Source organism: Mesorhizobium sp. USDA 4775, from assembly GCF_054062655.1.
This window is the reverse complement of sequence record NZ_JBSSFM010000001.1, coordinates 64,070-118,738: the sequence shown is the minus strand read 5'-3', so window position 1 is coordinate 118,738 and position 54,669 is coordinate 64,070. Positions and strand designations below refer to the sequence as shown.

The window sequence follows — 54,669 nt, the reverse complement described above, 5'->3', positions numbered from 1 at the left end:
CGACAACAAGGGCAAGGACATCGTCAACAAGATGGTGCGCGTCGCCGACATGACGCGTTCGGCCTTCATCAATGGCGATCTGTCGACCGTGATGAGCCCGCGTACCGTCATCACCTGGGCGGAAAATGCCGAGATCTTCGGCAATATCGGCATGGCGTTCCGGCTGACCTTCCTCAACAAATGCGACGAGCTGGAGCGTTCGGTGGTGGCCGAATTCTACCAGCGCGCCTTTGGCGAGGATCTGCCCGAGAGCGCCGCCAACGTGGTGCTGGGCTAAGCAGAGCCTCGATGGCGGGTCCGGGCGACAACACGCGCAACAAGTCGAAGACGGGGTCTGAAGCCGACAGCTTCAAGCGCGCCGTCACCGTCTGCATGCGCGCCATTGCCGGCGACAAGGACATGGAAGTCGGCTTCGCCAAGGACAGGCCGGCGCTCGCCGGCAGCCGGGCGCGCTTGCCCGAACTGCCGAAGAAGGCCTCCAAGACCGATATTGCGATTACTCGCGGCCTCGGCGATTCCATGGCGCTGAAGCGCGCCTGCCATGATGCGCGCATCCACACCAAGCTGGCGCCGGAAGGCAAGGCGGCGCGCGCCATCTATGACGCGGTCGAGCAGGCCCGCGTCGAGGCGATCGGTAGCCGCGCCATGCAGGGCGTCGCCGACAATATCGGCTCGATGCTGGAGGACAAATACGCCAAGGCCAATCTTGTCGACGTCAAGGACAAGGCCGACGCGCCGATCGAGGAAGCGCTGGCGCTGATGGTGCGCGAGAAGCTGACCGGCCGGGCGGTCCCCAAGAGCGGCGAGCGGCTGGTCGAGCTCTGGCGGCCCTGGGTCGAGGAAAAGGCCAAGGCCGATCTCGACGGCCTGTCGGCCAAGCTTGACGACCAGCAGGCCTTTGCCCGCGTCGTGCGCGAAATGCTCGCCTCCATGGAGATGGCCGAGGAACTCGGCGACGACCAGGAGACGGAAGATTCCGAGGACAATGACGACAACCAGCCGCAAGGCGAGGAGCAGAGCGAGGAGGGCGGGGAAGAGGATTCCGGCTCCGAGCAGTCGCAGTCCGAGGACGCCGAGGCTTCGGCTGATGACGAGCAGTCGTCCGAAACGGAGGCGTCCGACGCCACCGCCGACGATCTGTCCGATGACGACGACGCCGATGCCGAGACGCCCGGCGAGGCTCGCCGCAACGACAATCCCTTCACCAATCTGCCGAAGGAAATCGACTACAAGGTCTTCACCACTGCTTTCGACGAGACGGTCGGTGCCGAAGAGCTGTGCGAGGAGGAAGAACTCGACCGGCTGCGCGCCTTCCTCGACAAGCAACTGGCCAATCTGTCGGGCGTGGTCGGGCGATTGGCCAACCGGCTGCAGCGCCGGCTGATGGCGCAGCAGAACCGGTCCTGGGATTTCGACCTGGAAGAGGGTTACCTCGACCCGGCGCGGCTGGTGCGCGTCGTCATCGACCCGATGCAGCCGCTGTCCTTCAAGCAGGAACGCGACACCAAATTCCGCGACACGGTGGTGACGCTGGTGCTCGACAATTCGGGCTCGATGCGCGGCCGGCCGATCACGGTCGCCGCCACCTGCGCCGACATCCTCGCACGCACGCTGGAGCGCTGCGGCGTCTCGGTCGAGATCCTCGGCTTCACCACGCGGGCCTGGAAAGGCGGGCAAGCGCGCGAAAAATGGCTGAAGGACGGCAAGCCGCCGAACCCCGGCCGGCTCAACGATCTGCGCCACATCATCTACAAATCCGCCGACCACCCGTGGCGGCGGGCACGGCGCAATCTCGGCCTGATGATGCGCGAAGGCCTGCTCAAGGAGAACATCGACGGCGAGGCGCTGCTGTGGGCGCACAACCGCCTGATCGCCCGGCCCGAACAGCGCAAGATCCTGATGATGATTTCGGATGGCGCGCCGGTCGACGACTCAACGCTTTCGGTCAATCCGGGCAATTATCTCGAACGCCATTTGCGCGCCGTCATCGAGCTGATCGAGACGCGCTCGCCGGTGGAACTGCTGGCCATCGGCATCGGCCATGACGTCACGCGCTACTACAGGCGCGCCGTCACCATCGTCGATGCCGAGGAACTGGCCGGCGCCATGACCGAGCAACTGGCCTCGCTGTTTGCCGAGGAAAGCGCACGCGACACGCGGCGCGGCGGCATGCGGCGCGCCGGATGATCTTTTCGCGCGGGGGGGTTCGGCAAACGCTCTTCGCCGCCATCGCCCTGTTCGCCGGCGTGGCGTCCGCGCCAGTTCGTTCGGCCGGCTCGGCGCCGGTTTATCCCATCGAGGTTTCGTCCCGCCCGATCACCGAATTCCGCATTGGCCGGACCGACACGCAGTTCGGTTCACTCGAATTCCTCGGCGGGCTGGAAATGACCTCGAAATCGCGCGATTTCGGCGCGCTGTCGGCCTTCCGCTTTCTGAAAGCGGGCAGCGATTTCATCGGCGTGGCCGACACCGGCTACTGGTTCTTCGGCACGGTGGCCCGCGACGCCGACAGGCGGCCGGTGGGCATCCAGAACTTCCGCATGCAGCAGATGGTCGACCAGAGCGGCCAGCCGATCGACGAGAAATGGGAGGTCGATGCCGAAGGACTCGCGGTCAAGGATGGCATCGCCACGGTCGGTTTCGAACGCAATCACCGCGTTGCCCAGTTCAGGATCGACCCGGAGAATATGAAGGCGCCGTACCGGCAGCTGGATTTCCTGGTGCCGGCGCGCGAGCTGCGCCAGAATCGCGGCTTCGAGACCGTCACCCATGCCAATGCCAACGGCCAGCATCAGGGCGGTCTGGTCGTGGTGTCGGAGAAAAGCCTCGACAAATCAGGCAACATCTATGCCGCCATCATCGAAGGGCCGCACAAGGGCGTCTTCACCGTCAAGCGTAACGGCGATTTCGACATCACCGACGGCGCCTTCCTGCCGGACGGCGACCTTTTGCTGCTGGAGCGCAGTTTCACCATGGCGGGCGGGCTCAAGATGCGGCTGCGGCGCATCTACGGCGAGAGTGTCGAGAAGGGCGCCGTCGCCGACGGGCCGGTGCTGCTGGACGCCGACATGGGCTACCAGATCGACAATATGGAAGGGCTCGACGTCTGGACGCGCGACGACGGCGCGGTGATGGTGTCGCTGATCTCCGACGACAACCACTCGATCCTGCAGCGCAACCTCTATTTGGAATTCGTCCTGCACCAGGATTGATTGACGCTTCAGCCGCGAACCCAACGGCGGGTTCGATCTGGTCGGGCGCCTTCCCCCACTCCGTCTCGGCTTCGCCGAGCCACCTCTCCCTCCTCTGGAGGGAGAGGTGGGGAGCCAGCCTGTGCACGCTCGCGCCTCTCCTCTACCCCGTCGATCGGGGGAGAGGTGGCGCTGCGAAGCAGCGACGGAGTGGGGGTCGACCCATCCCTCGATCTACGTTCGCCAAAATACTTTAGTCCAGACTTGACAATTGTCGCCTCCGCCACAATACTCAAGTCCATGCTTAACTATTCCGAGATCGACAGCATCCTCCGCGCTCTTGTCGAGCCAACGCGTCGCCAGATCCTGGAACGGTTGAGCCGCGGACCGGCCACCGTCAGCCAACTGGCGGAGCCTTTCGGCATGACCTTCGCCGCCGTCTTGCAGCATCTGCAGGTGCTGGAGGCCTGCGGGCTGATCCGCAGCGAAAAGATCGGGCGGGTGCGAACCTGCCGGATCGAACCGGGCGGGCTCGCTCCGCTCGCCGACTGGATCACCGAACGCCGCATACCGGCGGAACGCCACCTCGACCGACTTGGAGAGATTCTGGCCGAGACTGACCAACCATCCCCGAAAGTTCAAGATCAGGAAAAGGACGAGCAGACATGAACCAGATCGCCCCTGTGAAAGACGAGCATTCCGTCATCCATTCCACATTCACCATCGAGCGCACGTACCCGCAATCGCCAGATCGCGTCTTCCATGCCGTCGCCGAATTCAGCTTCGATTTCCGTGTCGGCGGTGGCGAGGTTTCACGCTTCAGCTATGGCGGCGGCCCGGAGATCAGGCTCGACGCGCAGTTCCAGGACATCGTTCCCGATCAGCGCATCGTGTTTTCCTACCGGATGGCAATCGGGCCGCAGCCAATGTCGGCATCGCTGACCACGGTTGAGCTGACACAATCGGGTGATGGCACAAGGCTGACCTATACCGAGCAGGGCGCCTTCTTCGATGGTGTCGATTCCGCCAAAGGGCGGGAGGAGGGGACGCGCGGGCTGCTGGAGGCGCTTGCCGCGGAACTCCAGAGGTCAAAAGCCTAACACTGCCCGACGACGGCTTCGGTCAGACGCCGTTGGTGGCGATCCAGATGACATGGCGCGCGCCGCGCTTGCCGTTGGCGCGCGTGTTGACCTCCTGGACGGCGAAGCCCGCCTGTTTCAGCCGCCGCGTGAAGCCGCTGTCCGGCCCTTGCGACCACACCGCCAGCACGCCGCCCGGCTTAAGGGCGGTGCGTGCGGCGCCGAGGCCCGCGAGGCTGTAGAGAGCGTCATTGCCCTTGTGGACGATGCCTTCGGGGCCGTTGTCGACGTCGAGCAGGATGGCGTCCCAGGCCGCGGACCCAGACCGGATCAATTGCCCGACATCGGTCTCCTGGATGGCGACGCGGGGGTCGTCGAGACAGCCGCCAAACACCTCCGCCATCGGGCCGCGTGCCCAGGCGACGACCGCCGGCACCAGTTCCGCAACAACGATGCCGGCATCCTCGCCGAGTTCGGCCAGAGCGGCGCGCAGCGTGAATCCCATGCCGAGGCCGCCGATCAGGATCCTCGGCTGGCGATGGCCCGCAATCCTTTGGCAGGACAGTTTCGCCAGCGCTTGCTCGGAGCCGCTGAGGCGGCTGTTCATCAGCTCGTTGGTGCCGAGCATGATCGAGAATTCGCTGCCGCGCCGCTTGAGGCGAAGTTCCTGGGCGCCATCCCCGGTCTTTGCCGAATCGAGATGGACCCAGGGGATCATGGTTTAGACGGCCAGCGCCGGCTGGCTCCAGCGAGCGGCGAGCAGCCGGTAGGGGATGAGCGCGACCACCGCGATGATCAGCTTCACCGCGAGATCGCCCAGCGCCCAAGAAACCCAGCGCATGGCCTCGACATGGAAGACGCCCATCAGCGGCGCCGTCTCGAGCGCGAAACGGTCGTTGGGGCCTGCAAAAGCGAAAGCGGCCGAGAAAGCGACGGTGAAGAACACCATGGTGTCGAAGACCGATCCGACCAGCGTGCCGACGATCGGCGCCCGCCACCAGCTCTGCCGGCGCAGCCGGTTGAACACGGTGACGTCGAGCAGTTGCGCGCACAGGAACGCCGCGCCTGAAGCGGCAGCGATGCGTACCAGCCGGTCGGCCGCCGTTTCGAATTCGATCAGGTCATGGCGGAACAGGAAGGGCGGGACGAGGATCGAGCAGACCACCGCCGTCATGAAGCCGACAAAGACGATCCGGCGCGCCACGGCAGGGCCATAGCGGCGGTTGGCGAGGTCGGTGACCAGGAAGGAGAAGGGATAAGTGAAAGCGCCCCAGGTGAGCAGGTCGGCCAGAGACAGGCCGCCGATCTGCCCCTGCATCGGGAACTGCACGAGGATGTTCGACGCCACGACAACAAGCGCCATGGCGGCCACGAAGGGCAGATATCGCGAGAAGGAAGTCATTTTTTTATCCTGGGTAATGGAACCAGCGGAGCATCATGCCCATCGGGGCCGTGCTCGCTTCGTAGTCGAGCACCGGATTGTCGAACCCTTGCGGATCCATCCGATGCTCCAGGCCAACAAGTTGGCCTGGGCGGTCCCCCGCCTTTATCCGATGTTAGGCAGCGACCTGTTCGGCCAGCTTCTTGGCGATCTGCTTCTTCAGCAGGCGCGCGCGCTGCGACAGTTCCTTGACGTCGGCCTTGGCCAGGAAGGCGTCGAGGCCGCCGCGATGTTCCACCGAACGCAGCGCGTTGGCCGAAATGCGCAGGCGCACATTCTGATTCAGCGCTTCCGAGATCAGCGTCACATTGACGAGATTCGGCAGGAAGCGACGCTTGGTCTTGTTGTTGGCGTGGCTCACATTGTTGCCGGTCTGGACTGCCTTGGCAGTGAGTTCGCAGGTGCGGGACATAATTCTAACCTTCAATTCTCTCGGGACCTGCCAAACCTTTGTGCCCACGCCGGGTGGCGCGCGGTTCTGGTCAGGCGGCCTTATGGAAAAAGTTGGCGTTCCATAGTTGCATTTCAGCGGGGCGTCAAGCTCCGGCTTCGCCACGGAAGCGCCCGGCATTTCATATTAAGGCCGGATTTCATCCTATAAGCGATCTCATAGGGACACGCCAGACCGGGGTCGCCCGCCTCCGGCCGAAAATCAAGGATCCGATCCCGCATGCTTTGTTTGTCTCACGCGCTTGTTGCCGCGCTTGCCGTCGCCTTGCCGTCCGCCGCGTCGGCTGCCTCGCCGCAGTCTTTCAAGGGCGAGTACACGGTGTCATTTCTTGGTCTCTCGATCGCGAGATCGACCTTCTCAAGCCACTATGAGAACGGCGCTTATGCGATCGACGGCACTGTCAGCGCCGCCGGACTGGCCAAACTGTTCGACGACACGCGCGGCACGATCTCATCCAAGGGCACGATTTCCGGCAAGAAAATGGTGCCCCAGGCGTTCCGCGCCGATTATACCTCGGGCAAGAAGGTGTCGGCGATCGACATTCGCTTTGCCAATGGCGCCGTCACCTCGACGCAGGTCATCCCGGCGCCGGGCCAGCGCGACCCCAACGACTGGGTGCCGATCGGTGCCGGCGACCTGGCATCGGTGCTCGATCCGATGGCGGCGACCGTCATCCATGCCGACAGCCTCGACCAGGTCTGCGGCCGCACGGTGAAATTCTATGACGGCGAGATGCGCGCCAACCTGACGCTGACCTACGCTTCGAAAGGCACGATCTCGGTGCCTGGCTACAAGGGTGACACCATCACCTGCCGGATGGGCTTCGAGCCGGTGGCCGGCTATCGCAAGGGCCGCAAGGCGCTGGAGTTCCTGAAGAACAGAAGCCGGATGATGGTGACGTTTGCACCGCTCGGCCAAACCGGCGTATATGCGCCGATCCACGCTACGGTAGGGACCCAGATCGGTCCGCTGACCATAAGCGCGAGACGGTTCGAAGCAGTCGAGTAATCTTACGCAATTTCGGGACGACCACCACCACGCGGTTTCCAGAGATTGTGGTGGGCGCCGCAGTGCGCCGTCGGGGGCAGGAATGGGGCGCGCAACACTGATCGGCTTTTCAGCGGTCGCCATGTGGGCGCTTCTGGCGCTGCTCACCGATGCCTCCGGCAAGGTGCCGCCGTTCCTTTTGTCGGCGATCACCTTCTCGATCGGCACCGGCGTCGGCCTTGTCGCGCGGCTGTTCATGCCGGCCGCCGAGAAGAGCCCGAAAATACCGCCGCAGGTCTGGGTGATCGGTATCGCCGGCCTGTTCGGCTACCACTTTTTCTATTTCACCGCGCTACGCAACGCGCCGGCGGTGGAGGCGAGCTTGATCGCCTATCTGTGGCCCCTGCTGATCGTGCTCGGCTCCGCGCTGATGCCGGGCGAAAAACTGGCGTGGAACCATGTCGTCGGCGCGTTGCTCGGTCTGGCCGGCACGGTGCTGATCGTCACCAAGGGCGGCGGGCTGGCCTTCGATGCGCGCTACACCTTCGGTTACGCCATGGCTGCCGTTTGCGCCCTGCTCTGGTCGTCCTATTCGCTTTTGTCGCGGCGCTTTCCTTCGGTGCCGACCAGCATCGTCACCTGGTTCTGCGCGGCGACCGCCGTGCTGTCCCTCGCCTGCCATCTGGCGCTGGAACAGACAGTGTTGCCAAATGGTGCAGGCCAGTGGCTGGCCGTGCTCGGGCTTGGCCTGATGCCGGTGGGTGCGGCCTTCTATGCCTGGGACATCGGCGTCAAGCGCGGCAACATTCAGGTGCTGGGCGCCGCAAGCTACGCGGCGCCGCTGCTCTCGACGCTGGTGCTGATTGTGGCCGGCGTCGCCGAGCCGTCGCTGCGCATCCTCGCCGCTTGCGTGCTCATCACCGGCGGCGCGGCCTTGGCGGCGAAGTCGCTGTTCCTGCGCAAGCCGGCCGCCGCCGAGACCGAAGCCACGGCATCCGAAAGCGGAGCCGCGGCATGACCATGCCGTTTGCCGGCGGCATCGACGCCAATGCCAATGCGACGCTGATCTTCTCGCTGGTGGCGGCGGTGATCTACGCCTTCACGCTGGGCATGCCGCCGAGCCTTGCCCGCTCCGCGGCTAAGGCGCTCGCAGTCGCGATGCTGGCCGTGCTTTCGGCGCTGCAAGGCGGCCCGCTGTTGTTGGTCGCGGCGCTTGCGCTCAGCGCGGTGGGAGACGCGTTCCTGTCGCGCGACGGCGAAAAGGCATTTCTCGGTGGGCTCGCAAGCTTCCTTGTCTCCCACATCGTCTACATCGCGCTGTTCCTGCGCAGCGGCGGCGGGTTGGGGCTGCTTGGCGCCGAGCCCTGGCGCGGGGCGATCGCGCTGGCACTGGCGGTGTTCGCCATCGTCATGCTGGCCGCGCTCTGGCGTCGTGTCGGCCCCGGCCTGCGTGCGCCGATCGCCATCTATGTCGTGGCGATCCTGGCGATGGGCATGGCGGCGCTGACCACCAACAGCGCCTGGGTCATCGGCGGCGCGGTGCTGTTCATGGCATCGGACGGACTGCTGGCCACCGAGAAATTCCTGGTGGCGGCCATCTCGCCGCATCGCGCCTGGATGCGTTTGGCCGTCTGGGTGCTGTATTACGCGGCCCAGCTTGCGATTACGCTTGGCTTCCTGCTGGGTTAGGATTCCAGCCCGGCTCAGCCAGTTCGAAGGCGGCAAAATCAAAGCCCGGCGCGACGGTACAGCCGACCAGCGTCCATTCGCCCAGGCTGCGCGCCGATTGCCACCAGCCCGCCGGCACGACGATCTGTGGCCGTTCGCCGGCCGCGAGTTCGATGCCGAGCACCTGCTCAATGACCTGGCTGCCCTTTGGACCGCCTTCTTCCCACATCGACAGCGCCAGCGGCGCGCCGGCATGGAAATGCCAGACCTCGGCTGCATCCTTGACCCGATGCCAGGCCGAAAGCTGGTGCTGTTCCAGCAGGAAATAGATGGCGGTCGAATGGCCGCGCGCTCCGCCGGCCTCGTCACGAAAGGTTTCCGCGTACCAGCCGCCTTCCGGATGCGGCTTCAGTCCGAGTGTCGCGATGATTTCTGCTGCGCTGGTCATCGGTCGCAGGCACTCAGAAATTGTCCTTGCGCTTGCGGATTTCGGCGAACACCTCGGCATCCCCGGCCTTTTCCATACCGAGATGCTTGCGGATTGCCGGATCGTGCCAGCGCAGGAAAGGATTGGTCGACAGTTCCTCGCCGATCGTCGTCGGCAGTGTCGGCTTGTTGTCGACCCGCAGTGCCTCGATCCTGGCGGCGCGCTCCTTCAATGCCGAATTGGTCGGGTCGACGGTCAGCGCGAAACGGGCGTTGGCAAGCGTGTATTCATGGCCGCAATAGATCGTCGTCGCGGCGGGAAGGGCTGCGAGTTTCTTCAGCGATTCATACATCACCGGCGGCTTGCATTCGAACAGCCGCCCACAGCCGAGCGCGAACAGCGTGTCGGCGGTGAACGCCACCTGCGATGCCGGCAGATGATAGGAGACATGGCCGGCGGTATGGCCGGGTGTGGCGATCACCTCGATGCGCTCGTCGCCGAGATGTAGCACGGAGCCGCCCTCGACGGTTTCGTCGATGCCGGGAATCTTGGCCTTTTCCGCCTCCGGGCCGACGATGCGCAGCTTGAAGCGTTCCTTCAGCGCCAGATTGGCCTCGACGTGGTCCATATGATGATGCGTGGTCAGGATCATCGTCGGCGTCCAGCCGGTGCGCTTGATCGCGGCCAGGATCGGCGCTTCCTCGGGCGCGTCGATGATCGCCGTCTGCCCGCTTTTGGGGTCATGCACCAGCACGCCGAAATTGTCCGTGCGGCACATGAATTGTTCGATTTCGACCGCCATCGCGTCTCTCCTTTTGTCGCCGCAGACATAGGGCGCCGGAGGGCGGATGTCATCTACGGGATGACAGAATGTCATTCCCGGGGAGGACAAATACCATCGCAATGTGTCGACCGCCTCAGGGCCTTTTGTTGAAACCGGCCGATATCACGGCTACATCCCTGACATGCATTCCGACATCGTCGACCTTCGCTCCTTCTATTCGACAACGCTTGGCCGGTTCGCCGAGCGTTCGATCACCATGGCGCTGTCGTCGATATGGGCCGCTGTCCCCAATGAACGGCTGGTGGGCCTTGGCTATACCTTGCCGTGGCTGGAGCGTTTCGGCTCCGATGCGGAGCGGGTCTTCGCCTTCATGCCGGCAACGCAGGGCGCCGTGGTGTGGCCCGCGACGGGGCCGACGGCGACCGCTTTGGTCTTTGATGAGGAACTGCCGCTGGTCGATTCCTGCATCGACCGCATGCTGCTCGTCCATTCGCTCGAACATGTCGAAAATCCGCGCGAGACGCTCAACGAGATCTGGCGGGTGCTGTCGCCCGCGGGGCGCGTCGTCATCGTCGTGCCCAACCGGCGCGGTGTCTGGGCGCGCTTCGAGCACACACCGTTCGGCAATGGCCGGCCGTTCTCGCGCGGCCAGCTGACGGAACTGCTGCGCGAGGCGAATTTCACGCCCGCCGCCTGGTCCGATGCGCTGTTCTTCCCGCCATCGCGGCGGCGCTTCATGATGCGCTTCCACAATGTGCTGGAGCGCGCCGGCCGGCGGCTGTGGCCGATCTTTTCCGGCGTCATCGTCGTCGAGGCGCAGAAGCGGCTCTATCAGGGCGTGCCGGTCGCCCAGCGCGCCTCGCGCCGCGTCTTCGTGCCGGTGCTGTCGCCACACGGCGCGACGCGACTCGGCCGCCGGGCCGAGGCGGCCGGCGCGGCCATGCCGTCTCGCCAGGTGAAACCTTCGTGATCGTGCTAGAAACGCGCGCGGCGCGTCCTTCCTCGACCTATCTGTCGTGGTGAACTCGCAGCCTGCCTGATATGCGGATGCCGTCATCATCCGGTTTCAGCATCGCACCTGAACGCAAGGACCTCTGACATGGCTGATCAACTTGACAATCAGGCCACCGTTCAGCCGGTCGCCGTCGAAGCCAGCAGCCTGCGTGATCAGGTTGCGACGATCAGACGGGCGCTGGTGGTGTCGCCGGTTCGCAAATGGCTGCTGTGGACGTCGGTCGGCATCATGGCCGTCATCATCGCGACCTCGATCGGCCAGGTCCTGCTCAACCGCTGGAACCAGCCCTTCTACGATGCGCTGGCGCGCCGCGACATGGCGGCTTTCCTGCACCAGCTCCTTGTCTTTGCGATGATCGCCGGCGGGCTGCTGGTGCTCAATATCGGCCAGACGTGGCTCAACCAGATGATCCGGCTGAAGTTGCGCGAGGCGCTGACGCTCGACCTGATCGACCAGTGGATGCGGCCGGTGCGCGCCTTCCGGCTGGCCAATGCCGGCGCCATCGGCGTCAATCCCGACCAGCGCATGCAGCAGGATGCGGCGCATCTGTCCGACCTGTCGACCGATCTCGGCGTCGGGCTTTTGCAGTCGCTCATCCTGCTCGTGTCCTTCGTCGGCGTGCTGTGGGAACTGTCTTCGGGCTTCGTCTTCCACATCAATGGCTGGTCGCTGGCCATACCGGGCTACATGGTCTGGGCGGCGTTCCTCTATGCCGGCACCGCCTCCTGGCTGAGCTGGCTGGTCGGGCGGCCGCTCATCAAGCTGAACAGCGACCGCTACACACGGGAGGCGGAGCTGCGCTCCTCGATGGTGCGCGTCAACGAGAATGTCGATGCCATCGCGCTGTACCATGGCGAGGCCGACGCCAAGCAGCGGCTCGAACTCGACCTCGGCACGGTGCTGGGCGCCATGCGGCGCATCTATACCGCGCAGATCAACCTGTCCTGGGTGACCGATACCTATGGCTGGATTACCGTCGTGGCGCCGATCCTGGTTGCCTCGCCCGTCTATTTCTCGGGCGATATCAGCTTTGGCGGGCTGATGATGGCGGTCGGTGCCTTCAACCAGGTCCATTCCTCGTTGCGCTGGTTCATCAACAATATCGGCAGCATCGCCGATTGGCGCGCCACGCTGATGCGTGTCGCCGACTTCCGCATCGCGCTCGATGAAACCGACGTGCTGCACGACACCGAAAGGCGTATCACCTTCGATCAGAACGCCAATGGCAGCCTGACGTTCGAGAAGCTGCAGGTGGCCTCGCCGGAGGGCTGCACGAAACTCTCCGACCAGCATGTCGAAATCCGCGCCGGCGATCGCGTGATGATCACCGGCGAACCCGGCGCCGGCAAGACGCTGTTCTTCCGCGCCATTGCCGGGCTTTGGCCCTGGGGCAGCGGAAAAATCGGCCTGCCGGCCGGAGAAACCCTCATCTTCGTGCCGCGCGTGCCGTATTTGCCGGCCGGCACGTTGCGCGAGGTGCTCAATCACGCCAACGGGCATGCGCCCGCGAGTGACGCCGAGATTGTGGCGGTACTGGCCGAAATTGGTCTGGAACGGCTGTCGTCCTCGCTCGACCGCGTCGGGCGCTGGGACCATGAATTGGGCGATGACGAACAGCGCTTGCTGGGCGTGGCCAGGCTCGCCTTGCGGCAGCCGAAATGGGTGATCATCGACGAAGCCATGGATGCATTCGACGGCCCCTCGCTGCGACGTGTGCTCGCGATGCTGGAAAAGCATCTGAAGGGCGCCACGATCATCAACATCGGGCGCGGCCAGCACAATATTCAGTTCTTTCCGCGCGGCCTGACGATCGTCAAGGATTCCGGTGCGCCAGCGCTGAAGCCCGCCCACGTCAGGGCCGGCGCCATCGATCCACCGCCGGTCGCGGTCCGCCGCAAGAAATAGGACCGCTTTCCCGCACTCTCGCAGCAAGCTTTATTTCGCCGCGATCGCGAAGGAAGATTTCCCCGAGAAACAAAACTTGGCGGTGGCGATGCTTGATGCTCTGCGCCTGCTTGCCTGTCTTGCCTGTGTCCAGCCAACGCCCGTTGCCTCGCCATCAAGTGCGCTGGCTGTTGACGTCGAATTGGTGTTGGCGGTCGATATATCCCTGTCGATGGACGAGAAGGAATTCGCCCTGCAACGCGCCGGCTATGTCGAGGCGCTGCGCCATCCCGACTTCATCCAGGCCGTCCGGTCCGGCAATACCGGCCGCATCGCGATTGCCTATTTCGAATGGGCCGGCACGGTGCGCGACGACGCGGTCATCGATTGGCAGATCATCGATGGCGCGCAAAGCGCCAACAGCTTTGCCGACAAGGTGGCGGCGCGCCCGTTCCGGAGTTTTCGCGGTACCTCGATTTCCACGGCAATTGCCTTCGGCACAGAGCTGTTCGGCAGGACGAATTTCGCCGGTGAGCGCAGCGTCATCGACATGTCGGGCGATGGCCCCAACAATATCGGGCCGCCGGTCACCGCGACGCGCGATGCGGCAACCGCAAAAGGCATCATCATCAACGGCCTGCCGATCCTGATCAATCCATCGCCCACCTTCAAGCATCTCGACCAGTATTATGCGCAGTGCGTGACCGGCGGACCCGGCTCATTCGTGCTGCCCATCTACTCGGCTGCCGAATTTTCCACCGCCATCCGGCGCAAGCTGATCCTCGAGGTGAGCGGCATTCAGCACAAGGCCAGCATCATCCCTGTCGATGCGGACGCGCCGATCGACTGCCTGCAAGGCGAACGCGACAGGCGGTTCCTGTCGGATCCGTATTTTCCGGAACTCGACCGGTGAAATTGCGCAAGAGCACCTGCGGCCGGCCGTCGAAGGCACCGATTCCATTACCTCTGGCGTAATCGCTTTGCGTCAGGCATTCCGGCAGATTTGGCCTTGCGAGGCCGGTTGGTCGGTCTCGATGCAAAGGGAGTTACGTCATGACCGCTTACGCCATCGCCCATATGCGCCAAGTCACGATGGGGCCGCAGATCGTCGAGTATCTGCACAAGATCGATGCCACGCTGGAACCGTTTGGAGGCCGTTTCCTGGTGCATGGCGGCGATGTGGAGGTGATCGAGAACGACTGGCCGGGCAACCTCATCATCATCGAATTTCCCGACCGGCAGCATGTGCGCGAGTGGTATGCTTCGCCCGCCTATCAGGCAATATTGGCCTTGCGCACGGAGAACTCCCAATCCGATGTGGTGTTTGCCGACGGCGTCGAACATCCGCACAAGGCGACGGATGTCCTGGGCTAGACGTGCCTTATCGTTTCAGCAGGAACACCGCCTGCTGGCCAAAGAAGTTCCAGAACCACCAGGGCATGGACAGGCCGATCTTCTGGCCGGCGGCGTCGAGCGCGGTTGCCTTTTCCACCGTCGCGCCAAGCTCTTCGCACAAATTAACGAAGTCGCGGATGGTGCAGAAGTGGATGTTGGGGGTGTCGTACCAGGAATAGGGCAGGTCCTGGGTCACCGGCATGCGGCCCTTGACGAACAGCGACAGACGCACCCGCCAATGGCCGAAATTGGGGAAGGAGACGATCGCCCGGTTGCCGATGCGGAGCAACTCGTCGAGCACCAGCTTCGGGTTGCGCGTCGCCTGCAAGGTCTGCGACAGGACGACGAAGTCAAAACCCTTGTCGGGATAGAATTCGAGATCCTTGTCGGCATCGCCCTGGATGACGGAGAGGCCGCGCGCCACGCATTCGTTGACGCCGCGCTGCGACAGTTCCAGTCCGCGGCCGTCGACCTGCTTGGTGTCCTGCAGCAATTCAAGCAGCGAGCCGTCGCCCGAACCAACATCGAGCACGCGGGACTGCGGTGGGATCAGATTGGCGACGACCTCGAGGTCGACGCGCTGGCTGCCGTTGACGCTCATGATGTCGTCTCCTTTGCGGCGCATGATCCCGATCCCGAAAGTCTGCAACTTTCCGGGGTCATGCGCTTAGCCCTCTCGCCCGTGCTGCGGAGCCGATGAAGCCGTTGATGGCGGCGAACAGTTCCGGCTCGTCGAGCAGGAAGGCATCGTGGCCACGGTCGGTCTCGATCTCGACGAAGGACACGGACGCGCCGGCCGCGTTGAGCGCGTGCACGATCGAGCGGCTCTCTTCGGTCGGAAACAACCAATCCGAGGTGAAGGACACCAGGCAGAAGCGGGTTTTGGTGCCGGCAAAAGCATCCGCCAGCCGCCCGCCATGATCTGCGGCGAGATCGAAATAGTCCATTGACCGCGTCATGTAGAGATAGGAATTGGCGTCGAAGCGGTCGACGAAGGTCATGCCTTGGTGGCGCAGATAGCTTTCGATCTGGAAGTCGGCGTCGAAGCCGAAGGTCAGCGCCTCGCGATCCTGCAGATTGCGGCCGAATTTCCGGTGCAGGGCGGCTTCCGACAGATAGGTTATGTGGGCGGCCATGCGCGCTACCGCCAACCCCTTTTCCGGGCGTTTGCCGTTTTCGAAATATTTGCCGCCGTGCCAGTCCGGATCGGCCATCACGGCCTGCCGGCCGACCTCATGGAAGGCAATGTTCTGCGAGGAATGGCGCGCACCGGTGGCGATCGGCAGCGCCGAAAAGACACGCTCCGGATAGCTTGACGCCCATTCCAGCACCTGCATACCGCCCATCGAGCCGCCGAGCACGCAGAACAGTTTCTCGATGCCGAAATGGTCGATCAGCATCTGCTGCGCCCGCACCATGTCGCGGATGGTGATGACCGGCAGGTCGAGCCCATAGGGCTTGCCGGTGGCGGGGTTGGTCGATGCCGGGCCGGTTGAACCCAGGCAGCCTCCGATGACGTTGGAGCAGATGACGAAGAAACGGTTGGTGTCGATGATCTTGCCGGGGCCGATCAGCACTTCCCACCAGCCCGGCTTGCCGGTCACCGGATTGGTGTTGGCGACATGCTGGTCGCCGGTCAGAGCATGGCAGACGAGGATGGCATTGGAGCGGGCATCGTTCAGCGTGCCGTAGGTCTGGTAGGCGATCTGGAACGGCGATAGCAGCGTGCCGGCGTCGAGCTTGAGCGGCTTGTCCGCCCCGAAGCGCAACACCGGGCTCGACGGCTGGTCGGCTTCGTTGTTGGTCTTTCCTGCGCGCAGAGCGGCCATTCTTGTCTCACCTGCTGCATCATATCAGGCGAAAAATCGCCGTCGATGCGTCCATCCGGCCGGCCGCGGACAATAAAAAACCGGCATTGCCTTCGCAAAGCCGGTTACGTCACGCAAACGGCCCTTTAGCGAATTGTTTAACGTGGCTGCAAGCCGACCGGCCAAATCACCACGGAACTCTTGCTGCCCTTCTAGAACTCGCCCGCGCTGCCGTCAATGCCGACATCTGGGCCGACATCTGGGCCGGCTGCTGGCATCACTGCCACCTCTCGACATTATCGGCCACGGCTTGTATTTCCGCTGCGGCCTCCGGATCGAGGCATTTTCGATGGATTTTGCAAAAATGAACCAGACACCGGATCAGGCACGTCCAACCCCGCGCGCGGGTATCATGGACATCGACGCCTATGTGCCGGGCAAGAGCGCCGCACCCGCCGGTGTCGCCAAGGTCTACAAGCTATCGTCCAACGAGAACCCGCTTGGCCCGTCGCCGAAGGCGATCGAAGCCGCGCGTGAAGTCGCCGCCAGGCTCGACATCTATCCCGACGGTACCGCCAGGCGGCTACGCGAGGCGATCGCGGAAGTGCATGGCCTCAACGCGCAGAACATCATCTGCTCCAACGGCTCCGACGAGATCCTTGGCCTGCTGGCGCAGACCTATCTGGCGCCCGGCGACGAGGCGATATTCACCGAACACGCCTTCATGGTCTACAAGATCTACATCCAGTCGGCCGGGGCTGCGCCGATCGCGGTCAAGGAGACCGATGAGCGGGCCGACATCGATGCGATACTGGCGGCCGTCACGCTGCGAACCAAGATCGTGTTCCTTGCCAATCCCAACAATCCTACCGGCACCTATGTGCCGTTCCAGGAGGTGCGCCGCCTGCATGCCGGCCTGCCCAGACATGTGCTGCTGGTGCTCGACGCGGCATATGCCGAATATGTCCGCCGCAACGACTATGAGGCCGGCATCGAACTGGTTGGCAGCGCCGAGAACGTGGTCATGACCCGCACCTTCTCCAAGATCGGCCTCGGTGGCGCGCGGATCGGCTGGATGTATGCGCCCATGCACATCGTCGATGCGATCAACCGCGTGCGCGGTCCCTTCAACGTCAATGCGACGGCGATCGAGGCCGGCATCGCGGCAATCCGCGACCGCGCCCATGTCGAGCGCAGCGTGGCGCATAACGAGACCTGGCTGACCTGGCTGAGCCAGGAGATGACTGGGCTCGGGCTGCGGGTGACGCCCAGCGTCGGCAATTTCCTGCTCATTCACTTTCCCGATGATCAAAAGCATTCGGCGGCCGCGGCGGACGACTATCTGACCGCGCGCGGCTATATATTGCGGCGCGTTTCCGGCTACGGCTTCCCCAACGCGCTGCGCATGACCGTCGGCACGGAAGAGGCCAATCGCGGCGTCGTCGCCGCGCTCACGACATTCCTGAAAAGCTAGAACGCCCGAAAAGCAGGAACACCATGACATCACCGATGTTTGAAAAGATCGCGCTGGTCGGCATCGGCCTGATCGGCTCGTCGCTGGCCCGCGTCATCCGACGCGAGGGTCTTGCCGGCCACGTTGCCATCTCGACCCGCAGCGCCGCGACGCTGAAGCGGGCGGAAGAGCTTGGACTGGGCGATTCCTACACGACCGACGCGAAGGAAGCGGTCCGCAATGCCGACCTGGTCATCGTCTCGGTGCCGGTCGGCTCGTCCGGTGCGGTGGCTGAGGAGATCGCACCGGCGTTGAAGAAGGGCGCCATCCTCACCGATGTCGGCTCGACCAAGGCGTCGGTCATCGCCCAGATGCAGCCGCATGTGCCTGATGGCGTTCATTTCATTCCCGGCCATCCGCTGGCGGGCACGGAAAAATCCGGACCGGATGCCGGTTTCGCCGATCTGTTCGACAATCGCTGGTGCATCTTCACGCCGTTGCCAGGCACCGATCCAGACGCGCTTGAGAGGCTGTCGGAATTCTGGCGCCGTTGCGGCGCCAACATCGACACGATGGATCCCCAGCATCACGATATGACGCTCGCCATCGTCTCGCATCTGCCGCACATCATCGCCTACAACATCGTCGGCACCGCCGACGATCTGGAATCGGTGACCAAGACGGAAGTCATCAAATATTCCGCCTCCGGCTTTCGCGACTTCACGCGTCTGGCCGCCTCCGACCCGACCATGTGGCGGGACGTCTGCCTGCACAACAAGGACGCCATTCTCGAAATGCTGGCGCGGTTCTCGGAAGATCTGGCATTCCTGCAGCGGGCGATCCGCTGGGGCGATGGCGACAAATTGTTCGACCTGTTCACCCGCACTCGGGCGGTACGCCGCTCAATCATCGAGGCCGGCCAGGATATCGACGTGCCGGATTTCGGCCGCCAGGCGTTCGAGCACCCGTCGAAGAACTAGGCTGTTTCGGGCCAGGTCGCCGCGACCATGGCCAGCGTCTCGGCCCGGTCCGGCGCGCCGAGCCTGCCGCCAAAGCGCAGGCATTTGAGCGCGGCGGCGGCACTTGCAAAGCGCAAGGCCTGCTCGATCGGCATGGCCTCCGCCAGTCCGACAGCAAGGGCGCCGTGAAAGACGTCGCCGGCGGCGAGCGTGTCAACCGCCTTGATCTTCGGTGCCGCGACATGACGGGATGATCCCGCCGCGCGATCGAACCACCAGGTGCCTGCCGCGCCGCCGGTGACGGCGACGAACGCATCGGTGCGGGAAGCCATGTCGGTGCAAGCGCTCGCCAGATCCAGCGCCTGGCCGCAGATGATGCGGACGGCGGGCTCCGAGGCGACGATGTGCGAAGCCAGCGGCAACAGTTGCTCCAACACCGCCAGCGGGGCTGTGTCGGCATCGAGGATTGCCGGCCGGCCTGCCGCGCGCGCTGCCTTGAGGGCAAGCGCCGCGGCACCCGGCCAGCGCACGTCCACCAGCACGGCATCGAATGCCGTGATGTCGGCGAAAGGCAATGCCTCTGGATCGGCCTGGGCCAGGCTGTCATAGAAAGGCACGATGATGCGCTCGCCATGCGCGTCGACCAGGATCGAGGCCAATGCCGAGCGGGCGCTGCCGACGCGGCGGACATAGCCGCAGTCGACACCCTCGGCCTCGATCCCGGCGATCAGCTGATCGCCAATGAGGTCGTCGCCGGCGCTCGCCCATAGCGACACCTCGGCGCCCAGGCGATGCGCGGCGCAGGCGGCACTGGTGGCCATGCCCGAGGCGATCTGCACACCGTCGGCGGCGATGAACTTGCCCTGGTGCGTGGGCAGCGTCTCGACACGCAGGATGGTGTCCAGCGTCAGCGCGCCGACGCTGAGGAGCCTCGGGGGGCTTGCCATGGTCGCGCTATTGCACCGGCTTGATCTTGCCGAGCGGGATGAAGCCGAGCGAGGCTTTGCCCTTGACCACTTTCAGCGGCATCGACGGTTCGCTGCCGAGCATGGCGAGCGCGGCAAATCCCTGTTCGATCGCATTCTTCTGCTCGGGTATGGCGCCGGCAAGGATGGCCGCCACGGCCTTCGGATCCTTGATCCTGATCATCAGATCGGCGTCGACCAGGCCTTCGGCGTCGACCGACAGCGGCCCGGAAACGGTGACCCGCGCCGTGCCCGACGACAAATCGAGGTTGCGGATCTCTACCCTTTGGCCGCGAAGGCTCGTCACCTGCGTTCCGATCAGCGCGACACCATTCTTCAGCGTGGCGTCGCCGCTGGCATCGAGCGCCGGCAGCACGCGGCCGCCGATCGCATCCGGGTCGATCTCCAGATCGGTGAAGCTGCCGGCATAATCGACGTCCTGACCGTTCGGCTGCAGCTGGCCGGCCGCCCTGCCGGCGCTGAACAGTTCCACCGGGTCGGTGTCGTCGGCCGGGTCCGTCTGGCCCGACAGGCCTTCCGCCTGCAGCGCAACGCGCTGCGGCAGCGGCCATGAAAGCTTGACCTTGGCCTGCAGATTGTCCCAGTCGATCCACAGCGGCACCATGCCGGGGACGGAGGTCCTGAGCGGACCGCGCAGATCGGCGACCGGCGACAAGGGCTGGATGATCTGGGCGACGGCATTGAAGGAGCCGGCCGAGGCTGCGATGTTCTTGGCATCGTCCTCATACGCCAGATTGTCGCAGGAGACGGTAAAGCTCAGGGGATAGCCGCTGACCTGGAGATTGGCGCAGCCGGCATTGATGCCGCTCTTGTTGAGCGTGGCGACCGCCTTGTCGGCCTCGACCCTGACCCTGTTGGCCAGATAGAACCAGCCGCCGCTGTAGATGGCGAACAACACAACGATGAACGCCACAAGCCAGAACAGGCCGCGGCGGGACTTTGGTTGGCGTTCGTCACTTGACGTCATGCTTTGGCTCTCATTAACCCACGGTGTTGGTGGACGAACCTTCGATTCCAACAACCAGGTAGACATTGACGGATAGGTAGCCGGGGACGGGCGGAAAAAACACCGGTTTCCGGTGCGGTGTGGCCATTCTTTTTGCAATCAGGCACGGCGATATGGGCGATTTTTGGGTGTTTGGCTACGGTTCGCTGATCTGGCGGCCGGGTTTCGCACATGTCGAGACACGGCGCGCCCATCTGCACGGCTACCGCCGCTCGCTCTGTGTCTATTCCTTCGTGCATCGCGGCACGCGCCAGCGGCCCGGGCTGGTGCTTGGCCTCGACCATGGCGGCTCCTGCGTCGGCCTGGCTTTCCGCGTGCCCGGCGAGTTGCGCGACGAGGTCATCGCCTATCTGCGCGAGCGCGAACTCGTCACATCAGTCTATCTCGAACGCACGCTCAAGGTCCGTCTCGAGGGTGACGGCACGGTCGAAGCGGTCGCCTACATCGTCGACCGCAAGCATGAGCAATATGCCGGCGCGCTGGATGCCGCGCATGCGGCCGCGGTGGTGCGCGGCGCTGTCGGCCAATCCGGCAACAACGAGGATTATGTGCTCAGCACGTTGAAGCATCTGGAAGCATTGGGCATCCGCGACCACTGGCTGGAGGATGTGGCACGGGGGATAGCGCCATCGTGAATGGCTGGCTCTGCGGAAAGAGGGGATCAGGCCTTTGACCTCGAAGCGGCACGACCTAGCTTAGGCTCCGAACCCAGCCAGCGGGCTGCATGCGCCCCATCCCAATCATCACGGAGAACCATCTTGCAGAAACGCCGTCTCGGTCGCACCGACCTTTCCATCGCGCCGCTGGTTCTGGGCGGCAATGTCTTCGGCTGGACCGCCGACGAGAAAACCTCGTTCGACCTGCTCGACCGCTTTGTGGCGGGCGGACTGAACGCCATCGATACGGCCGATGCCTATTCGCGCTGGGTGCCCGGTAACAAGGGCGGCGAATCGGAAACCATCATCGGCAACTGGATGAAGGACCGTGGCAACCGGGACAAGGTCGTGGTGATCACCAAGGTCGGCTCGGATATGGGGCAGGGGCACAAGGACCTGTCCGCCGCCTATATCGAAAAGGCCGTCGAGGCCTCGCTGAAGCGGCTGCGGACCGATGTCATCGACCTCTATCTGTCGCACTGGCCGGACCCGGCCACGCCCTATGAGGAAACGCTTGGCGCCTATGAGAAGCTGCTTGCCAAGGGCAAGGTCCGGCACATCGGCTGCTCGAACCTCGACGCCGGCCAGTTGCGCGCCGCGCTCGACGTGGCGAGCCTGCGAAGCCTGCCGCGCTACGAGGTGCTGCAGCCGGAATACAATCTCTACGACCGCTCCTCATTCGATGGGCCGTTGCGCGATCTGTGCGTGGCCGAGGATATCGGCGTGATCACCTATTTCAGCCTGGCCAAGGGCTTCCTGAGCGGCAAATACCGCAGCGAGGCCGATCTTGGCCAAAGCGAACGCGGCGAGGGCGTCAGCAGCTATCTCAACGCGCGCGGCATGCGCATTCTGGCCGCTCTCGATGCCATATCCGCCAAGCATTCGGCGAAACAGGCGGAAGTCGCTCTTGCTTGGGCGATCGCGCGGCCAGGCGTCACCGCACCGATCGCCAGCGCCACTAAGGCCAGCCAGATGGACAGCCTGATCAAGGCGGCGTCGTTGAAATTGACCGCCGACGACATGGCCGAGCTCGACAAAGCGAGCGACTGAGGCTTCGGCCGCGATTAGAGCAGCTCGCCGTTTCATGGAAACGGCGAACCGCTCTATCTCTTCCTCTTGCCCCAAATCCCAAGGGAAAACGCTACGCGCTTTTCCCGGGAAAACCGCTTCACGCTTTTCCTGGAATTGTTCCATCCGCACGAACGTCCAAGACCACCCTCCTGCCTTGCCATAGTGTCCTCCGCTATTGGCAAGACAGAGGGTGCAATGACCGAGCCGCTTCTTTTGCAGCCGCAGCTTTGGCGACCTCTGCTCGCCCTGGTGCTGGCCGCCACGGTGGTCATGGGCAGCCCAGGGCCGGCAACGATAAGCGTCACCGCTGTCGGCGCCGCCTTCGGCCTGCGCGATTCTGTGCGCTACACCTGGGGGATCGTTCTCGGCACGGTCGCCGTGCTGCTGGTGGTGGCGACCGGGATCCTGGCGGTGCTTGGGTCGATGCCGAAGCTGGCACCGGTGCTGGTTGTCGCGTCGGCGGCCTACATCCTCTATCTCGCCTTCAGGATCGCCACGGCGCCGCCGCTGGCAGCACGCACGGCCGAGGCTGCGCGCCCGACCTGGCTGGCCGGGTTTCTGCTGGCGGTCGCCAACCCGAAAGCCTATGTGGCGATCGCCGCCGTATTCGCCGGCACCTCGTCGAACCAAGGCGGTGCGGAACTCGGCCTATGGCTGAAGCTGACGGTTCTGGCCGGGATGATCGTTGTCATCCACGCCGTGTGGCTGCTTGCCGGCGCGGCGTTCGCGCGCTTCCTGCGGAGGCCTGTCGCTTCGCGGATCATCAACCTGATCTTTGCCGCGACGCTGGTGCTGACCACCGTGCTGGCTGTCTACGGCTGATTGCCTGGCTGGAGGTCTTCAGACCTTCGCGCCGAGCTCCCGCAGCCGCTTCAACGCCGTCGGCGGGAAGGCGGGCGGGTTGGCCGCGCGGGACGCTTCGACGAGCATCTGGTCACAAGCCGCTTCCGTCTCGCCGATCAGGCGCGCCATGAACTCGTCCTTGCCGAGGCCCGGTGGGATCGGCGGCAGGAAACGCGCCTTGATGGTGCCGGGATAGCGCAGGAATTTGCGTCGCGGCCAATAGAGGCCGGCGACATGGGCGACCGGCACCACCGGAACACCAAGCTGCGTGTAGATTTCGACGATGCCGTATTTGTAGGCCGGCTCGTCGCCCGGCGCCCGGCGCGTGCCCTCGGGATAGATGATCAGCTGGCGCGGGTTGCGCGCCATCTCTTCCTTGGTTGCCGCGACCACCGCCTTCAAGGCCTTGGAGCGGCTGCCGCGATCGACCGGGATCATGCGCATCTTCATGATGTACCAGCCGAAAAACGGGATCCAGGTCAGCTCGCGCTTGAGGATGTAGAGCGGGTCCTGGAGGAAGGGGAAGAAGGCGATCGCGTCCCAGAACGACTGGTGCTTGGGCGCCAGGATGAAGGAGCCTTCGGGCAGGTTTTCCTGTCCGGTGATGTCGTTCTTGGTTCCGGCGATCTTGTCGTAGAGCCACATGCAGCTGCGCGACCAGAATTTCGGCACGAACCAGGCGCGGTGGCGGGGCGACAGGAAATAATAGGGGGTCCAGAGGATCATCTGGACGATCAGATTGACGTAGAAGACGAAATTGAACGCCAGCGATCTGACATAGAGCATGGGGGAGGTCCGGTGAGGAAGTGTGCGTTGGTTACACCAAGCGCGGGGAAAAAGGAAATGGCGCAGGCGTGTCCCGACTGATGTGAAGCATGGCTCACGCCAGCGCAGGCATGCTAGCCCAATCGCGCCAGCCGCTCCTTCAGACGCGGTGCGGCAAAGTCAAGGAAGGCGCGCAGCTTGACCGGCAGCAGGCCGTGGCCCGCATGCACCAAGCTCACCGGCCACGGTTCCGGCTCGAACTCTTGCAGCACGATGCGCAGCATGCCGGACCGCACGGCGGCATCGACCTGATAGGAAAGCACTTTCGTCAGCCCGACGCCGGCAATCGCGGCATCGACCGCCGCCTCGGCGGTGTTGACCTGCAGGCGCGAGCGGACCTGGACCGTGACGTCCGTCTTGCCTTTGGCGAAGCTCCACGGGGCGGCGGAGGAAAGTCCCTCGAAGGTGATGCAATCGTGGGTGCCGAGACCTTCCGGGATCGTGGGTGTGCCGTGTTCAGCCAAATAGGCCGGGCTGGCGCAGACAACGCGGCGAATCGAGCCGACGCCAATGGCGACCAGGCTCGAATCCGGCAACTGGCCGATGCGCAGCGCGAGGTCGAAATGGTCCTCGACCAGCTGGGTTATGCGGTCCGCCAGGGTCAGGCGGATATCCACGTCGGGATAGGCCGAGAGAAAGCCGGTGACCACCGGCAACACATGGAGACGGCCAAACACGACTGGCGCGGTGATGGCCAGCTCGCCGGTCGGTGCGCTGTACTCGCCGGCCGCGGCGCGTTCAGCCTCGCCAACGTCATCGAGGATGCGGCGGCAGGCCGCAAGATAGGCCTCGCCGGCATCGGTCGGCGTCAGCCGGCGCGTCGAACGGTTCAGCAGGCGGGTGTTGAGATGGCGTTCGAGATCGGAAACCTTGCGGCTGACGGTCGCCAGCGGAATGCCGAAACGGCGGGCCGCGGCGGAAAGGCTGCCGGCCTCCACCGCCGCGACAAAGAGCGACATGGCTTCGAGACGATCCATCACTTCTTCCAGAAAATGGAAGGAATGATTGCAGATATGCCATCTGCATTTCAGGAATGGAAGGGGTTATATATCGGGTTCGCAGCCGCGCAATGGAGTTCTCATGTCTGAAAGTCGCCCACCCCTTCCGCCCTTCACCGTCGAGACCGCGGCGCAAAAGGCCCGTATGGCCGAGGATGCGTGGAATTCGCGCGATCCGGCACGGGTCGCGCTCGCCTATACGACCGACAGCCGCTGGCGCAACCGTGCCGAATTCCTACAGGGCCGCGAAGCCATCCAGGCCTTCCTGACGCGCAAATGGAGCCGCGAGCTCGACTACCGGCTGATCAAGGAGGTCTGGGCCTTCCACGGCAACCGCATCGCCGTGCGCTTCGCCTATGAATGGCACGACGACAGCGGCTCCTGGTTCCGCAGCTATGGCAATGAGAACTGGGAATTTGACGAGCACGGGCTGATGCGCCTGCGCATCGCCAGCATCAACGACCTGCCGATCAGCGAGGCCGACCGCAAGTACCATTGGCCGTTGGGGCGCCGCCCGGACGACCATCCGACATTGTCGGCGCTCGGGCTTTAGAGCGTCGGCTGCACCCGGTTCCGGGCAAGGAGGTTTCGATGGACGCGCATGCTTTCACCAGCGATGTCGCCTTCACGCCGACCGTCAAGGCGATCCAGGCGCGCAAGGGTTCGCGCCAGTCCTACGCCCGCGTCGAGGAGCGTGGTGGCTGGCAGGCCGTCATCACGCCGGACCTTGCCGCCTTCATCGAGATGCAGACCAGCGTCTTCCTGTCGACCGCCAATGGCGACGGCCAGCCCTATATCCAGCATCGCGGCGGCCCGGCCGGCTTTCTCAAGGTGCTGGACGAAAAGACGATCGGCTTCGCGGATTTTTCCGGCAACAGGCAGTTCATCACGCAGGGCAATCTGGCGGACAATCCACGCGCCTTCCTGTTTCTGATCGATTACATGCTGCGCCAGCGCATCAAGATCTGGGGCACGGCGCGCGTCGTCGAGAACGATGCCGAGCTGATGGCGAGGCTGATGCCGCAGGACTACAAGGCGCGGCCCGAACAGGTCATCCTGTTCACCGTCTCGGCCTGGGATGCGAATTGCCCGCAGCACATCCCGCAACGCTTCGAGGCGGCTGATGTGGCGGGCGCGCTTGGCGAGCGGGACAGGCGCATTCAACAGCTCGAGCAGGAGGTCAGCCGCCTGAAGGCCGCGTCAAAGGGGACAGACAAGGAACGATGATGGAGCGCCGGGGGCTCAGCCGCCGGCGGCGGTCTCAGCCAGCGCAATGCCGTCCGCGGTCGGTTTCACCGGCACGATGCCTCGCGCCAGCGCCAGCAGATATTTGGTGTATTCAGTGAACAGCACGCGCAACGCCCGCGGCTTGGTCAGCCAGCCGCCATTGTCGAGATTGGAATTGACCACTGGATAGGGTTCCAGCTTGGCGCCATGCAGCAGGCGGCCCATTTCCAGCAAGCTGCGCGGCATGTGGTAATTGTTGGTGACCAGGATCACCGTGCCATAGGCATGGCTCTCGACCCATTTGGCGCTTTCCTCGGCATTGCCGATCGTGTCGAGCGCGGCGCGGTCGATGTCGACGCAGCAGGAAAACAGGTTCTTATCGCCGCCGGTGGCTGCCTGGAGCTGGCGCCGGCTGGCCGAAGGATGCACGCCGCTGATCAACAGCCGCTCGCCCTTGCCGGACGCCAGCAGATCCATCGCCGCGTCGAGGCGGGACTGGCCGCCGGTGAGCACGATGATGGCATCGGCCTTCTCCGGATTGGCGGGCGTGGTCAGATGCGCGACCTTGTTGGCGAACCAGCCGAAGCCGCCGGCAAACAAGACAGCAAGGACGAGGAGGGAGAGCGCGGATATCCGCAGTGCGGTTCTTAAACGGCTAAACCCGCCGCGGTCGTGCAAACGAGCAACCACCACTGGCATCTGTCCAGCCGTCCCGGTCGAATCCCGCACGTCCATGACCATATGGTTAATCCTGAAATGCGGCCTTGGGTAGGTAAAAGACGCACTTTGCGTTACGCCGTTTCTCCATCCGTGATCAGCCAGCCTCCATCCCCATCAGCGCAGGTTCCCTTTCAAGCGTCGGGTTGTCGAACATCGATGTCGCTGAGATAGGCGACGACGGTGGCGTGCGAGGTTGCCGCCGTCAGCGCGCCGATCACCAGCACCATCAGGACGACGCCGAGATAGCCCGCAGAGCCGATGGCGAAATTGCCGAACAGGGCAGTCGCCTGATCGGCTTGCGGCGTCGCCATGTTGCGCGACGACCACCAGGAAAAGACGATGAAGACCAGCACCGCCGCCGCCCCGCCGGCGGCCGCGCCCTTCATGCCGGTGACCAGGAAATGCCGGCGGAATTCGCGCGCGATGAAGGCCGCCTCGGCGCCGACGAAATGCAGCACTTCGATGATATGGCCGTTGCCGGCCATGGCGCCACGGGTCGCGAACACCACGGTCAGCACTGTCGCCGACAGCATCAGCGCCAGCACGGCAATGCCGATGGTCACCGTGGTGCGGGCCATCGCCACCAGCCGGTCGACCCAGGTGCGGTGATCGTCGAGCGACGCGCTCGGCAGTTTCGGCGTGATGGCGGCGCGCATGGCGGCGAAGTCGGGCGGGCTGTTCTCATCGATGGTGACGATGATCAGGCGTGGCACCGGCAACTCGTCGATGTTGAGGCCTGAACCCAGCCATGGCTCCAGCAGCCTCGCGGTCGCATCGCGGTCGATGATCTTTGTCGACTTCACGCCGGGGAATTCGCCGGCGATTTTTGAGGCTTGGGCAAGGGCGGCCTCCATATCGAGGCCGTCGGCCGGTTTGATCTGGATCGTCGCCTCGCGCGAGATCTGGTTCTCCCAGACCGAGGCGGTGTCGCGCACCAGCGTCACCGCGCCGAAGGTCAGGCACGACAGGAAGGTCATGATGGCGATGACCAGGACGAGCGCCCGACCGGCGATGTTCTGCGCCGGAACGATCGGCGCCATACGGCGCTGGGCGCGCGGTCTTGCTTCGGCCGCCTCGGCGTCCTGCTCATGCTCTTGGAGGTGTTCGGCGGACAGATCAGTCATAGATGTCCAGCCTTCCGCCGGCCAGGATCATGCGGCGCGCGTCGACCTGTTCCATCAGGCCAAGGTCGTGGGTGGCGATCACCACAGCGGTGCCGAGACGATTGAGCTCGATGAAGAGCCGCAGCAGCCGTCGCGCGAGCGGCGGATCGACATTGCCGGTCGGCTCGTCGGCGAGCAAGATCTCGGGCTGCTCGATCAGGGCGCGCGCGATGGCGGCGCGCTGCTTCTCGCCGCCCGACAGGACCGGCGGAAGCACATGCATGCGCTCGCCCAGCCCCACCCATTTCAGCAGTTCGGTGACATCGGTGCGGTAGCTCGCTTCCTCGCGCCCGCGAACGCGCAGCGGCAGCGCGACATTCTCATAGGTGGTCATGTGGTCGAGCAGGCGAAAATCCTGGAACACCACGCCGATGCGGCGCCGCAAATGCGGCAGTTCGGTACGCGAAATGCGCGAACGGTCCTTGCCGAAAATGGTGATCAGCCCACGCGTCGGCTTCAGCGACATGAACAGAAGCCGCAGCAACGTCGTCTTGCCGGCGCCCGAGGGTCCGCTCAGGAACTGGAAGGAGCGCTCCGGGATGTGCAGGGAGATGTCGCGGAGGATTTCCGGACCCATGCCATAGCGGAGGCCGACATTTTCGAAGCGAATCAATTTCGACGACCTGAAATTTCTAGAGCATGATGCCGAAAAGTGTGAAGCGGTTTTCGGACGACATCATGCTCTATCTCTTTAGTTTGGACACGGATTCGGATTTCGGGTCGATTCGACCTGAAATCCGAATCCGCGTCGGGCAGCGCCAAGCCTGCCTGTTCTGCGAAAAGAGCATCGGCCGGCATGGTTAACCGGCGGTTAATTTCTGGCTTGTTTCGGCGCGTCACGAGGGCTCCGGTGGGGAAGCGTTAACCATTTTTGTTTACGCAAAAGAAACGAAAAGCGAACACGCGCAATAACGGGGCCATGATGGCTGACGAACGAACCGCGCGCCCGGTTTCCGGCGAAATCATGACCGATCCCCCGGCAATTGTCGCGGCGGAGCGGATCGTGCGCGGCCCGGCGGCTTATATCGTCGATGCCGACTATGAAGTGATGCCGCGCCTTGTCCCTACCGTGGAAAGCGTTTCACCGCCGCCGCGCCTGATTGTCACGCCGTCCATCGAGGGCATGGACATGCTGCGCAAGCCGGAAGCGCCGGCGGAACGGCCGCCGGCCGCGCGCGGCGGGCCGATCTTCTGGATCGCCGGCATCGGCGCCGCCTTGGCCGCCTTCTGGGTCTCCGGCGGGCATGCGCTGGTGCGCCAGGCGCCGCTCCTGACCGGCGCGCAAGCCTCGGCGCTGACCATTTCAGGCGTCACCTCGCACGTCGACGCCTCGGGAGCCAATCCGGTGCTGTTCGTCGATGGCGAGGCCGCCAATGACGGGGCGGGGCCGGCGACAATGCCGCCGCTCGAAATCCGCGTGACCGGCAATGACGGACGTACAACCCGCTATACGTTGGGGACATCCGGCCATTCGCTGGCATCGGGCGAAAGATTCGGCTTTGCCAGCCGGCTCGACGTGCCTAAGAACGGCGTGAGGACCGTTTTGGTTACTTTCGCCGAATAGCGTGTGTCGATATTCAGGTGAGGCCGGCCAGCAAACGGCGGTTCCCTGCGCTTCCGGTGCTCACGTACTTAAGTACGCTCCGCTCCGGTTCTCGGAAAACCACCGTTTTCGGCTCGGCCTGACCTGAATCTCAACACACGCTCGGTGTGGAGGCGTTTGGGTAAAAAACTTGAGGGGGCGAAAAATGCCAATCGTACGCGACAAGGACATCGAAGTCCTGTTTTCGGCATCGGCGATCGCGCGGCGCAATCTCGAGCTCGCCAAGGAGATCGCCGAGCACGACTATCACGATCTGCTGGTGATTTCGGTGCTGAAAGGCTCGTTCATCTTCGCCGCCGACCTGATCCGCGCCATGCACGATGTCGGCCTGTCGCCGGAGGTCGAGTTCATCTTCATTTCCAGCTATGGCGCCGGCACCACCAGCGGCGAGGTGAGGGTGCTGCGCGACATCGACAATGAGGTCGCCGGCCGCGACGTGCTGCTGATCGACGACATTCTGGAATCGGGCAAGACACTGACCTTCACCCGCGACCTGATGCTGTCGCGCGGCGCGAAAAGCTGTTCCATCGCCGTGCTGCTCGACAAGCGCATGCGCCGCCAGACCGCGCTCGTCGCCGACTATGTCGGCTTCGACTGCCCCGATTATTTCGTCGTTGGCTACGGCATGGATGTCGCGCACGCCTTCCGTGAATTGCCGTTCGTGGGCATCGTGAAAGGTGATGCGTGAGGCCACTGCTTGCGCTGACAAGTTCTGAAAAAGGCCTTAACGGCGCCGGAAAAAATAGCCCTGTCAGGGGTTGGGTCCTTTCAGGAAAAGTCAACTTTTCGCGGCCAAATTGCCGGCCATGGCAAAGCTTTTGATCGTCGAGGACGATGAGTCCGTCCGCACCCTCGCTGCCCGCGCGCTAGAACGCGCAGGCCACGCAATCGATATCGCCGCCGACGGCGCCCAAGGCCTGGCGCTGATACGCGCCGCGCATGGTGGTTACGATCTCGTGGTCTCCGACATCCGCATGCCCGAGATGGACGGCATCGAGATGGCGATCGCGGCGGCCGTCCTTTTTCCGGCGATGAAGATCATGCTGATGACCGGCTATGCCGACCAGCGCGAGCGCGCCGAGGAGTTGAACGGCATCATCCTCGATGTCGTGCAGAAGCCGTTCACGCTGGCTGAAATCCGCTCGCGCGTCGAGCGCGCGCTGATTTGCTTCGCCTGATCAGACCGGATCGGCGGCGGCAAGCACGGGCGCTGCGCTCTTGAGCCGCCCAGTGTTGAGCGCGAGCAGGCCGGCGCCGATGATCAGCGCCGCGCCGATCACGGTCGTCGACCGCGGCACCTCGGCGAAGAACAGGAAACCCCAGAGCGGCGACCACAGAATGCCGGTGTATTCGAAGGTCGCTACCCGATTGGCCGGCGCCAGCCTGTAGCCCTGCGACAGGAGGATCATACCGGCGGAGGCGACGAAACCGCAGGCGGCCATCTTGAGAAAATCGGACAGCGTCGGCCATATCCAGGGCCGCACCAGGAATTCGACGCTGGGGTGGACGGCGTGGGATATGCCGGCCAGATGGAATGTGCCGGCAACCACGGCTGCGCCGACGAGATAGGCGCCGTTCTGATAGAAAGCCATCACCGTGGACGATTCGGTATCGCCGATCTTGCGCGCCATCAATTGCGAGAAGCCGTAGAGCGCGGCCGAGCCCAGCGACAGCAGCGCCGCCCAGTCGAACAGGCCGGCGCCGGGGCGCACCATCACGATGACGCCAAGCAGCCCGATCAGCACCGTCGCCAGCGTGCGCCAGGAGACGCGTTCGCCAAGATAGGGGCCGGCCAGTGCCACGATGAACAGCGGCGCCATGAAATAAAGCGCCACCGCGTCGGCCAGCGGCAGCGCGGCGATGGCCAGATAATAGACCGTGTAGGAGGTGAACTGGATGAAGGCGCGGATCGTCAGCAAGCCGAACCGCTTCGACAGGATTGCCCGTAGCCCGACATCGGCATGGACGAGAATGATCAGGATCGGCAGGGCGACGATCGACCGGATCGCCATCACCTCGGTCACCGGATAGCCGCTCGACACGGCCTTGACGAGCGGGTCCTGCAGCGAGAACACCAGCACGCCCAGGCACAGGCTCAGGATGCCGCGCACCATCCTATTCTGCATCTGCTCTCCGGCTCCTGCGCGTACGATCCGAAGCAGCCCGCCTCCAGATCAAAAAGAACCCGCCACCGTTTCGGGCAGCGGGTACGAGTGAGGACTCTTAGATTGGTCCGCAGCCGATTTCGCAGCCGCATATCCAATGGGTAGGGCAACTATCGTCCGGCGTTTGACATGTTGCAAACGAATTGGAATGATGCCTGCAATCAAATCTGCTTATGATGGATAGCATGCGTCCAACCCTCGACAGCGATCTCCTGCGCACCTTCGTCGCCATCGCCGAGGCCGGCAATTTCACCCGGGCGGCCGAACAGGCCGGCCGCACCCAGTCAGCCGTGTCGATGCAGATGAAGAAGCTCGAGGAACTGGTTGGCGACAGCCTGTTCGAGCGCGGCTCGCGCGGCGTCGCGCTGACGCGGCGCGGCGGCGAACTGATCGTCAATGCCCGCCGCATCGTCTCGCTGCTCGACGAAACGGCGGCGTCGATGGCGGCGGCGCCGCTCGGCGGACCGGTGCGCATCGGCATTCCGGAGGAATATGGCCACGCCATCCTGTCGCGCGCGCTTGGCGCATTCTCGAAACGCCACACCAAGGTCGAGGTCACCGTGCGCTACGCGCATTCGGAGGCGCAGCTGGCGGCGCTCGCCGCCGGCGAACTCGATCTGTGCGTGGTGTTCGAATGGCAGGATCCGGCCGGCGGCGAAGTGCTGATGCACGACCCGACGGTCTGGGTGACGTCGACCCTGCATCACATGCACGAGGAACGGCCGGTGCCGATCGCGCTCTACAACCGGGTCAGCTGGTGCAAGGACTTCGCCATCAAGTCGCTGGAGCAGCGCGGGCTTGCCTATCGTGTCGCCTATACCAGCGACACGACCGGCGGCCTGAAGCTCGCGGTCACCTCAGGGCTGGCAATCGCGCCGATCTCGCGCAGCAACATCCCGGACGGCTGCCGCGAACTGACGTCGGCCGACGGGTTCGGCGACATCGATTCCTCCAATGTGGTGATGCATCGCAACCCGAACGCGTCTGGCGAGGCGATCGACGGCATGCAGGAGGCGATCCGCGAGGCGTTCGTCAATCGTTAGAGTCAGACATCCCCATAGAAGGTCAGGCGGTTGCCGAACGGATCGTCGACCGTGACCTCTTTCGTCTTCCAGGGCGTCTCCTCCAACCCCGGCCTGGCAAAGCGGTACTTTCTTTCGGTCAATTCGTGGTGGAGCCCCGCAATGTCGGTCGTCTCGATCCGGATGTGAGAGCCCGGCGTGCCGTCGCCATGATGTTCGCTCAGATGCAAGACGCAGCCGTCGCGTGAAACGCCTGTGTAGAGCGGCGCGGTGTCTTCGAAGCGGTGTTCGAACTGCACTTCGAAACCGAGAAACCCGATGTAGAATTCATGCGCCTTGGCAACATCGAAGATGCGCAGGATGGGCGTGACAGTACCGAGCTTCGGCATAGTGTTGCAACCGTTCGAGGGGCGTGGCGGGGTGTGGGGGCGGTCCCTATTTCAGCTCGAGCAGCCGTTCGAGATAGCTGCGCTCGATATCGGGACTGAGCGCGTTGCCGAGCCGTTTGCGGATCGCTTCCAGGATCTGGCGGGCGCGCTGGACGTCGATCTCGTCGGGGACTTTCACCGAATCGCCGAAATCGGGACCCTGGCTGGCGCGCGGCCGGCCGAGCGGGTCGCGGTCGGCATTCTGCTGACGCCCGCCTTCCTGGCTGCCGCCCTGGTCGCCCTGCATGGCCTGCATCTGCTTCATCATGTCCTTGGCGCCCTTGCGCAGCGCCTCGAGTGCCCGGCCCTGGTGGCCGACGGCCTCGTCGCCCTGGCCCTCGCCAAGCGCCTGCTCGGCGCTGCCCATCGACTTGCCGGCCTCGCCAAATCCTTCATTGGGCTCCATGCCCATGCCTTCGAGGCTCTTCTTCAGCTTCTCGAGGTCGTTCTTCAACTGGCCCTGGCCTTCCTGCAGCTGCTTCAGCGCATCGGCGAATTCCTGCGGCGTCATCGGCTTTTGCCTGGCGAGCGGATCGCGGTCCTCGCCGACGCCTGGCTTGTCCTGGTCCTCGCCACCGCCCTGGCCGAGCTGCTCGTCGCGGTTCTGTCCGCGCTGGCGCTCGCCGCGCTGCATCTGGTCCATGCGGAAAGTGTCGTTCATCATCTCCTGCTGGCGGCGCAGGATCTCACCGAGCTTGTCCATCTGCTGGCGCATCTGGCTGTCCTGCTCGCCGCCCTGTTGCTGACGGCCGGCCTGGAGATTGTTCATCATGTCCTGCAACTGCGACAGCAATTGCTGCGCCTTGTCGCGATCGCCCGACTTCGCCAGGTTCTCGATCTGGTCCATCATCCGGTCGATGTCGCTCTGCCGCAGTTCCTGGCCGTTCTGCTGCATTTGCGGCGCATTCGGGTTCTGCTTGGCGCGTTCGGCGAATTCCTGCAGGAACTGGTTCATCGCCTCGCGCAGTTCCTTCATCGCCTTCTCGATTTCCTGGTCGCTGGCGCCGTTCTTGATGGCGTCCTGCAGCGCCTGCTGCGCCTGGCGTAGCCGCTTCTCGGCCGCCGAGAGGTTGCCCTCCTCGATGCCGAGCGCGATTTCCCAGAGATAGGCGACCTCGCCGCGCAGCTGATCGTCGTTGCCGGCCAGTTTCAGCCGGCTGCGCGCGCTCATGATGGCGAGGTAGTGGGACATGTTGTCGAACGTGTCTTCCGGCCGCAGCGTGATGGCGTCGATCAGGTCGAGCACGCGCGGCTTGGCATTGGCGTCGAGCGCAAGCAGGCGGCGCTGTTCGATCACCGCCCGCGCCAGCGGGTTGACGAAAGGCCGCTCCGGCATCACCAGCGTCTTGGTCTCGCTCGACGCGGTGTGGCCGGCGTCGTCGGTGGCGACCAGCGTCAGCTTGATGCTGCTGCCGGCCCAGACATGCTCGGTCAGGTCCTTGGTGGTCTTGGCGGCATTGGACTTGCCGCCGCGGCGCGGCAGCGCCAACGGCATTTCGGGCGGGCCGTAGAGCGGATGCGCGCCAGGCGCCTGCGGGTCGGCCAGCGCGAAGACCGCCTTGGCGGTGGCGGCGCCATAATCGTCGTCGATCTGGTAGTTGAGTTCGAAGGCGCCGTTGGCGGCGCGCTTGGGCTCGCCGACGAAGCGGATCTGTGGCGGTTTGTCCGCGATCACGGCGAAGGCCCAGCGGCCGAGCTGATCCTCGCCCGATTTCAGCGTCAGCGTGCCGTCGCCGGTCAGCTTGCCGGTGAACTGGCGCACCTTGGACGGGGATGCGGGGGGCGGCGCCGCCGGGCTCGCGGCTGGCTTGACGCTGGCCGCCTGTGGTCCGGCAGGGTCGATGGTGCGCACATTGCCATCCTTGTCGGCATAGGCCAGCGTTTCCTCGCCCGAGCCTCCGGTGACGCGCAAGGAGACGTCGCTGCCCTCAGGCACATGAAACGTCGGCGTTGCCTGGTTGGCGTCGGCGGTCAGGAAAATCGGCGGCTTGCCGGTATAGGCGGGCGGCGTCACCCAGGCATCGATGCGTGGCGGCACGGCATCGTGCGCGCCGTGGGTGCTGAAGCCGTCTTCTATCCTGCCGCCTGTCGGCCCGAAGGAGAAGGCAAAGGCGGTGACGAGCAGCAGCGCCGCCACGGCGCGCAGCCCCCAAGGATCGCGCTCCGGCACCCGGGTGCGCGGCAGATCGGCGCCAAGGCTGTCGAGCCTGGCGGCCATGCGCTTCTGGTGTTCACGCCACAGCGCCTGCGAGAAGCTGCTTTCGTGGCCGCTTGGCCGGTCGGACTGCACCAGCACGGGGCTGTGCAGCAATTCGTTGGCGGCCTCGATGCGGCGGTCGACCTCGGCGGCGCCAGGCAAGCGGAAAAAGCGCAGCGGATAGAGCGCCGCCAGCCCTGCCAGGCCGAATGCGGCGACAAGGCCGATACGTGCGACATCCGGCAGCCGGGAGAAAACGCCGAACCAGGAGATGCTCAGGAACAGGCAGGCGACAATGATCAAAGGCAGCAGCAGCGGCCAGCCGCGCTCGACCATCATCGAGACCCGCGTCGCCAGCCGGCTGAGCGCAAGGCGCCCGGCGAGACCGCGATCGCTAGAGGTGGGTCGTTGCGTCATCGGCCCTTCCTGGAATCAGGCAGGATAGCCCGATCCTCACGACTCGAAGAATACCAGCAAACACGGCAAAGGCGAGGCGCTTTCAAAAAACGTGAAGCCCGCCGAAATGGTTGCAATCAGAAATTGGCGGGGTTTGCGTTGGCGCCACAGACCAGCACGGCGACGCGTTCGGCCGGTGCCGGCGTGTAGCGGCCGGACAGGATCGCGGCGAAGGCGGCAGCCCCACCCGGTTCGGAGATGATGCGCACCCGGTTCCACAGTGCCTTCTGCGCGGCGATGATGTCGTCATCACTCACCAGGATGGAGCGCTCGACGAAGGCTTCGGCGATCGGGAACATCATTTCGCCGACGCGTTTCGGCGCCAGCGAATCGGCGGCGATGCCTTCCGCCGGCGCGTCGACGGGATGGCCGGCCTCGAAGGCGCGATGAAGCGTCGGCGCGCCCTCGGGCTCGATGGCGATGATGCGGATGCGGCCGGCATACCAGGCGGCGATGCCGCCGATAAGGCCGCCACCGCCGACGGCGACCAGCAGCGTGTCGATCTCGGGAAGGTCGTTCTCGATCTCAAGCCCAAGCGTGCCCTGGCCTACCAGCGTTTCCTCCTGGTTGAAGGCGTGGATCTGCGAGGCGCCGGTCTCCTGCGCGAAACGTTCGCTGGCGGCCAACGCCTCGGCGTAACGGGCACCACCAACCACCAGGTCGGCGCCATAGGAACGAATGCGGTCCAGCTTGGCCTGCGGGCTTACTTCGGGAACGAAGATGGTCGCCTTGTGGCCGAGACGCATGGCGGCGTAGGCGACGGCGGCGCCATGGTTGCCGCCCGATGCGGCGACGACACCGGCCTTGGGAACCGGCCTTTCCAAAAGATTGGTGAAAGCGCCGCGCGCCTTGAACGAACCGGAATGCTGCAGGCATTCGAGCTTGAGGTCGACCGCCAGCGACGGCCGGTCGAAGTCGGCCATGTCGACGCGCAGCACCGGCGTGTGCCTGATATAGGGGCGGATGCGCGGTTCCATCGCGGCAATGCGCTCGCGGGTGACGGTGTTGCCCTGCGCCATGACGATCTCCTCGGGATTGACAGTAATTAGTAACTTGGCAAAATAGCTAAATGCAAGAGGTTGATGTCTTCAAGGCGATCGCCAACGAACGCAGGCTGCAGATCCTCGACTGGCTAAAGGATCCGCGCTCACATTTCCCGGCCCAGGCCGACGGCGATCTGGTCGAGGACGGCGTTTGCGCGCTGCTGATCGCCGAGAAGCTCGGCATCACGCAGGCGACGCTCTCCGAGCATATGCGCGTGCTCACCCAGGCCGGCCTGCTGCGGCCCAAGCGCATCAGGCAATGGACGTTTTACCGCCGTGACGAAGACAGGATCGCCGAGACAAGGACGCTCCTGCAGAACCGGCTGTAGCGCTGCCGGCTGTGGCTTCTATGCCAGCCAGCCAGGCACCGAATCCAACCCGATCAAGTCGTCATAGGTCAGGCGTGGACGCACGATGTGGAAACGATCGCCGTCGACCAGCACCTCCGGCACCAGCAGGCGGGTGTTGTAGGTGCCTGCCTGCACGGCGCCGTAGGCACCGGCGGTGGAAACGGCAATGAGATCGCCGGCCTTCAGCCTGGGCAAGTCGCGGTCGAGGCCGAGATAGTCACCGGTCTCGCAGACCTGGCCGACCACGTCGACCATCATGCGCGGCGTGTCGGCCGGCGGCTGCACGACCGGCCTGATGTCGTGGAAGGCGTCGTAGAGCGTCGGCCGGATCAGATCGTTCATAGCGGCGTCGACGATCAGGAAATTCTTGGCGTCACCTTCCTTCACGAAGATCACTTCCGAGACGAGGATGCCGGCATTGCCGACGATCAGCCGTCCCGGCTCGAACATCACCTTCAAACCGAGCTTGGTGACATGCTTCCTGACGATCTGGGCATAGGCATCGGGCAGGGGCGGCGGGTTGTTGTCGACGCGGTAGGGGATACCCAGCCCGCCGCCGAGATCGACATGCTCGATGGCGTGGCCATCGGCGCGCAACGCGCCGACCAGATCGACCAGCAGGGCGAAGGCGTCGTCGAAGGGCTGCAACTCGGTGATCTGACTGCCGATATGGGTGTCGATGCCGGTGACCTTGACACCCGGAAGCGTCGCCGCGCGGGCATAGACCTGCCGCGCGCGCTGCCAGGCGATGCCGAACTTGTTCTCGGCCTTGCCGGTGGAGATCTTCTTGTGGGTCTTGGCGTCGACATTGGGATTGATGCGCAGCGAGACCGGCGCCACCTTGCCGAGTGCCGTGGCGCGCGCCGACAACAGGTCGAGTTCAGGCTCGGATTCGACGTTGAAGCAAAGGATGCCGGCTTCGAGCGCAAGGTCCATTTCGCGCGCGGTCTTGCCGACGCCGGAAAACAGGATCTTGCTTGCCGGGATGCCGGCAGCCAGCGCCCGGCGCAACTCGCCTTCCGAGACAACGTCGGCGCCGGCGCCAAGCCTGGCCAGGGTGCGCAGCACGGCCTGGTTGGAGTTGGCCTTCATGGCGTAGCAGACCAGCGCGTCGAGGCCGGCAAAAGCCTGGGCAAAGACGCGGTAGTGCCTGGTCAGCGTGGCGGTCGAATAGCAGTAGAAAGGTGTGCCGACCTGAGCGGCGATATCAGGGATAGCCACGTCCTCGGCATGCAGCACGCCGTCACGGTAGTCGAAATGGTTCACGAGAGTGATTCCGGAGGTTGGAGCACGATAAGATCGGGTTTGGAGGCCAAACCCGGTCTGATCGGTTCTAGATCAGCGGGTCGAGGATGAACTTCTTGTCCTTGACCGGTTTTTCCGGCTCCGGCGGCAACGGCTGCTTGGCCTTTTCGGCATCCTTGCGCGCTTGCACGGCCGCCTCATAGGGCGTGTCGAGACCGGCCTTGCGGCCGCAGGCGGTCACGGCGGCCATCGCAGCCAGCAGCGTCAGCGTCACCAAAATCCTGCTTCCGGTCATCGATCCATCCGTCCGAAACGTTTTGTCAGCCGCCGCTTTTAGCCGAGTTCTCGGCGCATTGCACCCCGGATATTGCCGTCGCAATATCCAGCTTCAGGCTTTGGCCAGCCGCTTTTTCCAATAGCGGATCTGCTTCCTCACTTCCGACGGCGCGGTGCCACCGAAGCTGGTGCGACTCTTGACCGAATTCTGCACCGCCAGCACCGAGAAGATATCCGATGTGATGCCGGGGTTGATCGACTGCAGGTCCTCCAGCGAAAGCCTCTCCAGGCTTACCTTCTTCTCCTCGGCCAGCGCCACCGCGCGGCCGGTGACGTGATGCGCCTCACGGAACGGCAGGCCGAGCGTGCGCACCAGCCAGTCGGCGAGGTCGGTCGCGGTCGCGTGGCCGGAGCCGGCGGCCTTCTTCATCGCGGCCGCGTTGACCGTCATGTCCGAGACCATGCCGGTCATCGCAGCCAGCATCAGGTCGAGCGTCTCGGCGGCGTCGAACACCGATTCCTTGTCTTCCTGCATGTCCTTGCCATAGGTCAAAGGCATGCCCTTCATCACCGTCAGCAGGCCGATCAGATGGCCGTTGACGCGGCCGGTCTTGCCACGCACCAGTTCGGCGGCGTCGGGGTTCTTCTTCTGCGGCATGATCGAGGAGCCGGTGGAAAACGAGTCCGACAGCCTGATGAAGCCGAATTGCGGCGTCGACCAGATGATGATCTCCTCGGCCAGCCGCGACAGATGCGTGGCGCAGATCGCCGCCATGGCGAGGAAGTCCAGCGCGAAATCGCGATCGGAAACACTGTCCAGCGAATTGCGCATCGGTTCGCGGAAGCCGAGCGCCTTGGCGGTCCGGTGGCGGTCGATGGGGAAGCTGGTGCCGGCTAGGGCGGCGGCCCCGAGCGGGCTTTCGTCCATGCGCTCGATCGCGTTGCGCACGCGCGACAGGTCGCGGGCAAACATCTCGACATAGGCCATGCAGTGATGGCCGAAGGTCACCGGCTGCGCCGCCTGCATATGGGTGAAGCCCGGCATCACGGTCGCCGCGTGCTCCTCGGCCCGCGCCAGCAGCGCCGTGATCAGGCCCTTCAGCGCCTCGGCGACGCGGAAGCACTCGTCCTTGACCCAGAGCCTCAGATCCACCGCCACCTGGTCGTTGCGTGAGCGCGCGGTGTGCAGGCGGCCGGCGGCCGGGCCGATCAGGTCGGCGAGGCGGGCCTCGACATTCATGTGGATGTCTTCGAGCTTCGTCGAAAACTCGAAGCTGCCGGCCTCGATCTCTTTCAGGATCGTGTTCAGGCCGTGAGCGATTTTTTCTTGATCGGCCGCCGAAATAATGCCCGTTTGCGCCAGCATCTCGCTATGGGCGATCGAGCCGCGTATGTCCTGCGCATAGAGTTTGCGGTCGAACGAGATCGACGCGTTGATCGCTTCCATGATCGCGGCCGGACCCGAGGCAAATCGTCCGCCCCACATCTGGTTGCTGGTCTTCTTGTCGCTCATCGCTATAAAACCCGTGCTTGGGAGCAGTTTTGAGAAAATGGCAGACGGAAACAGATTTTTCCCGGCCCCGCGCCTGATCCTCGCCGCTTTGGTGGCGGGAGCGCTGGCCGGCGCGGTCGCGGTATATGTCAGCGAGAGCCGGTCTGGCAATGCACCGGCGCAGGTAGCGGTCGGCGGCGGCAAGGATGACGTCGCCTGCGCCGCCAAGAGCGGCCGCGCCAAGAAGATCGCCGCTGCCGCCACCGGCGAGGTTGCCGCCCTGTTGCCCGCCGATCCGCCGCAGTCGATGAAAAGCCTTGCCTTCAATGGCCCCGACGGCAAGCCGATGACCATCGCCGATCATGCCGGCAAGACGGTGCTGCTCAACCTCTGGGCGACATGGTGCGCGCCGTGCCGCGCCGAAATGCCGGCGCTCGATGCGCTGCAGAAGGAGAAGGGCAGCGACAGCTTTCAGGTGGTCGCCGTCAATGTCGATGCCGGCGACGATGTGAAGCCGAAGAAGTTTCTCAAGGAAACAGGCGTCGAGGCGCTCGGCTACTACAGGGATTCGACGGTGGCGCTGTTCAACGACCTCAAGGCGCGCGGCCTGGCGCTCGGCCTTCCCGTCACCATGCTGATCGACGGCGAAGGCTGCCTGATCGCGCATATGAACGGCCCGGCCGAATGGTCGGGGCCTGACGCCAGGCGGCTGGTCGAGACGGCGCTGGGCAGCTGAGGCAGGCTGGCCGTCGTCGGTTTTATCGTCGCGCCGTGCGAACCGTCACGACGAGTGCCTGCCATCGGGCAGCGCCGCCGGAAGAACAGCCCATCGTGGCCCTGCCTTCGGCGCGTGCTGTCCCGGCCCCGGCGCATTCGTGCCGTTGCCGCATCTGCATTCCATCGTCCCTTTAGCCGGATAATCATAACGGCCGATGTGGTCTTTACCTCGTCGACAGTCGCCCTAGCTACAAAAATGCCGGTGCGTTTCGATGCCGGCCAAGCCGCCGAGGGAGAGGAACGGGCAGCTGTGTAAAGGCCGGGGAGCCACAACAGAACTGTCACATACCTTCTCTAAGAGAGCGGGCAAGGACTTGCGCAAGACCCTTGTCACCAGCCACTCGAGAGGGAAAACCATGACCATGATCAAGCGGGGCTTTGCTGCCCTTGCCGCTGGTGCGCTCAGCACCGCGCTGGCGATGCCTGCTTCTGCAGAACCGGTAAAATTCGACTTCTGGTTCGGCCTGTCGGGCGACCTTGCCCGTGTCGTCGACACGCTGTGCAAGAACTTCAACGCCTCGCAGAAGGGCTATGAAGTCGTCTGCACCAGCCAGGGCAATTACGACGCCACGCTGCAGAACACCATCGCGGCCTTCCGCGCCGGCAAGCAGCCGGCTGTCGTCCAGGTCTACGATGTCGGCACCGCCACCATGATGCTGTCGGGCGCCTACAAGCCCGCCGACAAGCTGATGGAAGAAAACGGCTACAAGATCGACTACGCCGACTATTTCCCCGGCATTGCGCGCTACTACGCCACGTCGAAGGGCGAGATGCTGTCCTTCCCGTTCAATTCCTCGACCCCGCTGATGTACTGGAACAAGGACGCCTTCGCCAAGATCGGCAAGACCGAAGCGCCCAAGACCTGGGAAGATGTCGGCACCGACCTTAAGGCGTTGAAGGACGCGGGCTACGAGTGCCCGATGGCGATCAACATCTCGGCCAATGAAAGCTGGCAGCTGATGGAGCAGTTCTCGGCGCTTCACAACCAGCCGATCGCCACCAAGAACAATGGTTATGACGGTCTCGACGCGCGTCTCGAAGTCAACAAGACCAAGTTCGTCCAATACGTCACCGACCTCAAGAAGTGGTATGACGCCGGCCTGATCAAGATCAAGTCCAAGGATCTCGGCCAGGACATGGTGCAGGCCTTCGCTTCGGGTACCTGCCAGGTCATCCTGACCTCGGTCGGCGACCACGGCACGGTCGGCAGGACCCAGAAGGAAGGCATGAAGTGGGATGTCGCCGAACTGCCGGTCTATGCCGGCACCGAGCGCAAGAATTCGCTGGTCGGCGGCGCTTCGCTGTGGGTGCTCTCCGGCAAGTCGGATGCCGAATACAAGGGCGCTGCCGCCTTCCTGAATTTCATCCATGATCCCAAGACCGCGCTGTTCTGGTCGACCAACACCGGCTACATCCCGGTGACGAAGTCGGGCTTCGACTACATGAAGGGCCAGGGCTTCTACGACAAGGCGCCCTACAAGGGCCGTGAAGTCGCCATCGCCAGCCTGACCGCGTCGGAGCCGACCGAAGTCACCCGCGGCATCCGGCTGGGCAATTTCACGCAGATCCGCGCCGAGTTCGGCACGCAGATGCAAGCGATCTTCGCCAACAAGGTCAGCGTCCAGGAAGGCCTCGACACGCTGGTCAAGAATGGCGACGCCATCCTCGACCGCTTCCAGCAGACCTATCCGGGCAAGACCCTGCCCTGATCTCCGATTGCGGAACGGCCGCCCGTCGGGATTCGACGGGCGGCTATTTCATATTTAGTCTCCCGCTGAGAAGGCGGGCTGACGGTTCAACGGCATCGGCGGATCGATGGAAAAACGCGTCACTTTCGGCAAATGGACGATCGGCATCCTTTTCGCGGTGCCGCAGCTCCTCCTGATCTTCACGTTCTTCTACTGGCCGGCCGGCCAGGCCGTGTACTGGTCGCTGACGCTGCAGCAGCCTTGGGGCGGCGGCAACATCTGGGTCGGGCTCGACAATTTCCGCTCGATCCTGTCCAACGCCGACTACTGGAACTCGATCAACGCCAGCCTTGTCTTTGCCGGCGTCAGCACCGGTCTTGCAATGTTCATCGCGCTGGTGCTCGCCGCCTTGACCGACCGGCAGCTCGCCGGCTCACGCCTCTATCGCGTGGTGCTGATCTGGCCCTACGGCATCGCAGCGCCCGCGCTGGCGCTGGCGTTCCGCTTCATCCTGGCGCCGGAGGCAGGGTTCATGGCCGTGGTCAACCAGATCTGGCCGGGCTTCTGGGACCCCGGCCTCGACGGCGCCGACGCCATGGCTTCGATCATCGTCGCCTTTTCCTGGAAATATGTCGGCTACAACTTCATCTTCTTCCTTGCCGCGTTCCAGGCCATCCCGCGCTCGCTGATCGAGGCCGCTGCGATGGACGGTTCCGGCGTCATCAGGCGTTTCTGGGACATACAGTTCCCGCTGATCACGCCGACCATCTTCTTCCTGCTGGTCATCAACATCACCGAGAGTTTTCAGGACTCCTTCGGCATCGTCGACATCATGACATCAGGCGGTCCGGCCAACGCCACCAATCTGATGGTCTACAAGATCTATTCCGACGGCTTCAAAGGCCTCGATTATTCAGGCGCCGCCGCGCAGAGCATCATCCTGATGCTGCTCATCGTCGTGCTCACCATCTTCCAGTTCCGCTTCATCGAGCGGCGCGTACACTACAGGTGAAATGGATATGGTCGAGCGCACCCCGGTCCTCAATTTCTTCACGCATCTGATCCTGCTCATCGGCTTCGTCTTTTGCATCGCGCCGTTCGTGGTCGTAGCGATCGCGGCATCGCACAACCTCAAGGATGTCAATGATGTGCCGATGTCGCTGCTGCCGGGCAGCGACTTCTGGGTCAACATCAAGACCGCCTGGACGACCGCCGATCTCGGTCCCAAGCTGCTCAACAGCTTCATCATGGCGACCGGCGTCGCCGCCGGCAAAGTGATCATCTCGGCGCTCACCGCCTTCTCGATCGTCTACTTCCGCTATCCCGGCCGCACCTTCATCTTCTGGCTGATCTTCATCACGCTGATGCTGCCGCTCGAAGTGCGCATCGTGCCGACCTATGCGGTCGTCGCCAACGTGCTCGAACCCTACCAGACGATCTTGGATCTGGCCGGCCTATCCTGGCTGATCGAGAAGGTTTCGGGCGTGCATGTCGCGCTCAACCTGGGGATGCTCAATTCCTATCCCGGCCTGATCCTGCCGCTGATCGCCACCGCCACCGGCACCTTCCTCTACCGGCAGTTCTTCCTGACCGTTCCCGACGAGCTGACCGAGGCCGCGCGCATGGACGGCGCTGGGGCGCTGCGCTTCTTCATCGATATCCTGCTGCCGCTGTCGCGCAACAACATGGCTGCGCTCGGCACCATCATGTTCCTGTGGGCGTGGAACCAGTATCTGTGGCCGCTGCTGATCACCACCGACCAGTCGCATGCCACAGCGGTAACTGAGCTCAAGCAGCTCATCCCAAATGTCGGCGGCGCGCCCGAATGGCACATTGCCATGGCCGGGACGCTGATCGTCATGCTGCCGCCTCTGATCGTCGTGGTGCTGATGCAGCGCTGGTTCGTGCGCGGCCTGATCGCCACCGAGAAATAAGGAGACAAAAATGGCCTCCATCACAATACGCAGCGTCAAGAAGAACTATGCCAAGACGCAGGTCGTGCACGGCGTCGACCTCGACTTCGCCTCGGGCGAATTCGTCGTCATCCTGGGACCGTCCGGCTGCGGCAAGTCCACGCTGCTCAGGATGATCGCCGGGCTGGAGGAGATTTCCGACGGCGAGATCGCGATCGACGGCACGGTGGTCAACAAACTCGAACCCCGCGAGCGCGGCTGCGCCATGGTGTTCCAGAACTACGCGCTCTATCCGCACATGAGTGTTTCGCAGAACATCGGCTATTCGCTCAAGGTCGCCGGCGTTCCCTCGGCCGAGCGCCAGCAGCGCATCCAGGCGGTCGCCCGCACGCTGGAGCTCGAACACCTGCTCGACCGCAAGCCGATGGCGCTTTCCGGCGGCCAGAGGCAGCGCGTCGCTATGGGCCGCGCCATGATCCGCGAACCGAAGGTGTTCTTGTTCGACGAGCCGCTGTCCAACCTCGATGCCAAGCTGCGCGTGCAGATGCGCTCGGAAATCCGCAAGCTGCATCGCCGGCTGAACGCCACTTCGGTCTTCGTCACCCACGACCAGGTCGAGGCGATGACGCTGGCCGACCGGCTGGTGGTGATGAATGGCGGACGCGTCGAGCAGGTCGGCACGCCGGGTGAAATCTATACCCGCCCGGCCAGCCGCTTCGTCGCCACCTTCGTCGGCGCGCCGGCCATGAACATTCTGGAAGGCACAGTCGAGCTCGATGGGCTGTCGCTGCTCGGCGGCAGCCGGCGCCTGGCCATGGCACGCACCGGCCTGCCGGTCGGCACCAAGGTCGCGATGGGCATCCGGCCCGAGGCCGTCCGGCTGGTGGCGCCCGGCACGGCCGGCGCGCTCTACGCCACCGTCGATCTCGTCGAGGAACTGGGGGCGGGCCGGGTCATCTATGTCGATCTCGACGGCGCACCGTTTTCAGTGATGACGTCGGAGGCCGTCCACCCCGAGCCCGGCAGCCAGGTCGGCCTGAAGATTTCGCCGGACGACATGCATTTCTTCTCGTCGGAGACGGGAGCCCGCCTTGATGTCTTCAAGGCGTCCGTGCCCGAGCCGGCGCTCTGAAAGCATGATGAAGATCATCCAGGTCACCGACGTGCATCTTGGCCGGCAAGGCGAGCGCCGCTATGGCGCGGACCTGCATCAAAGGCTGGCATCCTGCATCGCGCATATCAATGCGCATCACGCCGACGGCGCCCTTTGTGTGTTCACCGGGGACCTGACCGAGACCGGCGCGCCGCAGAGCTATGCCGATCTGCGCGCGGCGCTGAGCGCGCTGTCGATACCGTACAGGCTGCTGCCCGGCAACCATGACGGGCGGGCCAATCTCGTCGCGGCGTTCCCGGAAAATCCGGTCGACGAGAACGGCTTTGTGCAGTCGGTCCATGACACCGGCAACGAAGTGTTGCTGTTCCTCGATTGCCTGGCGGAAGGGCGCATCGAAGGCGAATTGTGCGAAAGGCGGCTTGCCTGGCTCGAAGCCCGGCTGGACCAATCAGCCGGCAGGGCCGCCTACGTCTTCCTGCACCATCCGCCGGTCGCGCTCGGCCTGCCGCAGCTCGATCCGTTGGCGCTTGAACAGCCCGAGCGGTTGCTCAGTCTGCTGAGGCGCCACGGCAACGTCCGCCATATCTTCTTCGGCCACGTTCATCGCGACATCGCCGGCACCGTCGCCGGGATTCCGTTCTCGGCGCAGCGCGGCCTGCATGCCCGCTTCGAACTTGCGCTTGACCGGTCGAGTGAAATTGTCGAGCAGGCGCCGCCCTCCTACGCCGTCATCCTTGTCGACAGCGCCAATGAGCGGGTGGTCGTGCATGGCTGTGATTTTCTCGAGCGCTGGCCGATCTATTCAGCCGAAACCGGCGAACGCATCACAGCGTGAACTGCGCGCCGGACGCCGGCCCTCGGTCGCCTAGACGAAGACATGCGCCTTTCCCGACACGGTCAGCCGGACGATCTCGCCGACTGCTGGTGCGTCCATGCCGGATTTGCGCAGGATCAGCGGCGTGTTGCCGATAGCGGCGGCGTCCGGTGGATCGAAATTGTTCAGGAGCCGCACCGCGATCGTGCATGTCGAGCCGGCGAATTCCGATTCTGTCACCTCGCCAAACAGCATGTCGGGGGTGCCCGACATGCCTTCGCGCGACGTGCGCTTCAGCCCGATCTGCTCCGGCCGCAGCATGATGCGGGCGACATCGCGGCTGTCATTTGTGTCGACGGCGATGCGGCCGAGCGGCGAGTTGGCGAAGCCGCCCGAGATGCTCGCCGGCAGGATGATGGCGTCGCCGAGGAATTCGGCGATCATCCTGTCCTTCGGCTTGAGATAGAGATCGCGCGGCGTGCCGACCTGCGAGAATTTGCCGTCGCGCATCACCGCCACCTGGGCAGCGAAGGACAGTGCTTCGGCCTGGTCGTGGGTCACCAGGATGGTGGTGATGCCGGCCGCCTCCAGAAGTTCGGCCACCGCCTTGCGCATCGAGGCGCGCAGGGCGGTGTCGAGCGCCGAGAACGGCTCGTCGAGCAGCATCAGCCGCGGCTTCATCGCCATGGCGCGGGCGAGCGCCACGCGCTGCTGCTGGCCGCCGGAAAGTTCGTGCGGGCGGCGCTTGAGGATCGCCTTGTCCAGCCCGACGATGTAGGCCAACTCGACGATGCGCTCGGCGCGTTTGTCATCGCCGCGGCCCATGCCGAAACCGATATTGTCGCTGATGGTCAGATGCGGGAACAGGGCGCCGTCCTGCGCCACCACGCCGATGCCGCGGCGATGCGCCGGGATGGCGGCGCCGCCATTGGCCAGCACCTCGCCGTCGAGCACGATGCGGCCCTGGTCCGGTGCCTCGAAACCGGCGATCAGCCGCAGCAAGGTGGTCTTGCCGCAGCCGGAGGGGCCGACGATCGCGGTGCGGCTGCCGCTGGCGACATCGAGGTCGACGCCGGCCAGTGCGGCGACCGGGCCGTAATGCTTGTGCAAGCCTTTGATTTCGAGAAAGCTCATCGTCCGGCCATCCGTTTCGACTGGACATAGAGCACCCAGGTCAGCGGCAGCGACATCGCCACCATGATGAAGGCGTAAGGGGCCGCCGAGGCGTAGTCGATCTCGCCGCTGTAGGACCAGAACGCCATCGCCAGCGTGCGCGTGCCGTTCGGCGCCAGCATCTGGGTCGCTGTCAGTTCGTTCATGATGCCGAGCGCCACCAGCGCCATGCCGGCCGCCGCACCTGGCGCCGACAGGCGGATGGTCGTCGACCACAGCGCGTTGAGCGGCCGCCTGCCGAGGCTGGACGCGGCGCGCTCGAGCTCGACCGGCGCCTGGGCGATCGAGGCGCGCAGGCTGACCAGGGCACGCGGCAGGAACATGAGGGCATAGGCGACCAGGATGGTGAACAGCGTCTGATAGAGCGGAAGCGCAATGCGCACGGTGATGGTGACCAGCGCCAGCGCGATGACGACACCCGGTAGCGAGCCGACGATGTAGTTGCAACCCTCCAGCAGGCGCTGCAGCGGTCCCGGCGCGCGGATCGAGATCCAGGCCATCGGCATGGCGGCGACAGTGGCAAGCAGTGCCCCGGCAAGCGCCAGGAACAGCGTCTGGCCGAGCGCCAGGCCAATCTCGTCGAGACGCCAGACCTCGGCGCCGCCGGCGATGAGCCAGCGGCCGATGGTGACGAACGGCACGCCGAGCGCCAGCAGCGTGGTGACCACCAGCAAGGCCAGGCTTGGGATGGTGGCGCGGCCGAGGTTCGTGCGCTGCTGGGAACGCGCCGCGCCGGAACCGACACGGGCATAACGCTCTTCGCCGCGCACCAGCACTTCGAGGCCCAGAAGCACGAAGCAGCAGGTCACCAGCACGCCGGCCAACATGTTGGCGGCCGGTCCGTTGAAGGTCGATTGGAACTGGTCGACGATCGCCGTGGTGAAGGTGTCGAAGCGGATGAAGACATAGAGGCCGTATTCGGCCAGCAGATGCAGTCCGACCAGCAGCGAGCCGCCGCAGATGGCGAGCCTGAGCTGCGGCATCACGACTCGCCAGAAGATGCGCCAGGGCCCAAGGCCAAGGGCGGCGGCCGCGTCCTCCAGGGCTGGATCGAGACGGCGCAGCGCTGCCGATATGGGCAGATAGAGGAAGGGAAAATAGGCGATCACCGACACCAGCACGCCGGCCCACAGGCCATGCAGGCCGGGCACCATGGTGATCCAGGCATAGGAGTGCACGAAAGCGGGGATGGCGAGCGGCGCCACGCACAGCCAGGCCCACAGCCTTGCGCCTGGCAAGTCGCTGCGCTCGGTCAGCCAGGCCAGCGCCACAGACAGTATGATGGCGATCGGCACGGTCAGCAGCACCAGCAGCGTGGTGTTGACCAGCAGTTCCCCGACGCGCGGCCGGAAGACCAGCGCCGACACAGTCTCCCAGCCAGTCTGCACCGCGATCCAGATGATGAAGGCGAGCGGCAAAAGGGCGAACAGCGCGACGAGAACGGCGGCGGTGACAAGCCAAGGGGGCGCCCGCCGCTGCGACATCCGGCGCATCTTCGACGGCAGGCCGGCGCGCCCGAGATCGACGGCGGACTGCATCAGCTCGGACGCCCCACGGTTGCGGCGGTATGCCGGCAATCGAGGGACCACTCTCGGAGGTCAGGAACGCAGCGTGTCGTCATCGACGAATGCCATCTCGAAAACAAAACGCTCCCGCGGAAGGTGGATTCCCACGGGAGCACGGTCGGTTAGTCCTTATTAGGACGAACGACAACTAAAGCAAGCCGGCTGCCGTCATCAGGTCGGAGACCTTCTTGGAGTTCAGCGTCGTGGCGTCGACCTTAGGTGCCTGCAGGTCGGCCAGCGGAACGAGCTTCGGGCTGGACTCGGCACCCTTGCCGACAGCGTATTCGAAGGAGTTTCCGTTCTTCAGCACATCCTGGCCGCCCTTGCCGGTCACCCATTTCAGGAAGGCCTGGGCTTCCTTCTGATGCTTGCTCGAGGCGAGCACGCCGCCACCCGAGACCGAGACGAAAGCGCCCGGATCCTGGTTCTTGAAATAGTGCAGCGCGACGTTCTTGCTGTTCTCGCCGGTCTTGGCCTGATCGCCGAAGTAGTAATAGTGGTAGATCACCCCGCCGTCGATCTCGCCGGCGTTGACCGCCTTCATCACCGTGCTGTTGCCCTTGTAGGCGGTGAAATTCTCCTTCATCGCCTTCAGCCAGTCCGCCGTGGCGGCCTCGCCCTTGAGTTGCAGCAGCGCGCTGACGATGGCCTGGAAATCGGCCCCCGAGGGCGAGGCCGCCCAGCGGCCCTTCCAGCTCGGATCGGCGAGGTCGAGCAGCGACTTCGGCATCTGCTCGGCCTTGAGCTTGGTCGTGTTGTAGGCAAAGACGGTGCTGCGCGCGGCCACGCCCACCCATTTGCCGCTGGTCGCCTGATAGTCCTGCGGCACCTGTGCCAGCGTGTCGGCATCGACGGGCGCGAACAGACCGGCATTCTCGACCAGCACCATGGCGGGCGAATTCTCCGTCAGGAACACGTCGGCGGGCGAGGCGGCCCCCTCGGCTACGATCTGGTTGGAGAAGTCGCTGTCGCCGCCATTGCGCAGCGTGACCTTGATGCCGGTCTCCTTGGTGAAACCTTCGGCCCATTCCTTGGCCAGGCTCTCGTGCTGGGCGTTGTAGACGATGATGCCGGCATCCTCGGCCGTCGCCGGACCGGCGGCCAGGCCGATTGCAAGTGCGGCGGCGCTGACAAGGGCGGAAAGGGTGTATCTCATGGCGTCATCCTTGCTTTCGTTGGTCTTGGCATGCTGCACCTATCGATACATGACACGAATAGTCAACATTTTTGGTCTGCTTCAATCGGTCGCTGAGGCACAAAGAGCGGCGCGAGGCGGACAATCCATGTGATGGCATCCCGGACCGACGGTTTTCGCAAGACGTATGAGCAAGGCCCATCAGGTCGTCCGGTCTGGGCTGAGCCTCCAGGGCCTGCAAACTTTCGTGATTTGCCCGTAGTTTGGCTTGGACATTATTTCGCCGGCCACGTAACAAATCAGTGCCGAGGCACGAAAATCGGGGGAGTGAACTCTTGTGAGCGGCAAGGACGAGGCCGAGCTTTCCCGGCTGTTGCGGGCCGCGATCGCCGGAGATGAAAAGGCCTATGCCGACTTTCTGCACCGGATTGCCGCGCTGGTGCGCGGCTTTGTCCGGCGCAAGATCGTGCAGGGCGGAGTCGATCCCGAGGATGTCGTGCAGGAAACCTTGCTGGCCATTCATGTGAAACGGCATACCTGGCGCCAGGACGCGCCGGTGCTGCCGTGGATCTATGCGATCGCCCGCTTCAAGCTGATCGATGCGTTCCGGCGGCGCGGTCGGCGCATCGAAATCGATGTCGACGAAATCGCCGAGACCTTCGCCGAACCGGAAACCGAAACCGTCAGCGAGCGCGACATCAACAGGGCCCTGGACGGGCTGCCGCCGGCACAGCGTTCGGTGGTTTCGGCCGTATCCGTGGAAGGCCGCTCGATCGGCGAGACGGCGGCGAAGTTCGGCATCAGCGAGACGGCGGTGCGTGTGTCGCTGCATCGCGGGCTAGCCGCCATAGCCAAGCGATTCGGGCAGGGGCGATTCGGGCGGGAATGACATGAGGACCGAGGATCTCATCAAGGCGCTCGACGCCGATGCAAGCAGCAAGGCGATGCCGCTGCGCTCGGCCTGGTGGCTGGCGGCTGGCGCGGCCATTGTCATCGCGGCAGTCGTTTTCCTGCTGACGATCGGCCCGCGCCCCGACTTCATGGTGGCCGCGCACACGATGCGCTTCTTGTCCAAATTCGTCTTCACCATCGTGCTTGCCGTCACCGCCTTCGGCCTGATACGGGCGCTGTCGACACCGGGCGCCTCAACGGCCAGGGCCGTGGCCTGGATGGCCGCGGCCCCTCTGCTGGTGGCCGTGGCGGTGGTTCTGGAACTCCTCATGGTGCCGGAGGCGTTGTGGGGCACCAGGATGATCGGCTCCAACATGATGATCTGCATGGGCTTCATCCCGCTGATGGGCATCGGCCCGCTGGCCATCTTCCTGTGGATGCTGCGCTATGGCGCGCCGACGCGGCCGGTGCTTGCCGGCGCGGTGGCCGGGCTGCTCGCCGGCGGGCTGGCGGCGACCTTCTATGCCGCGCACTGTTTCGACGATTCGCCGCTTTTCGTCGCTACCTGGTACACGATCGCGATCGCGATTCTCGCCTTGCTCGGCGCGCTCGGCGGTCGGTTTTTCGTGCGCTGGTAGCAGGATAGAAGCGGCCACATCCCGTGCACACCGATCCTTAATCATGCCGGCGATTGTTTGCCGGTTGAGCATATCGCGGTCCCCCTACGCAACCTTTCCTTAAAATCGATCCTCCAGGGTTTTAACGGGAAAAAGCGAGTGCCCACGGGGGTGGCACGGATCGTGATACTACGAGGACCGATCAGGCTCGACAAACATGCAACGCCGGCGTTGCTCGTGGCCGGCGTCGCCTCGGCCTCGGCCCTGCTGTCGAGGCTGGACCTTGGCGCTGAAGCGCTCAGATTTTGCCTTCAAGTGTCGGTCGCGTTGACAATCGGCGCGCTTTTCTTCGCCTGTCTTTTCATCGGCCGCATCTCGAAAGATCGGCGGCAGATCGCGGAGAGCGAGCAGCGCTTCCGCCGGGCGATGGAGGACTCGGCAATCGGCATCGCCGTCGTCAGCCTCGATGGGCGCATTGTGCAGACCAATCCGGCGTTCGCCTCGATGCTCGGCTACAGCCGCGAAGAGATCGAGGCGCTGACCTTTTTCCAGATCACGCACCCCGACGACCTGCATGTCGGGCGGGAAACCATGGAAGGCATCAAGGCTGGCACGGTCAACGCCTTCCAGTTCGAGAAGCGTTACCTCAAGAAGGACGGCACACCCGTCTGGGGCCATCTCGCCGGCTCCGTCATTCGAGAGGAGAAGAGCGGCCGCCCGCTCTATCTCGTTTCACAGATCGAGGACATCGACGCGCGCAAACAGGCCGAGGCGCGCATCGCCGAGGCCGAAACGCGCTGGAATTTCGCGCTTGCCGGCGCCGGCCAGGGCGTCTGGGATCTCGACATCCGCAAAGGCGGCACGACCTACTCCGCGACCTGGGTCAAGATGCTGGGTTATGCGGATGGCGAACTCGATGGCGACCCCGATCGTTGGCTGACGATGATCCATCCCGACGACCGCGAAACCGTCGCCGAGGCGGATCGCGCCCATCTCGATGGCCAGACAGAGTTCTTCGAGGCCGAGTTCAGGATGCGTCACAAGGACGGCCGCTGGATCTGGATACTCGACCGCGGCAAGGCCATAGAGCGCGACGGGGAGGGGCGTCTGATCAGGGCCATCGGCAGCCTGACCGACATCACCCGGCGCAAGGAGGCCGAAGAGCGCCTGACGGTATCGGCGGCAATGCTGGCCGACGAGAAGGAGCGGCTCCGGGTGACGCTGCAGTCGATCGGCGATGCCGTCATCTGTACCGATGCGGCGAACCGCGTCACCTTCATGAATCCGGTTGCCGAGAAGCTGACCGGCGTCTCGGGGGAGGCGGCTCTCGGCAAGACGCTCGGTCATGTCTATTGGGCGGTGGACGAGGAGACGGGACAAAGGATCGGCGTGACACGGCCGGCGATCGGTGCGGAGACGCCCTCCGACCACAACAGCCGCGCCGTGCTGGTCCGCCGCGACGACACACGCTGCAGTATCCGTCAGGTCGTGTCGCCGATCATGAACGAGCGCAACGAATTCTGCGGGCTGGTCATCGTCTTCCAGGATTTTACCGATGCACGCGCCCTGCAGCGCCAGCTTGCCCACGCCGCCGCGCATGATGCGCTGACCGGCCTTGCCAATCGCTCGAGCTTCATCCGCACCATGGAGGAGCTGGTCGATCAGGCCCGCAAGGATGCCGCCGGGGCTGGCAGCAGCCGCCATCAGTTCATGTTCATCGACCTCGACCATTTCAAGCTGGTCAACGACACCGGAGGTCACGCCGCCGGAGACGCCTTGCTGAAGCGGGTCGCACAGGCCGTGCGTGGCGTACTGGGGCCTGAAGACATCGTCGCGCGCCTCGGCGGCGACGAATTCGCGGTCGTCCTGAAATCGGGCTCGACCGCCGGCGCCAGGATCGCGGCGCGCTCCATCATCGATGCGATAACGGGCTTGAACTTCACCTGGGATGGCCGGCCGCATGCCATCGGCGCCAGCATAGGTGTGGCTGCAGTCAACGCCAATTGCGGTGAGGCCGACGAGATCATCGCAAGGGCCGACGCTGCCTGCTACGCGGCCAAGGCGGCCGGCCGCGGATGCGTTCGCATGGCGCCCGACAGCACGGTCGCCGGCGACAAGTCGGAGCCGGCCGCGCCGCTTGCCGCGGCGTCGTGAACGCACGCGTCAGCGCGTCGGAACGGGGTGCTCGCCGCGATAATCGTAGAAACCGCGCCCGGTCTTGCGGCCTAGCCAGCCGGCTTCGACATATTTGACCAGCAGCGGGCAGGGGCGATACTTCGAATCCGACAGGCCGTCATGCAGCACCTGCATGATCGACAGGCAGGTGTCGAGGCCGATGAAATCGGCCAGCTGCAGCGGTCCCATCGGATGGTTGGCGCCAAGCCGCATGGCCGTGTCGATGGCGTCGACCGAGCCGACACCCTCATAGAGCGTGTAGATCGCCTCGTTGATCATCGGCAGCAGGATGCGGTTGACGATGAAGGCCGGGAAATCCTCCGAGACCGTGATCGTCTTGTCGAGCTGCTTCACATAGGTCTTGGCCGCCTCGAAGGTCTGGTCCTCGGTGGCGATGCCGCGCACCAGCTCGACCAGCTTCATCAGCGGCACCGGGTTCATGAAATGTATGCCGATGAAGCGCTCGGGCCGGTCGGTCTGTGCGGCGAGCCGC

General features: G+C 64.3%; 58 protein-coding genes and 1 riboswitch (2 of these 59 only partly in view). Of the genes, 33 read left to right on the top strand and 25 right to left on the bottom strand.

Features of this window, described 5'->3' with window-relative positions; translation table 11 throughout:
* The 5 genes from cobS to ACVILI_RS00575 all read left to right on the top strand — a co-directional run.
* Positions 1-277 carry the 3' end of a cobaltochelatase subunit CobS gene (gene cobS, locus ACVILI_RS00595; RefSeq protein WP_027047444.1) on the top strand. 710 nt of this gene lie to the left of the window's left edge, so the window shows 277 of its 987 coding nt (coding positions 711-987); the start codon falls outside the window, past its left edge; its stop codon occupies positions 275-277.
* Between the two features lie 11 nt (positions 278-288).
* The gene (gene cobT / locus ACVILI_RS00590) at positions 289-2,187 is read left to right on the top strand and encodes a cobaltochelatase subunit CobT (protein ID WP_038649968.1); all 1,899 of its coding nucleotides are present in this window, start codon (positions 289-291) and stop codon (positions 2,185-2,187) included.
* A complete protein-coding gene (locus ACVILI_RS00585) occupies positions 2,184-3,212 on the top strand; it encodes an esterase-like activity of phytase family protein (protein ID WP_038649966.1) in 1,029 nt (342 codons plus the stop codon). Before cobT ends, ACVILI_RS00585 begins: the two co-directional genes overlap by 4 nt.
* 279 nt (positions 3,213-3,491) lie before the next feature.
* Positions 3,492-3,860 carry an ArsR/SmtB family transcription factor gene (locus tag ACVILI_RS00580; RefSeq protein ID WP_019861449.1) on the top strand — a complete coding sequence of 123 codons (369 nt, stop codon included), beginning with the start codon at positions 3,492-3,494 and terminating at the stop codon, positions 3,858-3,860.
* Entirely contained in the window at positions 3,857-4,291 is a 435-nt protein-coding gene (locus tag ACVILI_RS00575; protein ID WP_457102279.1) for an SRPBCC family protein, read from the top strand. Before ACVILI_RS00580 ends, ACVILI_RS00575 begins: the two co-directional genes overlap by 4 nt.
* A gap of 22 nt (positions 4,292-4,313) precedes the next feature.
* On the opposite strand, the gene ACVILI_RS00570 is transcribed toward ACVILI_RS00575, so the two are convergent.
* The 3 genes from ACVILI_RS00570 to rpmB form a co-directional block, all read right to left on the bottom strand.
* A complete protein-coding gene (locus ACVILI_RS00570) occupies positions 4,314-4,988 on the bottom strand; it encodes a spermidine synthase (protein ID WP_038649962.1) in 675 nt (224 codons plus the stop codon).
* 3 nt (positions 4,989-4,991) lie between these two features.
* The gene (locus ACVILI_RS00565; RefSeq protein ID WP_038649960.1) at positions 4,992-5,672 is read right to left on the bottom strand and encodes a queuosine precursor transporter; all 681 of its coding nucleotides are present in this window, start codon (positions 5,670-5,672) and stop codon (positions 4,992-4,994) included.
* 154 nt (positions 5,673-5,826) lie between these two features.
* The gene (gene rpmB, locus ACVILI_RS00560) at positions 5,827-6,123 is read right to left on the bottom strand and encodes a 50S ribosomal protein L28 (protein WP_010911765.1); all 297 of its coding nucleotides are present in this window, start codon (positions 6,121-6,123) and stop codon (positions 5,827-5,829) included.
* Positions 6,124-6,381: 258 nt separating this feature from the next.
* Between rpmB and ACVILI_RS00555 the strand changes: the two genes are divergently transcribed.
* The 3 genes from ACVILI_RS00555 (at position 6,382) to ACVILI_RS00545 (ending at position 8,838) form a co-directional block, all read left to right on the top strand.
* Positions 6,382-7,170, top strand: coding sequence for a DUF3108 domain-containing protein (locus tag ACVILI_RS00555; protein WP_038649959.1), 789 nt, complete (start codon positions 6,382-6,384; stop codon positions 7,168-7,170).
* Positions 7,171-7,252: 82 nt separating this feature from the next.
* The gene (gene yddG / locus ACVILI_RS00550; protein ID WP_038649958.1) at positions 7,253-8,167 is read left to right on the top strand and encodes an aromatic amino acid exporter YddG; all 915 of its coding nucleotides are present in this window, start codon (positions 7,253-7,255) and stop codon (positions 8,165-8,167) included.
* Positions 8,164-8,838, top strand: coding sequence for a lysoplasmalogenase family protein (locus ACVILI_RS00545; protein WP_038649957.1), 675 nt, complete (start codon positions 8,164-8,166; stop codon positions 8,836-8,838). The genes yddG and ACVILI_RS00545 overlap by 4 nt, the downstream gene beginning before the upstream one ends.
* Here the strand turns inward: ACVILI_RS00545 and ACVILI_RS00540 are convergent.
* Positions 8,813-9,265, bottom strand: a complete 453-nt coding sequence (locus ACVILI_RS00540) for a cupin domain-containing protein (protein WP_038649956.1) — start codon at positions 9,263-9,265, stop codon at positions 8,813-8,815. The two genes, ACVILI_RS00545 and ACVILI_RS00540, sit on opposite strands and share 26 nt — an antisense overlap.
* A gap of 13 nt (positions 9,266-9,278) precedes the next feature.
* Positions 9,279-10,046, bottom strand: a complete 768-nt coding sequence (gene gloB / locus ACVILI_RS00535) for a hydroxyacylglutathione hydrolase (RefSeq protein ID WP_038649955.1) — start codon at positions 10,044-10,046, stop codon at positions 9,279-9,281.
* A gap of 163 nt (positions 10,047-10,209) precedes the next feature.
* On the opposite strand from gloB, the gene ACVILI_RS00530 reads away from it, so the two are divergent.
* From ACVILI_RS00530 to ACVILI_RS00515, 4 genes are all read left to right on the top strand, one after another.
* Positions 10,210-10,998 (top strand): class I SAM-dependent methyltransferase, encoded by a 789-nt coding sequence (locus ACVILI_RS00530; RefSeq protein WP_019861437.1) that lies wholly within the window; start codon positions 10,210-10,212, stop codon positions 10,996-10,998.
* Between the two features lie 129 nt (positions 10,999-11,127).
* Positions 11,128-12,948: an ABC transporter ATP-binding protein/permease gene (locus tag ACVILI_RS00525; RefSeq protein ID WP_038649954.1), complete on the top strand. Its 1,821-nt coding sequence runs from the start codon at positions 11,128-11,130 to the stop codon at positions 12,946-12,948.
* 88 nt (positions 12,949-13,036) lie between these two features.
* Positions 13,037-13,840 (top strand): DUF1194 domain-containing protein, encoded by an 804-nt coding sequence (locus ACVILI_RS00520; RefSeq protein WP_038653423.1) that lies wholly within the window; start codon positions 13,037-13,039, stop codon positions 13,838-13,840.
* 140 nt (positions 13,841-13,980) lie between these two features.
* A complete protein-coding gene (locus tag ACVILI_RS00515; RefSeq protein ID WP_019861434.1) occupies positions 13,981-14,301 on the top strand; it encodes a DUF1330 domain-containing protein in 321 nt (106 codons plus the stop codon).
* 7 nt (positions 14,302-14,308) lie between these two features.
* Here the strand turns inward: ACVILI_RS00515 and metW are convergent, their stop codons facing one another.
* Together metW and metX are read right to left on the bottom strand one after the other, a co-directional pair.
* A complete protein-coding gene (gene metW, locus ACVILI_RS00510; protein ID WP_027047441.1) occupies positions 14,309-14,923 on the bottom strand; it encodes a methionine biosynthesis protein MetW in 615 nt (204 codons plus the stop codon).
* Positions 14,924-14,981: 58 nt separating this feature from the next.
* Entirely contained in the window at positions 14,982-16,151 is a 1,170-nt protein-coding gene (gene metX / locus ACVILI_RS00505; RefSeq protein WP_069090249.1) for a homoserine O-acetyltransferase MetX, read from the bottom strand.
* 105 nt (positions 16,152-16,256) lie between these two features.
* Positions 16,257-16,334, bottom strand: a riboswitch (SAM riboswitch).
* Between the two features lie 160 nt (positions 16,335-16,494).
* On the opposite strand from metX, the gene hisC reads away from it, so the two are divergent.
* Both hisC and ACVILI_RS00495 read left to right on the top strand, forming a co-directional pair.
* Entirely contained in the window at positions 16,495-17,604 is a 1,110-nt protein-coding gene (hisC, locus tag ACVILI_RS00500; RefSeq protein WP_027047440.1) for a histidinol-phosphate transaminase, read from the top strand.
* Between the two features lie 23 nt (positions 17,605-17,627).
* Positions 17,628-18,563, top strand: a complete 936-nt coding sequence (locus tag ACVILI_RS00495; protein ID WP_240565030.1) for a prephenate/arogenate dehydrogenase family protein — start codon at positions 17,628-17,630, stop codon at positions 18,561-18,563.
* Here ACVILI_RS00495 and ACVILI_RS00490 read toward each other — a convergent pair.
* Complete coding sequence (locus ACVILI_RS00490) at positions 18,560-19,489, bottom strand: sugar kinase (RefSeq protein WP_038649950.1); 930 nt, start codon at positions 19,487-19,489, stop codon at positions 18,560-18,562. The genes ACVILI_RS00495 and ACVILI_RS00490 overlap by 4 nt on opposite strands.
* A 7-nt stretch (positions 19,490-19,496) precedes the next feature.
* Positions 19,497-20,495: a DUF2125 domain-containing protein gene (locus tag ACVILI_RS00485; protein ID WP_027047439.1), complete on the bottom strand. Its 999-nt coding sequence runs from the start codon at positions 20,493-20,495 to the stop codon at positions 19,497-19,499.
* A 152-nt stretch (positions 20,496-20,647) separates the two neighbouring features.
* On the opposite strand from ACVILI_RS00485, the gene ACVILI_RS00480 reads away from it, so the two are divergent.
* From ACVILI_RS00480 to ACVILI_RS00470, 3 genes are all read left to right on the top strand, one after another.
* The gene (locus ACVILI_RS00480) at positions 20,648-21,169 is read left to right on the top strand and encodes a gamma-glutamylcyclotransferase (RefSeq protein ID WP_084791690.1); all 522 of its coding nucleotides are present in this window, start codon (positions 20,648-20,650) and stop codon (positions 21,167-21,169) included.
* Positions 21,170-21,292: 123 nt separating this feature from the next.
* A complete protein-coding gene (locus ACVILI_RS00475; RefSeq protein ID WP_019861423.1) occupies positions 21,293-22,240 on the top strand; it encodes an aldo/keto reductase in 948 nt (315 codons plus the stop codon).
* Between the two features lie 216 nt (positions 22,241-22,456).
* Entirely contained in the window at positions 22,457-23,083 is a 627-nt protein-coding gene (locus tag ACVILI_RS00470; RefSeq protein WP_038649948.1) for a LysE family translocator, read from the top strand.
* An 18-nt stretch (positions 23,084-23,101) separates the two neighbouring features.
* Here the strand turns inward: ACVILI_RS00470 and ACVILI_RS00465 are convergent, their stop codons facing one another.
* On the bottom strand, positions 23,102-23,890 hold the full coding sequence (locus ACVILI_RS00465; RefSeq protein WP_019861421.1) for a lysophospholipid acyltransferase family protein: 789 nt from the start codon (positions 23,888-23,890) through the stop codon (positions 23,102-23,104).
* Positions 23,891-24,003: 113 nt separating this feature from the next.
* A complete protein-coding gene (locus ACVILI_RS00460; RefSeq protein WP_064981010.1) occupies positions 24,004-24,906 on the bottom strand; it encodes a LysR family transcriptional regulator in 903 nt (300 codons plus the stop codon).
* A gap of 103 nt (positions 24,907-25,009) precedes the next feature.
* Here ACVILI_RS00460 and ACVILI_RS00455 point away from each other — a divergent pair, with 103 nt between their 5' ends.
* Both ACVILI_RS00455 and ACVILI_RS00450 read left to right on the top strand, forming a co-directional pair.
* A complete protein-coding gene (locus ACVILI_RS00455; RefSeq protein ID WP_038649947.1) occupies positions 25,010-25,480 on the top strand; it encodes a nuclear transport factor 2 family protein in 471 nt (156 codons plus the stop codon).
* Positions 25,481-25,518: 38 nt separating this feature from the next.
* Positions 25,519-26,154: a pyridoxamine 5'-phosphate oxidase family protein gene (locus ACVILI_RS00450; RefSeq protein WP_038649946.1), complete on the top strand. Its 636-nt coding sequence runs from the start codon at positions 25,519-25,521 to the stop codon at positions 26,152-26,154.
* A gap of 15 nt (positions 26,155-26,169) precedes the next feature.
* On the opposite strand, the gene ACVILI_RS00445 is transcribed toward ACVILI_RS00450, so the two are convergent.
* The 3 genes from ACVILI_RS00445 to ftsE form a co-directional block, all read right to left on the bottom strand.
* On the bottom strand, positions 26,170-26,895 hold the full coding sequence (locus tag ACVILI_RS00445) for a YdcF family protein (protein ID WP_038649945.1): 726 nt from the start codon (positions 26,893-26,895) through the stop codon (positions 26,170-26,172).
* A gap of 110 nt (positions 26,896-27,005) precedes the next feature.
* On the bottom strand, positions 27,006-27,998 hold the full coding sequence (locus ACVILI_RS00440; protein ID WP_038649944.1) for a cell division protein FtsX: 993 nt from the start codon (positions 27,996-27,998) through the stop codon (positions 27,006-27,008).
* A complete protein-coding gene (ftsE, locus tag ACVILI_RS00435) occupies positions 27,991-28,650 on the bottom strand; it encodes a cell division ATP-binding protein FtsE (RefSeq protein WP_010911739.1) in 660 nt (219 codons plus the stop codon). Before ftsE ends, ACVILI_RS00440 begins: the two co-directional genes overlap by 8 nt.
* A 306-nt stretch (positions 28,651-28,956) precedes the next feature.
* Here ftsE and ACVILI_RS00430 point away from each other — a divergent pair, with 306 nt between their 5' ends.
* The 3 genes from ACVILI_RS00430 (at position 28,957) to ACVILI_RS00420 (ending at position 30,818) form a co-directional block, all read left to right on the top strand.
* Positions 28,957-29,601 (top strand): hypothetical protein, encoded by a 645-nt coding sequence (locus tag ACVILI_RS00430; RefSeq protein WP_038649942.1) that lies wholly within the window; start codon positions 28,957-28,959, stop codon positions 29,599-29,601.
* Positions 29,602-29,785: 184 nt separating this feature from the next.
* Positions 29,786-30,328, top strand: a complete 543-nt coding sequence (hpt, locus tag ACVILI_RS00425; protein WP_019861412.1) for a hypoxanthine phosphoribosyltransferase — start codon at positions 29,786-29,788, stop codon at positions 30,326-30,328.
* Positions 30,329-30,446: 118 nt separating this feature from the next.
* On the top strand, positions 30,447-30,818 hold the full coding sequence (locus tag ACVILI_RS00420; RefSeq protein ID WP_019861411.1) for a response regulator: 372 nt from the start codon (positions 30,447-30,449) through the stop codon (positions 30,816-30,818).
* Here ACVILI_RS00420 and ACVILI_RS00415 read toward each other — a convergent pair whose 3' ends face one another.
* Entirely contained in the window at positions 30,819-31,766 is a 948-nt protein-coding gene (locus ACVILI_RS00415; protein WP_038649941.1) for a DMT family transporter, read from the bottom strand.
* A 224-nt stretch (positions 31,767-31,990) separates the two neighbouring features.
* Here ACVILI_RS00415 and ACVILI_RS00410 point away from each other — a divergent pair, with 224 nt between their 5' ends.
* Positions 31,991-32,848 carry a LysR family transcriptional regulator gene (locus ACVILI_RS00410; protein ID WP_038653420.1) on the top strand — a complete coding sequence of 286 codons (858 nt, stop codon included), beginning with the start codon at positions 31,991-31,993 and terminating at the stop codon, positions 32,846-32,848.
* 2 nt (positions 32,849-32,850) lie between these two features.
* Here the strand turns inward: ACVILI_RS00410 and ACVILI_RS00405 are convergent, their stop codons facing one another.
* From ACVILI_RS00405 to ACVILI_RS00395, 3 genes are all read right to left on the bottom strand, one after another.
* Positions 32,851-33,216, bottom strand: a complete 366-nt coding sequence (locus ACVILI_RS00405) for a glyoxalase superfamily protein (protein WP_038649940.1) — start codon at positions 33,214-33,216, stop codon at positions 32,851-32,853.
* A gap of 46 nt (positions 33,217-33,262) precedes the next feature.
* Entirely contained in the window at positions 33,263-35,869 is a 2,607-nt protein-coding gene (locus ACVILI_RS00400) for a TIGR02302 family protein (RefSeq protein ID WP_038649939.1), read from the bottom strand.
* Positions 35,870-35,985: 116 nt separating this feature from the next.
* Positions 35,986-36,927 carry a threonine/serine dehydratase gene (locus ACVILI_RS00395; RefSeq protein WP_038649938.1) on the bottom strand — a complete coding sequence of 314 codons (942 nt, stop codon included), beginning with the start codon at positions 36,925-36,927 and terminating at the stop codon, positions 35,986-35,988.
* A 50-nt stretch (positions 36,928-36,977) separates the two neighbouring features.
* On the opposite strand from ACVILI_RS00395, the gene ACVILI_RS00390 reads away from it, so the two are divergent.
* Positions 36,978-37,280 carry an ArsR/SmtB family transcription factor gene (locus ACVILI_RS00390; protein ID WP_019861405.1) on the top strand — a complete coding sequence of 101 codons (303 nt, stop codon included), beginning with the start codon at positions 36,978-36,980 and terminating at the stop codon, positions 37,278-37,280.
* 18 nt (positions 37,281-37,298) lie between these two features.
* Here the strand turns inward: ACVILI_RS00390 and lysA are convergent, their stop codons facing one another.
* The 3 genes from lysA to argH all read right to left on the bottom strand — a co-directional run bounded on the left by lysA (position 37,299) and on the right by argH (position 40,335).
* Entirely contained in the window at positions 37,299-38,567 is a 1,269-nt protein-coding gene (lysA, locus tag ACVILI_RS00385; protein WP_019861403.1) for a diaminopimelate decarboxylase, read from the bottom strand.
* A 67-nt stretch (positions 38,568-38,634) separates the two neighbouring features.
* Positions 38,635-38,841, bottom strand: coding sequence for a hypothetical protein (locus ACVILI_RS00380; protein WP_019861402.1), 207 nt, complete (start codon positions 38,839-38,841; stop codon positions 38,635-38,637).
* 93 nt (positions 38,842-38,934) lie between these two features.
* Positions 38,935-40,335 carry an argininosuccinate lyase gene (gene argH / locus ACVILI_RS00375; RefSeq protein WP_038649937.1) on the bottom strand — a complete coding sequence of 467 codons (1,401 nt, stop codon included), beginning with the start codon at positions 40,333-40,335 and terminating at the stop codon, positions 38,935-38,937.
* A 37-nt stretch (positions 40,336-40,372) separates the two neighbouring features.
* On the opposite strand from argH, the gene tlpA reads away from it, so the two are divergent.
* The 6 genes from tlpA (at position 40,373) to ACVILI_RS00345 (ending at position 46,641) form a co-directional block, all read left to right on the top strand.
* A complete protein-coding gene (tlpA, locus tag ACVILI_RS00370; protein ID WP_038649936.1) occupies positions 40,373-41,050 on the top strand; it encodes a thiol:disulfide interchange protein TlpA in 678 nt (225 codons plus the stop codon).
* A 397-nt stretch (positions 41,051-41,447) separates the two neighbouring features.
* The gene (locus tag ACVILI_RS00365; RefSeq protein ID WP_038649934.1) at positions 41,448-42,800 is read left to right on the top strand and encodes an extracellular solute-binding protein; all 1,353 of its coding nucleotides are present in this window, start codon (positions 41,448-41,450) and stop codon (positions 42,798-42,800) included.
* 106 nt (positions 42,801-42,906) lie between these two features.
* A complete protein-coding gene (locus tag ACVILI_RS00360) occupies positions 42,907-43,791 on the top strand; it encodes a carbohydrate ABC transporter permease (RefSeq protein ID WP_019861397.1) in 885 nt (294 codons plus the stop codon).
* Between the two features lie 7 nt (positions 43,792-43,798).
* Positions 43,799-44,713: an ABC transporter permease subunit gene (locus ACVILI_RS00355; RefSeq protein WP_038653417.1), complete on the top strand. Its 915-nt coding sequence runs from the start codon at positions 43,799-43,801 to the stop codon at positions 44,711-44,713.
* A 10-nt stretch (positions 44,714-44,723) separates the two neighbouring features.
* The gene (locus ACVILI_RS00350) at positions 44,724-45,824 is read left to right on the top strand and encodes a sn-glycerol-3-phosphate import ATP-binding protein UgpC (RefSeq protein ID WP_038649933.1); all 1,101 of its coding nucleotides are present in this window, start codon (positions 44,724-44,726) and stop codon (positions 45,822-45,824) included.
* A gap of 7 nt (positions 45,825-45,831) precedes the next feature.
* The gene (locus ACVILI_RS00345) at positions 45,832-46,641 is read left to right on the top strand and encodes a phosphodiesterase (RefSeq protein ID WP_038653414.1); all 810 of its coding nucleotides are present in this window, start codon (positions 45,832-45,834) and stop codon (positions 46,639-46,641) included.
* A gap of 30 nt (positions 46,642-46,671) precedes the next feature.
* Here ACVILI_RS00345 and ACVILI_RS00340 read toward each other — a convergent pair whose 3' ends face one another.
* The 3 genes from ACVILI_RS00340 to ACVILI_RS00330 all read right to left on the bottom strand — a co-directional run bounded on the left by ACVILI_RS00340 (position 46,672) and on the right by ACVILI_RS00330 (position 50,514).
* A complete protein-coding gene (locus ACVILI_RS00340; RefSeq protein ID WP_019861393.1) occupies positions 46,672-47,754 on the bottom strand; it encodes an ABC transporter ATP-binding protein in 1,083 nt (360 codons plus the stop codon).
* Complete coding sequence (locus ACVILI_RS00335; protein WP_064981695.1) at positions 47,751-49,331, bottom strand: ABC transporter permease; 1,581 nt, start codon at positions 49,329-49,331, stop codon at positions 47,751-47,753. Before ACVILI_RS00335 ends, ACVILI_RS00340 begins: the two co-directional genes overlap by 4 nt.
* A gap of 175 nt (positions 49,332-49,506) precedes the next feature.
* Positions 49,507-50,514 (bottom strand): iron ABC transporter substrate-binding protein, encoded by a 1,008-nt coding sequence (locus tag ACVILI_RS00330; protein ID WP_038653408.1) that lies wholly within the window; start codon positions 50,512-50,514, stop codon positions 49,507-49,509.
* Between the two features lie 316 nt (positions 50,515-50,830).
* Between ACVILI_RS00330 and ACVILI_RS00325 the strand changes: the two genes are divergently transcribed.
* From ACVILI_RS00325 to ACVILI_RS00315, 3 genes are all read left to right on the top strand, one after another.
* Entirely contained in the window at positions 50,831-51,382 is a 552-nt protein-coding gene (locus tag ACVILI_RS00325; RefSeq protein WP_038649932.1) for a sigma-70 family RNA polymerase sigma factor, read from the top strand.
* A gap of 1 nt (position 51,383) precedes the next feature.
* Positions 51,384-52,022 carry an NrsF family protein gene (locus tag ACVILI_RS00320; protein ID WP_038649931.1) on the top strand — a complete coding sequence of 213 codons (639 nt, stop codon included), beginning with the start codon at positions 51,384-51,386 and terminating at the stop codon, positions 52,020-52,022.
* A 162-nt stretch (positions 52,023-52,184) separates the two neighbouring features.
* A complete protein-coding gene (locus ACVILI_RS00315) occupies positions 52,185-54,155 on the top strand; it encodes a PAS domain S-box protein (RefSeq protein WP_051726940.1) in 1,971 nt (656 codons plus the stop codon).
* A 9-nt stretch (positions 54,156-54,164) separates the two neighbouring features.
* Here the strand turns inward: ACVILI_RS00315 and ACVILI_RS00310 are convergent, their stop codons facing one another.
* Positions 54,165-54,669 carry the 3' portion of a 3-hydroxybutyryl-CoA dehydrogenase gene (locus tag ACVILI_RS00310; protein WP_015315562.1) on the bottom strand. The gene runs 374 nt beyond the window's last position, so the window shows 505 of its 879 coding nt (coding positions 375-879); the start codon falls outside the window, past its right edge; the stop codon is at positions 54,165-54,167.

Bases quoted from the DNA above. Each gene is read 5' to 3' on its own strand.
- cobT (WP_038649968.1), top strand. From the start codon at position 289: ATGGCGGGTCCGGGCGACAACACGCGCAACAAGTCGAAGACGGGGTCT.
- ACVILI_RS00585 (WP_038649966.1), top strand. From the start codon at position 2,184: ATGATCTTTTCGCGCGGGGGGGTTCGGCAAACGCTCTTCGCCGCCATC.
- ACVILI_RS00580 (WP_019861449.1), top strand. From the start codon at position 3,492: ATGCTTAACTATTCCGAGATCGACAGCATCCTCCGCGCTCTTGTCGAG.
- ACVILI_RS00575 (WP_457102279.1), top strand. From the start codon at position 3,857: ATGAACCAGATCGCCCCTGTGAAAGACGAGCATTCCGTCATCCATTCC.
- ACVILI_RS00570 (WP_038649962.1), bottom strand. From the start codon at position 4,988: ATGATCCCCTGGGTCCATCTCGATTCGGCAAAGACCGGGGATGGCGCC.
- ACVILI_RS00565 (WP_038649960.1), bottom strand. From the start codon at position 5,672: ATGACTTCCTTCTCGCGATATCTGCCCTTCGTGGCCGCCATGGCGCTT.
- rpmB (WP_010911765.1), bottom strand. From the start codon at position 6,123: ATGTCCCGCACCTGCGAACTCACTGCCAAGGCAGTCCAGACCGGCAAC.
- ACVILI_RS00555 (WP_038649959.1), top strand. From the start codon at position 6,382: ATGCTTTGTTTGTCTCACGCGCTTGTTGCCGCGCTTGCCGTCGCCTTG.
- yddG (WP_038649958.1), top strand. From the start codon at position 7,253: ATGGGGCGCGCAACACTGATCGGCTTTTCAGCGGTCGCCATGTGGGCG.
- ACVILI_RS00545 (WP_038649957.1), top strand. From the start codon at position 8,164: ATGACCATGCCGTTTGCCGGCGGCATCGACGCCAATGCCAATGCGACG.
- ACVILI_RS00540 (WP_038649956.1), bottom strand. From the start codon at position 9,265: ATGACCAGCGCAGCAGAAATCATCGCGACACTCGGACTGAAGCCGCAT.
- gloB (WP_038649955.1), bottom strand. From the start codon at position 10,046: ATGGCGGTCGAAATCGAACAATTCATGTGCCGCACGGACAATTTCGGC.
- ACVILI_RS00530 (WP_019861437.1), top strand. From the start codon at position 10,210: ATGCATTCCGACATCGTCGACCTTCGCTCCTTCTATTCGACAACGCTT.
- ACVILI_RS00525 (WP_038649954.1), top strand. From the start codon at position 11,128: ATGGCTGATCAACTTGACAATCAGGCCACCGTTCAGCCGGTCGCCGTC.
- ACVILI_RS00520 (WP_038653423.1), top strand. From the start codon at position 13,037: ATGCTTGATGCTCTGCGCCTGCTTGCCTGTCTTGCCTGTGTCCAGCCA.
- ACVILI_RS00515 (WP_019861434.1), top strand. From the start codon at position 13,981: ATGACCGCTTACGCCATCGCCCATATGCGCCAAGTCACGATGGGGCCG.
- metW (WP_027047441.1), bottom strand. From the start codon at position 14,923: ATGAGCGTCAACGGCAGCCAGCGCGTCGACCTCGAGGTCGTCGCCAAT.
- metX (WP_069090249.1), bottom strand. From the start codon at position 16,151: ATGGCCGCTCTGCGCGCAGGAAAGACCAACAACGAAGCCGACCAGCCG.
- hisC (WP_027047440.1), top strand. From the start codon at position 16,495: ATGAACCAGACACCGGATCAGGCACGTCCAACCCCGCGCGCGGGTATC.
- ACVILI_RS00495 (WP_240565030.1), top strand. From the start codon at position 17,628: ATGACATCACCGATGTTTGAAAAGATCGCGCTGGTCGGCATCGGCCTG.
- ACVILI_RS00490 (WP_038649950.1), bottom strand. From the start codon at position 19,489: ATGGCAAGCCCCCCGAGGCTCCTCAGCGTCGGCGCGCTGACGCTGGAC.
- ACVILI_RS00485 (WP_027047439.1), bottom strand. From the start codon at position 20,495: ATGACGTCAAGTGACGAACGCCAACCAAAGTCCCGCCGCGGCCTGTTC.
- ACVILI_RS00480 (WP_084791690.1), top strand. From the start codon at position 20,648: ATGGGCGATTTTTGGGTGTTTGGCTACGGTTCGCTGATCTGGCGGCCG.
- ACVILI_RS00470 (WP_038649948.1), top strand. From the start codon at position 22,457: ATGACCGAGCCGCTTCTTTTGCAGCCGCAGCTTTGGCGACCTCTGCTC.
- ACVILI_RS00465 (WP_019861421.1), bottom strand. From the start codon at position 23,890: ATGCTCTATGTCAGATCGCTGGCGTTCAATTTCGTCTTCTACGTCAAT.
- ACVILI_RS00460 (WP_064981010.1), bottom strand. From the start codon at position 24,906: ATGGATCGTCTCGAAGCCATGTCGCTCTTTGTCGCGGCGGTGGAGGCC.
- ACVILI_RS00455 (WP_038649947.1), top strand. From the start codon at position 25,010: ATGTCTGAAAGTCGCCCACCCCTTCCGCCCTTCACCGTCGAGACCGCG.
- ACVILI_RS00450 (WP_038649946.1), top strand. From the start codon at position 25,519: ATGGACGCGCATGCTTTCACCAGCGATGTCGCCTTCACGCCGACCGTC.
- ACVILI_RS00445 (WP_038649945.1), bottom strand. From the start codon at position 26,895: ATGGTCATGGACGTGCGGGATTCGACCGGGACGGCTGGACAGATGCCA.
- ACVILI_RS00440 (WP_038649944.1), bottom strand. From the start codon at position 27,998: ATGACTGATCTGTCCGCCGAACACCTCCAAGAGCATGAGCAGGACGCC.
- ACVILI_RS00430 (WP_038649942.1), top strand. From the start codon at position 28,957: ATGATGGCTGACGAACGAACCGCGCGCCCGGTTTCCGGCGAAATCATG.
- hpt (WP_019861412.1), top strand. From the start codon at position 29,786: ATGCCAATCGTACGCGACAAGGACATCGAAGTCCTGTTTTCGGCATCG.
- ACVILI_RS00420 (WP_019861411.1), top strand. From the start codon at position 30,447: ATGGCAAAGCTTTTGATCGTCGAGGACGATGAGTCCGTCCGCACCCTC.
- ACVILI_RS00415 (WP_038649941.1), bottom strand. From the start codon at position 31,766: ATGCAGAATAGGATGGTGCGCGGCATCCTGAGCCTGTGCCTGGGCGTG.
- ACVILI_RS00410 (WP_038653420.1), top strand. From the start codon at position 31,991: ATGCGTCCAACCCTCGACAGCGATCTCCTGCGCACCTTCGTCGCCATC.
- ACVILI_RS00405 (WP_038649940.1), bottom strand. From the start codon at position 33,216: ATGCCGAAGCTCGGTACTGTCACGCCCATCCTGCGCATCTTCGATGTT.
- ACVILI_RS00400 (WP_038649939.1), bottom strand. From the start codon at position 35,869: ATGACGCAACGACCCACCTCTAGCGATCGCGGTCTCGCCGGGCGCCTT.
- ACVILI_RS00395 (WP_038649938.1), bottom strand. From the start codon at position 36,927: ATGGCGCAGGGCAACACCGTCACCCGCGAGCGCATTGCCGCGATGGAA.
- ACVILI_RS00390 (WP_019861405.1), top strand. From the start codon at position 36,978: ATGCAAGAGGTTGATGTCTTCAAGGCGATCGCCAACGAACGCAGGCTG.
- ACVILI_RS00380 (WP_019861402.1), bottom strand. From the start codon at position 38,841: ATGACCGGAAGCAGGATTTTGGTGACGCTGACGCTGCTGGCTGCGATG.
- argH (WP_038649937.1), bottom strand. From the start codon at position 40,335: ATGAGCGACAAGAAGACCAGCAACCAGATGTGGGGCGGACGATTTGCC.
- tlpA (WP_038649936.1), top strand. From the start codon at position 40,373: ATGGCAGACGGAAACAGATTTTTCCCGGCCCCGCGCCTGATCCTCGCC.
- ACVILI_RS00365 (WP_038649934.1), top strand. From the start codon at position 41,448: ATGACCATGATCAAGCGGGGCTTTGCTGCCCTTGCCGCTGGTGCGCTC.
- ACVILI_RS00360 (WP_019861397.1), top strand. From the start codon at position 42,907: ATGGAAAAACGCGTCACTTTCGGCAAATGGACGATCGGCATCCTTTTC.
- ACVILI_RS00355 (WP_038653417.1), top strand. From the start codon at position 43,799: ATGGTCGAGCGCACCCCGGTCCTCAATTTCTTCACGCATCTGATCCTG.
- ACVILI_RS00350 (WP_038649933.1), top strand. From the start codon at position 44,724: ATGGCCTCCATCACAATACGCAGCGTCAAGAAGAACTATGCCAAGACG.
- ACVILI_RS00345 (WP_038653414.1), top strand. From the start codon at position 45,832: ATGAAGATCATCCAGGTCACCGACGTGCATCTTGGCCGGCAAGGCGAG.
- ACVILI_RS00340 (WP_019861393.1), bottom strand. From the start codon at position 47,754: ATGAGCTTTCTCGAAATCAAAGGCTTGCACAAGCATTACGGCCCGGTC.
- ACVILI_RS00335 (WP_064981695.1), bottom strand. From the start codon at position 49,331: ATGCAGTCCGCCGTCGATCTCGGGCGCGCCGGCCTGCCGTCGAAGATG.
- ACVILI_RS00330 (WP_038653408.1), bottom strand. From the start codon at position 50,514: ATGAGATACACCCTTTCCGCCCTTGTCAGCGCCGCCGCACTTGCAATC.
- ACVILI_RS00320 (WP_038649931.1), top strand. From the start codon at position 51,384: ATGAGGACCGAGGATCTCATCAAGGCGCTCGACGCCGATGCAAGCAGC.